Raw genomic sequence first — 55,807 nt, 5'->3', positions numbered from 1 at the left:
GTCTTGTGGTTCTCGTGCTCCTTCGCCCACCAGCCGCGGAAGGACTGCGCGGGCGGGGCGGGGAGGTCCCGGCTCTGCGTCCAGCCGGAGGCCAGGCCGGGGAGCTTGGTGACCTTCCGGTCGGGGCCGGCGGCGATCCGACCCAGCGGCAGGGCCTTCTCGACCAGGCCGAGGCGCCCGCCGGAGGACAGCGCCCACGAGGCGGCCTTCATGCCCAGATCCATCTGGGATGGCAGTTTCTTCTTGCCCCGTCTGCTGTCCACGTCCTTGCCGCGCAGGTGCACGAGGATGTCCGGGATGTTGATCTTCACCGGGCAGGCGTCGTAGCAGGCCCCGCACAGTGAGGATGCGTAGGGCAGGGAGCTGTTCTCCTCGGCCTCGATGCCGGTCAGCAGCGGGGACAGGATCGCGCCGATGGGCCCGGGGTAGGTGGAGCCGTAGGCGTGCCCCCCGGTTCGCTCGTAGACCGGGCAGACGTTCATGCAGGCCGAGCAGCGGATGCAGTGCAGCGCCGAGCGGCCCATCTCGTCGGCGAGGGCGGCGGTGCGGCCGTTGTCCAGCAGCACCAGGTGGACGTTCTGGGGCCCGTCGCCGGGGGTGACTCCGGTCCAGAGCGAGGTGTACGGGTTCATCCGCTCTCCCGTGGAGGAGCGCGGCAGCAGCTGCATGAACACCTCGAGGTCCTGCCAGGAGGGCAGCAGCTTCTCGATGCCCATCACGGTGATCAGCGTCTCGGGCAGGGTCAGGCACATCCGGCCGTTGCCCTCGGACTCGACGACGGCGAGCATGCCGGTGTCCGCGAGGGCGAAGTTCGCGCCCGAGACCGCGACCTTGGCGGTGAGGAACTTCCGCCGGAGGTGGGCGCGGGCCGCATGGGCCAGCACCGGCGGGTCGTCGGTCAGGTCCGGGTCCGCGCCGGGCATCTCGCGGCGGAAGATGTCGCGGATCTCGGTGCGGTTGCGGTGGATCGCCGGGACCAGGATGTGGCTGGGCCTGTCGTGGCCGAGCTGGACGATCAGCTCCGCGAGGTCCGTCTCCAGTGCCGCGATGCCCTCGGCCTCGAGGTGCTCGTTCAGGCCGATCTCCTGCGTGGCCATCGATTTGATCTTCACGACCTCGTCCTGGCCGCTCTCCCGGACGAGCGTGGTGACGATGGCGTTGGCCTCGGCCGCGTCGCGGGCCCAGTGGATGGCGCCGCCGCGGGCGGTGAAGTTGGCCTCGAGCTGCTCCAGCAGCTCCGGCAGCCGCGCGAGCACCTGCTGCTTGAGCGCCGAGCCGGCCTCGCGCAGCTCCTCCCAGTCGGGCAGCTCGCCGACGACGGCGCCACGCTTGTCCCGGATGGTGTGCGTGGCGTGGCCGAGGTTGGCCCGCAGCTGCGGGTTCGCCAGCTCACGGCGGGCCGCCTTCGGGAACGGCTCGCTGGCAGAGATGTTGCCCTGTCCGAAGGCCGGAACCGCGGGCATCCCCAGGAAGGTCGAGCTCATCGGGTCCTGCTTCCTGAGACGCGCACGGTGCTGCTGATCTGGACGGGGTCCTGTTCGGTGGAGGCGAGGATCTCGGCGAAGTGGAGGGTGGTCTGGGCGCGGCCCTGGCGTGAGAGCCCGCCGCCTATATGCATCAGGCACGAGGCGTCCCCGCCGGTGCACAGCTCGGCGCCGGTGGCGGCGATGGCGGCGGCCTTGTCCTCGAGCATCGCGGAGGAGACGTCCGCGTTCTTCACCGAGAACGTCCCACCGAAACCGCAGCACTGGTCCGCCTCGGGCAGCGGGACGATGTCGATCCCCCGCACCGACTGCAGCAGCTGCAGCTGCCGGTCGCCCAGGCGCAGCAGCCGCATGCCATGGCAGCTCGGGTGGTAGGTCACGGAGTGAGGGAAGTACGAGCCGAGCTGCTCCCCGGCGTCGGTGACGCCGAGGACGTCGACCAGCAGCTGGGACAGCTCGTAGGTTCTCGCCGCCACCGCCTCCGCGCGCTCGGCGAGGCGGGCGTCCCCGCAGGCGTTGGCGACCATCGGCTGCTGGTGCTTAACGGAGGCGACGCAGGAACCCGAAGGTGCGACGGCGACGTCGTACTCCTCCCCCTCGAAGGCGTGCACGTGGTTCGCGACGACGGGCAGCGCCTCGGGCAGGTAGCCGCTGTTGACGTGCATCTGCCCGCAGCAGGCCTGCCCCGCGGGGAAGACCACTTCGTGGCCCAGCCGCTCCAGGATCCGCACCGTCGCGCGGGCCGTTGCAGAGTACATGGCGTCCACGATGCACGTGGCGAACAGCGCGATCCTCATGCGCCTATCCTTTCGATCTCGGCCAAGGGCTACCGGGACACGGGGTCGCGGGAATCCAGGAGGTGCAGTTCGCTCCGGCGCGGCATCCCCTCCCAGTCGCCGGGAACCAGGCAGGCGAAGGCGCCGACCTGGTTGGCGACCAGCACCCGCTCGTCCACATCGGAACCGCGGAGCAGCTCCGAGAGGTAGCCCCCGACGAAAGCGTCACCCGCCCCGACCGTGTCGACGACGCGCACGGGCACGGCGTCCCGGACGTACACGGTCCCGTCGACCAGCGCGAGGCAGCCCTCGGCGCCGCGCTTGAGGACGACCTGCGTGGGCCCGAGGGCGGCGATGCGGCGGGCCAGTTCCCCGGCGTCCGGGGCGGCCCCGACGGCAATCTCGGCTTCATCCTCGCCCGCGAAGACGATGTCGGCGTCGGCGATGATCTCCCGGTACGCCTGCCGCGCCGCGTCCCGGGTCCACAGGGCCGCGCGGTAGTTGAGGTCGAAGGACACGAGGACGCCGGCAGCCTTGGCGCGGCCGATGGCCGCCCGCGTCGCGCTGGCCGCCGAATCCGAGAGCGCAGGGGTGATGCCCGTGAGGTGGAGCAGGCGCGCCCCCTCGATGACCCCGTCGGGGAGGTCCTCGGCGCCCAGCCGGGATCCCGCGCTGCCGGAGCGGTAGTACCAGACCTTGAGGGCGTCCGGGGTGCGGCGTTCCTTGATCATCATCCCCGTGGGGGCGTCGTCGTCGCGGGGCGCGACCACGATGATCCCCTCGGCGCGGAGTTCGCGTGCCACGAGGTCGCCCGGGCTGTCGGCACCGACGCGCCCGATCCACGTCACCGACGTGCCCAGACGCTGCAGGGCGACGGCCACGTTGCTCTCGGCTCCTCCGATGCCCAGGCTCCAGCCGGGAACGTGGGGGAGCGGGCCGGGCGCGTCAGCCGTGAACAGGGCCATGGTCTCTCCGAAGGTCACGACGTCGGTGGCCACGGACTGCAGGGAGTGAGGCGCGGCGGTCATGCCGAGGCCTTCGCTGCAACGGAGCCTGCGAGGGCGACGGCCTCCGCCGTGAGCTCAGTGATCTGGGCGAAGTCCCCCGCGCGGACGAGGTTCTGGGGAACCATCCATGAACCGCCCACGGCCACGACCGCGGGAAGCGCCAAATACTCATGGAGGTTCTTCGGCCCCACCCCGCCGGTGGGAACGAAGCTGACGCCGGCGAACGGCGCGGCGAGGGCCGCGACGCCCGGGGCACCGCCAGACGTGCCCGCCGGGAAGAACTTCACCGTGCTCAGCCCCAGTTCCAGCGCGGCCTGGATCTCGGTCGCGGTCACGGCCCCAGGCAGGGCGAGCACCCCCCGCTCCTGGCACCGCTCCACCACCGTCCGGCTCAGCCCGGGCGAGACGACGAAGGATGCGCCGGCGTCCACCGCATCGTCCACCTGCCGGCTGGTCAGCACGGTGCCCGCGCCCACCACCATGTCTCCGCGCTCGGCCATGGCGCGGATCGCGCCGACGGCCGCTTCGGTCCGGAAGGTCACCTCGGCGACGGGCAGGCCGCCGGCCACGAGCGCGGAGGCCAGGGGCGCGGCGTCGGCCGCGTCGTCGAGCACGACGACGGGAACGAGGCGCGCTGCGCGGAGGGCGGAAAGGGTGCTGCTCATCAGGTCTCCCTCGGGTGGGGGTTGGGGCGGGGCGGTCAGCGCAGACGGGACGGTCAGCGCAGAGAGGTGACGGGGACGGCGTCCATATCGCTGAAGGACTGGTTCTCCCCGGCCATGGCCCAGACGAACGAGTAGGCGGCCGTTCCCACGCCGGAGTGCAGCGACCAGGAGGGTGAGATGACGGCCTGCCGGTCGGAGACCATGAGGTGCCGCGTCTCCTCCGGGAGCCCCATCAGGTGCATGACCCGGGCATCCTCCGGCACGTCGAAGTACAGGTAGCACTCGGTGCGCCGATCGTGGGTGTGCGCGGGCATCGTGTTCCACATGGATCCGGGGTGCAGCTCGGTGACGCCCATGACGATCTGGCAGGACTCGACGCCCTTCTCGTGGATGTACTGGTTCAGGGTCCGCCGGTTGCTGGTCAGCTGTTCGCCCAGCTCGAGCACCGTGCCCTCGCCCTTGAGCACGAGCTGGGTGGGGTAGGTGGTGTGCGCCGGAGCGCTGAACAGGTAGAACTGCGCGCCCCCGGCACCCCCGCCCTGGGCGGAGTCGGCGAAGACCACGTCCCGGATGCCCCGCCCGATGTACAGGCACGCACCGTGCGGCAGCGTAAAGGCCTCGCCGTCCGCCGTGACCGTGCCGGATCCGCCCACGTTGATGATCCCGACCTCGCGGTTGGCGAGGAAGTAGTCGGCCCGGAGCTCGTCGAAGGTCGGCAGGGGAAGCTGCCGGCCCGCCGGGACGGCGCCGCCGAGGACGATCCTGTCGTGATGGGTGTAGACGACCTTCACCTCGCCGGGGACGAACAGGTCCTCGACGAGGAATCGCTTCCGCAGTTCGGCGGTATCGAAGTGCGGCAGCTGTTCCGGGCTGGTGGCATAGCGCTGTTCCATGAGGGGTTCTCCAGTGTTGGTGTTGAGGCAGTGGATGGGGGCGGCGGTCAGCGGACCAGCCACCCGCCGTCGACCGGGATGATCGCGCCGTTCAGGTAGTCCGATGCCGGCGAGGCCAGGAAGACGAACGGGCCCTGCAGGTCCTCCGCAGTGCCCCACCGGCCGGCCGGGATGCGGTCCACGATCGACTTCTCGCGGGATTCGTCGGAGCGGATCGGGGCGGTGTTGTCGGTGGCCATGTAGCCAGGGGCGATCGCGTTGACGTTGACGCCGTGGGCCGCGAGCTCATTGGCGAAGGACTTGGTGAGCCCCGCGATGGCATGCTTGCTCGCCGCATAGCCCGGCACGAGGACGCCGCCCTGGAAGGAGAGCATCGAGGCGACATTGATGATCTTCCCCTCGCCCTGTGCCACGTACCGCCGGGCCGCGGCTTGGGAGAGATGGAAGACGGCGTCCAGGTTGACCGCCAGGACATCGTCCCAGTCAGCGGCTGTGTGCTCCAGGATCGGGGCCCGCCGGATGATCCCGGCATTGTTCACGAGGATGTCGATGCGGCCGAGGGCGTCCACGACCGATTGGACCGAGGCGTCGAGCTCCTCGGGTGTCGCCGCGACGAGGTCCTGCTGGATGGTGTGGACCCGTCGCCCGAGCGCCTGGACCTTGCCGGCCGTCTCCTCCGCGGGGCTCTGGCTCAGGAGGGCGACGTCCGCTCCCGCCTCGGCCAGTGCGAGGGCCGCACCCTGCCCGAGACCCCGCGACGCTCCCGTCACGAGGGCGACCTTGCCGTCCAGTCGGAACGAATCGAGAACCATCAGTTTTCCTCCATCGGAGTCGGCGTTGCCATGCGGGGGGCGTTTCAGTAGTAGGTGCGCAGGTATTCCGCCAGGCAGAGGATTGCCATGGCCTGCCCGTACGGCATCGAGGTGAGCGGGATGGCGCGGTAGAAGTCGAGATCCGAGCCCATCCCGGTGCCGAAGGACACCTGCTGCAGCTCGCCGTCGTCGGAGATGTTGTCGACGACGGCTCGGACTGCCCTCTCTGCCACCGGCGCATACTCCGCGCTGAGGTAGCCCTTGCGGACCGCCTTGAGGATCCCGTAGGCGAATCCGGCCGTCGCGGACGCCTCGAGGTACGAGGACGGGTCGTCCAGGAGCGTGTGCCACAGCCCCGAGCCGTCCTGCAGCCGCGCGAGGGCCGAGACCTGGGCGTCCAGGATCTCGATGAGGAAACGGCGGACGGGGTCTGACGCCGACAGGTCAACCAGTTCGAGGAAGTCCGGGATGACCATGGTCAGCCACGAGTTCCCCCGCGCCCAGCGGGCCTTGGCGAAGCTGTGGTTGCCCTCGAACGACCAGCCGTGGAACCAGAGCCCCGTCTCGCGGTCCATGAGGTAGGTCGCGTGGGTGAGGAACTGGAACGTCGCCTCCTGGACGTAGTGGGGCCGGTCGAGGAGCAGACCGATCTTGGTCAGCGGCAGGACCGTCATCATGAGGGTGTCGTCCCACAGCTGGTGCTGGTTCTCCTCGGCCAGGGTGATGTGCTGCATGCCCCCGTGCGGGGTGCGGGGCATGGCCCGCATCGCCCATTCGGCCCACGAGTCGAGCCACGGCAGGAGCGTGCGGTCCCGCGTCTCCTCGTACCGGCAGGCCAGTGTCAGGAACGGCGCCATCGTGTTGACGTTCTTCGTGGTGCCCTCGGCCAGCCTCGCCGTGAACCAGGAGTCGATGATGTCCCGCATCGACGTCTCGCCGGTCTGGTCGTAGTACTGCCAGATTCCGTAGAGCCCGACGCCGTGCGTCCACTCCCAGCCGTTCCATCCCTTGGTGTCGATGACGCGCCCGTCGTCGAGCCTGAGCAGGAACTGGCCAGTCTCGTCCGTGATGTTGACCAGATTGTCGGTCAGCCTGTGGACCAGTTCCTGGAGGGCGGTCCGGGAGATGAAGCGCTCCGGTGCACGCAGCAGCGGGCTGTGCTTCACCGGCCACACCGGCTGCTGCCGGTTCGTCGTCTCGGTCATCCCGTAACTCCTAGGCGCGGTTGGTGCTGATCGGGTGACTGCGGCTCCCGCGGGCTTCGAGGTCCTCCAGGGACTTGCCCTTCGTGTCGGACGAGAGCAGGGCGGCCAGGGCGGCGACGACGCAGATGCCGAAGGTCGCGGACCCGATGACGAGCGGGACGTTCGCCGTTCCCGGGGGAGCGATGGCCGTGAAGATGCTCGGGAAGAAGGACGCGATCATGAGGCCGATGTTCTGCGCCACCGCGAAGCCGGTCACGCGGATCCGCATGGGGAACTGCTCCTGGAAGAAGGTCGCGAAGGTCGCATTCCACATCTGGAAGAAGGTGCCCTGCACGATGACGACGAACACGAAGACCAGGACGAGGCTCCTCTGGTCGATCGCCCAGAGATAGGCCGCGGCCAGGAGCCCGCCGCCGAGTCCGCCGGCGATCATGAGGGTCTTCCGGCCGATGCGGTCGGACAGGGCGCCGAAGAGCGGAATCGTGATGACCGCGACGAGGTTGGCGAGGAGGGTGACCCAGAGGAATTCATCCTTGGAGAAGCTGATGCCGTAGCCCTTCTGGGTCGCGTAGGACACGCCGAAGATGAGGGTGGCCATGCCGATGACGTTCGTGAAGGTCATGAGGATGCAGCGGACGAGGACCCAGGGATAGCTGCGCAGCAGGTCGACGAGCGGGAACCGTCGCTTCACCGTGACGGTGGACTGGGCAAGATAGGCGGGCGGCTCCTGCACCCTACGGCGGATGAGGTACCCGGCCAGGATCACCAAGGCGCTGAGCAGGAAGGGAACCCGCCAGCCCCAGGCCTGGAACTGGTCGCTGGGGAGCAGCGCGGACAAAGGCAGCAGGACCGCCGTGGCCAGGATCGACCCGACCTGAGTGCCCTGCAGGCTGAAGCTCGCGAAGAATCCGCGCTTGGCGTCGGGGGAGTGCTCGACGATCATCGCGCTGGCGCCGCCGAGCTCGCCGGCGACTGCGAACCCCTGGACGAGGCGGAGGACCACCAGGAGGGCGGGGGCGAGGATGCCGACCTGCCCGTAGGTGGGAAGGAGCCCGACGGCGAAGGTCGCGAAGCCCATGAGCAGCATCGCGAAGACGAGGACCTTCTTGCGGCCGTGCCTGTCGCCGTAGGCTCCGAGGACGACGGCGCCGAGCGGGCGGGAGACGTAGCCCACCGCGTAGGTCGCGAGCGAGGCGATGATCCCGACGGTGGGATTCTCGGACGGGAAGAAGATGGCGGGGAAGATGAGGGCCGCGGCGAGGGAGTACAGCGCGAAGTCGTAGTACTCGAGGGCGCTCCCGATCCAGCCGCTGACTGCGGCCTTCTTCGGGTTGCGCTTCCCGACGCTGGCTTCGGGCCTCGTGTCCCCGGGTGACGTGTTGATCATTGCTGACTTCCTTCATCGACGTTGGTGATGGGCCGGCATTGGCCTGTGGGCCGCTGGTCGTGCTGAGGGGGAAACAACGGGAGGGGCGAGGGCCCCATTTCTTGAATCGTTTCACCCATCGTAGGAGGTGAGCTGGGCCACGTCAACGCCCCGTGTGCTCCTCCCCCAGGTGGAAGTACGGCATGAGCGACTCCGGAAGCGATCCTTCGACGAAGTACTGGGCCATCTCGGCCTGCCACCGTCCATTCACAGGGTCGCCGCCCATGCGCCTCTCGGCCTCGTCGACGTCGTGGGCCTCGAAGTAGCCGACGACGAGGCCGTCCTCAGGCCGGAGGAACAGGGTGTAGTTGCGCCAGCCTGCGTCCGCGAGGGCCGCGAGCATCTCCGGCCAGACCCGCTGGTGCACGTCGATGTAGTCGGCGATCCTGTCGGGGCGGACGCGCAGGAGGAAGCAGCGGCGGGTGCGTGCGATCTCGTCCGGCAGGCGGATCGGGTCGGGCAGTGCGGGTGGGGGTTCGGTGACCATCCAGGGCTCCTTGGGCGTTGACGTGATGCACTTCACCGGGTAGCGTACATGAAACGATTCAATAAGTCGCCCACGCTCCGGGCGCTCATCCGCCTCCGGTCTCAGAGAGAAGAGAAGTCATGACCGCCTTTGCCGACATCGCACCTCGGCTCGCCGCCCAGGCCATCGAACTGCCCTCGTGGGCCTTTGGCAATGCCGGCACGCGCTTCAAGGTCTTCGGCACTCCGGGCACGCCACGCACCATCGAGGAGAAGATCGCCGACGCCGCCACGGTGCACCGCTTCACCGGTCTGGCACCCACCGTCGCACTCCACATCCCCTGGGACGCCGTGGACGACTACGCAGCGCTCGCCCGCCACGCTGCCGACCAGGGGGTGGCTCTGGGCACCGTCAACTCCAACACCTTCCAGGACGACGACTACAAGTTCGGCTCCCTGACCCACACGTCCTCGGCCGTGCGGCGGAAGGCGATCGACCACCACCTGCAGTGCCTCGAGATCATGGCGGCCACCGGGTCACGTGACCTGAAGATCTGGCTTGCGGACGGAACGAACTACGCCGGCCAGGGAGACATGCGGGGGCGCCAGGACCGGCTCGCGGAGTCGCTGGCCGCGATCTACGCCCAGCTGGGGGCCGACCAGAGGCTCGTGCTCGAGTACAAGTTCTTCGAGCCGGCGTTCTACCACACGGACGTGCCCGACTGGGGGACGGCCTACGCCCAGGTCGCCGCCCTCGGCAAGCGGGCGGTCGTGTGCCTCGACACGGGCCATCACGCCCCGGGCACCAACATCGAGTTCATCGTCATGCAGCTGCTGCGGCTGGGGAAGCTCGGATCCTTCGACTTCAACTCCCGCAACTACGCCGACGACGACCTCATCGTCGGCGCAGCCGATCCCTTCCAGCTCTTCCGGATCATGGTCGAGGTCGTGCGCGGCGGGGCCCTCGAGCCCGAGGCGGAGGTGGCGTTCATGCTCGACCAGTGCCACAACGTCGAGGAGAAGATCCCCGGCCAGATCCGCTCCGTGCTCAACGTCCAGGAGATGACCGCCCGGGCCCTGCTGCTCGACCGCGTCGCGCTCACCGCAGCCCAGGAGGCTGGGGACGTGCTCGGGGCCCACGAGATCCTCATGGACGCCTTCTACACCGATGTCCGCCCCGACCTGGCGGCCTGGCGGGAATCCCGGGGCCTGCCCGCCGAGCCCCTGCGCGCCTACGCCGCCTCCGGCTATCAGGAGCGCATCGCTGCCGAACGCGTCGGCGGCGCCCAGGCGTCCTGGGCATCCTGACGCCCATCCCGCACCCCCTACGCCAGTCTCCCGCACATCTCCCCCGACCCCCCAAGGAACCCCAGATCATGCACACCACCACCGCCAGCGCCGTGCAGACCGTCGTCGCCGATCTCATCGCCCGCTCCAACCGGCTGGGCTCCGATCCGAGGAACACCAATTTCGCCGGCGGGAACACCTCGGCGAAGGGGCCGGGCACAGATCCGGTCACGGGCGAGGACGTCGAGCTCCTGTGGGTCAAGGGCTCGGGAGGCGACCTCGGCACGCTGACCGAGCAGGGCCTCGCGGTGCTGCGCCTCGACCGGCTGCGGGCGCTCGTCCACGTCTACACCGGCGTCGAGCACGAGGACGAGATGGTCGGCGCGTTCGACTACTGCCTCCACGGCAAGGGTGGGGCCGCCCCCTCGATCGACACGGCCATGCACGGGCTCGTCGACGCCGCCCACGTCGACCACCTCCACCCCGACTCAGGCATCGCCCTCGCCACCGCGGCCGACGGCGAGCGGCTCACCGCAGAGATCTTCGGCGGAAAGGTCGTGTGGGTGCCGTGGCGCCGTCCCGGCTTCCAGCTGGGGCTCGACATAGCCGCCATCAAGGAGAGCAACCCGCAGGCGGTCGGCTGCATTCTCGGTGGGCACGGCATCACGGCCTGGGGTGCGAGCAGCGAAGAGGCCGAGGCCGCGTCCCGCTGGATCATCGCCACCGCGGAGGCGTACATCGACGAGCACTCGAAGGCCGAGCCCTTCGGCCCCGCCCTGCCGGGCTATGAGGCCCTCCCGCAGGCCGAGCGCCACGCCAAGGCCGCCGCCCTCGCGCCGGCCATCCGTGGTCTGGCCTCCCACGACCGCCCTCAGGTGGGCCACTTCACCGATGATCCCCGCGTCCTGGAGTTCCTCGCCGCCACGGAGCACCCCCGCCTGGCCGGCTTGGGCACCTCCTGCCCAGACCACTTCCTGCGTACCAAGGTCAAGCCCCTCGTCCTGGACCTGCCGGCCAGTGCCTCCGCCGAGCACGCGGTCGCGCGGCTGAAGGAGCTTCACGAGGCCTACCGCGCCGACTACCAGGCGTACTACGACCGGCACGCCACCTCCGACTCCCCGGCCATCCGGGGCGCGGACCCGGCAATCGTGCTCGTGCCCGGCGTCGGGATGTTCTCCTTCGGCAAGGACAAGCAGACCGCCCGCGTGGCCGGTGAGTTCTACCTGAACGCGATCAACGTCATGCGCGGAGCCGAGGGCGTCTCGTCCTACGCCCCCATCGACGAGGCCGAGAAGTTCCGCATCGAGTACTGGTCCCTCGAGGAGGCCAAGCTCCAGCGGATGCCCGCGCCCAAGCCGCTGGCCACCCGCATCGCGCTCGTGACCGGCGCGGCCTCCGGGATCGGCAAGGCGATCGCCGCACGGCTCGCGGCCGAGGGGGCCTGCGTCGTCATCGCGGACCTCGACGCCGAGAAGGCACGGGCGGCTGCCGCCGAGATCGGGACCACCGACGTGGCCATCGGCGTGGCCGTCAACGTCGCCGACGAGGCCGCCGTGCAGGCCGCGATCCGGGAGGCCCTCCTCGCCTTCGGCGGCCTGGACCTCGTCGTCAACAACGCCGGGCTGTCGCTGTCGAAGCCCCTCCTGGAGACCACCGAGAAGGACTGGGACCTCCAGCACGACGTCATGGCGAAGGGCTCCTTCCTGGTCTCCAAGAACGCGGCCCGCGTGCTCATCGACCAGGGGATGGGCGGGGACATCGTCTACATCTCCTCGAAGAACTCGATCTTCGCCGGCCCGAACAACATCGCCTACTCCGCCACCAAGGCCGACCAGGCCCATCAGGTCCGCCTCCTGGCCGCAGAGCTGGGCGAGCACGGGATCAAGGTCAACGGCATCAACCCCGACGGCGTGGTGCGCGGCTCGGGCATCTTCGCGGGCGGCTGGGGCGCCAAGCGCGCCGCCGTGTACGGCGTGCCCGAGGAGGAGCTGGGCCAGTACTACGCCCAGCGCACCCTGCTCAAGCGCGAAGTCCTGCCCGAGAACGTCGCCAATGCCGTCTTCGCCCTGTGCACCTCGGACTTCTCCCACACGACCGGCCTCCACGTCCCCGTCGACGCCGGCGTCGCCGCCGCCTTCCTGCGCTGACGCCGGATCGAGGAGATGAGCATGACGACGTCCGTCGCCGCCGTGGACCTCGGAGCCACGAGCGGCAGGGTGATCCTGGGTGGGTTCGAGGCCGGGCGGCTGCGCATGCGCCACGTGGCCCGCTTCCCCAACCAGCCGGTCCGCCTGCACGAAGGCGACCGGGAGGGGCTGCACTGGAACATCACCGAGCTCTACCGGTCCCTGACCGCCGGGCTGGCCCAGGCCTTCCGGGAGGAGCCCGCCCTGGCCTCGATCGGCGTCGACTCCTGGGCCGTGGACTATGCCCTGCTGCGCCGGGGGCGCATGCTCGGCGTGCCCTATCACTACCGCGATCAGCGCACCCCGGCCGGGGTGGAGGCGGTGCACGCGAGGGTGCCCGCCGTCGAGCTGTACGAGCGCAACGGGCTGCAGCACCTGCCCTTCAATACGCTCTTCCAGCTGGCCGCCGACGGCCTCTCGGGCGAGCTCGCGGTCGCCGACCGGGCGCTGCTCATCCCGGACCTCATCGCATACTGGCTCACTGGGGAGCAGGTCTCCGAGGCCACCAACGCCTCGACCACGGGGCTCCTCGACGTCCGGTCCGGGCAGTGGGACACGGCAGTGTTCGACCGACTGGGCCTGCGACGGGGGCTCTTCCCGCCGGTTGTCAGCCCGGGAGAGCGGATCGGCAGCCTCCTGCCGGAGGTGGCCGCCCAGCTCGGGGCCGCCCGCTCCGTCCCGGTGACCGCCGTCGGCTCCCACGACACCGCCTCGGCAGTGGTTGCCGTGCCCGCGGCCGACGACGAATCCGCCTTCATCTCCTCGGGCACCTGGTCCCTGGTCGGGGTCGAGCTGGAGACCCCCGTGCTCACGGCGGAGAGCCGCGCCGCGAACTTCACGAACGAGGGCGGTGTGGACGGGAGGGTGCGCTTCCTGAAGAACGTCTCCGGACTGTGGCTGCTCTCGGAATCGATCCGCACATGGGACGGGCCGGGGACGACCGAGGCCCAGCGCACGAGCGACCTCGCGGCCCTGATCGCCGAGGCCGCCGCCGTGGCCCACCCGATGCCGGTCTTCGACGCGTCCGACGAGCGCTTCACCGCACCGGGGGACATCCCAGCACGCATCGTGGCCTGGTGCGAGGAGCATGGCCTCGAGCCTCCGCGCACCCGGGCCGAGGTGGTGCGGTCCATCCTCGAGTCGCTGGCCGCCGCCTATGCCACGGCGATTGAGCAAGCCGAGCAGCTCTCGGGGAAGCGGATCCGGACCGTCCACATCGTCGGCGGGGGCTCCCAGAACACCCTGCTCTGCCAGCTCACCGCCGACCGCACAGGCCGCACCGTGCTCGCCGGGCCGGTCGAGGCGACCGCGATCGGCAACATCCTCGTCCAGCTGCGGGCCGCCGGCCTCGTCTCTGGGGGCCTCGAGGCCCTCCGCGAGATCGTCGCGGGCACGTTCGAGCCCGCACGCTACCTGCCCAGGGCCGGCGCCCCCCACGTCGTCCCCGGAGGCCATTGGGTACGATGAATATCCACCCGTGAGGAGGGGACCACGCACATGAACCCTGGCCGACCGCCGGTGAGCATCAAGGACGTCGCCCGTCACGCCAACGTCTCCATCGGCACGGTCTCCAACGTTCTGAACCGCCCCGAGATGGTCTCGGAGGATCGGCGCCGTCGGGTCACCCAGGTGATCGAGGAGCTCGGGTACGTGCGCAACGACGTCGCCCGGCAGCTCAAGGCCGGCCGCTCCCTCACCATCGGGCTGGTCGTGCAGGACTCGGCCAACCCCTTCTACAACGAGGTCGCCCTGGGCGCCGAGGCAGCCGCGGAGAAGCTCGGCCAGGCGGTGATCCTCGGCAACGCCGGCCTGTCAACCGACCGGGAGGGCCTCTACCTCGACCTGTTCCAGGAGCAGCGGGTCCGCGGCGTGCTCATCACTCCGCAGTCCCCGGACCGCTCCCGGATCGACACGCTGCGCTCGCGGGGCATCCCTGTCATCCTCGTCGACGAGCACGCCTCCTCGAGCCTCTACTGCTCCCTCGCCGTGGACGACATCGAGGGCGGGCGGCTGGCCGTCGAGCACCTCCTGTCCACGGGGCGCCGGCGGATCGCCTTCGTCGGCGGCCCCGACTCGCTGCACCAGGTCCGCGACCGCCGGACCGGTGCCCAGCGGGCGGTGCAGGCCGTGGACGGCGCCTCGCTCGAGGACTACCGCACCACGGCCCTGACCGTGCTGGAAGGCCGGCGAATCGGCGAGCAGATCGCGGACATCCCGCCGGACCTGAGGCCGGAGGGAGTCTTCGCCGCGAACGACCTGTTGGCCCTCGGACTGCTCCAGGCCTTCGTGTTCACCCGCCACATCCGGGTGCCCCAGGACATCGCCCTCATCGGCTATGACGACATCGACTTCGCCACCTCGGCGATCGTGCCGCTGTCCTCCATCCGCCAGCCCGCCCGACTCATCGGACGCACCGCCGTCGAACTCCTCGAGGACGAGACCGCCGATGCAGAGCACCGGCACCGGCACGTCAGCTTCCAGCCCGAACTCGTCGTCCGCGATTCGACAGCCCTCGCCTGAGTGCCGCCGAGGGCAGTGGGCCTCGCCAGGCCTGCCGGACAGGGCTCCGTGGCAGGCGGTGAGCCGGCCGTGGAGTACATGCGCACTCCGGGGCGCTGTAGGCCCTCGGAGCTTTCGGTGAGCTGCCCGGTATGGTAGCTAGGCCAGGTATCGCCGGCGTATTCGTCATCGAGCCAGTGCTGCCTCGGGGGCGTCGCGTGGTGGTGTTGACGGCCTGACGGGGATGGGCGCGTTGGCTGAGGTGGGCAAGCACACGGGCGTCTCAAGTCGACCAAAGAGTACGAAATCCTTCTCCAGGCGATGGAGGCAGTTTCGACACGAGACTTGGCGGCACACGGATCACATCGTCCTGACAGAGATGTTGGAAGCCGGGGCTATCGGATGATCCCACTGGAACCATGGGAAATGACGTCGTGCTGGGGCAACAGCTGGCAGAATCCCACGTCGGCACTGCCTAATTCACTGACAACGGACACTGGCCGAATGGTCCGACCAGGGCTGACAAAACAATTCCATGCTACTGGTCGGCGCGTTGGCCCACTTTGAGCCAGAGCGTATCGTCCTCGACCCGGTCCAGCTCGTCCGCGGCGACGTATTCATGGCCTGCAAATAGGCCGGACTTGTCGATCTTCACATAACCGAGCCTCAGGAGCCTTTCCGCGACATGGCGGGGCAATTTGGAGATTTCGGCAAGGCTATCGATGGGCGTGCCGAGGCCCCCAGTTTCAGGAGCGATCTGACCCTCCAGAGTCACTGCTTCCGGGTCGCCCATCTTGAGGCCTTCGACCTTGCCGATCTTCTTTCCATCGGGGCCGACGACTTGCATTCCTTCACGCACCTGTTCAATGACGGTCATGGTTGATGTCCTTTGCGTCGGTCCCCGGCGTTGGATGCCCACAGTGTAGAACCTGCCCCACCGTACGAAAACCTGCGATGACAGTCAGGCGCGGGCTATACCGGGCCCGCCAAAGATAAAGCCGCTGCGAGCAGTTTTCTTGGTGCTCACTCGGCTATCCTGCTCGATCTGTACTCGGGGGGAACACGGCCACGATCTCCTGTTTGCCCACTCGTTTCAGGGACGGTTCCTCCTGTGGGCCCGCCTACCCCCGCAGCACTGCCCGCCTACGCCGGCAGCACTGCCTGCCCAGGAGCAGCGCAGTGACGGCGACCAGCCCGTGCCGGTCATGCGCCCCGGGGTCGAGGCGGGCGCGTGGTTGAGGCGGTAGGAGTTGGTGCCCGTTTCGATGATGGTTGCTTGGAAGGTGAGGGGCCGGCTCCCGCGCCGGGCTGCGCTCGTCACCGGGACGCAGCTTCCTGAGCCGCGGCCATGGGCGCTTGTCAAGCTCTTGACCGGGGCGGGTCGCACCCTTAGGGTGGTGATATATGAGTCATATGTCACATTGGCGGCCCCGGCTCGAGGCTTTGATCTCGATGGGTCGGCCCGAGGGTTCCGGAAGCCAAGGCCTTCCCGTTCCATCTCGGAGAGCAGTGATACATGACGACGCCGACATCATCTCGCGAGTCCTGCGCGCCCATGTCGGCTGGCATCGAGCCAGCCGGCATCGTCCATGGTCGCCAAGGGCTGCGGCTGTCCGTGCGTCTACGAAACGGCGCTCTGGTGCCGTGAGCGGTTTGCGCTGAAGCCAGAAGGGAACAAATCTCAATGATCCAATTGACCAGGACGGCGGCCTCCGTCGACACCTCAATATCAGGAGAGACCAGCTCCAAGTTCAAACGCCGCTTCATGGTGCGGCTTGTCGCTGTCTTCATCGGCGGGATGTTCCTCGACGGTTACATCCTCGGAATCATCGGCCCCGTCACCGGACTCATGCGGTCAGATCTCCAGCTCGACGCACTGTCTCTTGGCATGATCGCTGCAGGCCCGCTGGCTGGCATCTTCGTCGGCTCCCCGCTGGCCGGCTGGGCTACTGACAAGTTCGGACGCAAGCCCATGTTCCTCGTGGACATGGGCCTGTTCCTGGTCACCTCAGCGGCCCAGTTCTTCGTGACCTCCGGAGACGGGGCCGTGATCCAGCTGGTCATCATCCGGTTCTTCATGGGCGTCGCGATCGGCGGCGAGTACTCAATCGGTGGGCCATTGCTGTCAGAGTTCTCCCCTCCAAAGCTCCGCGGGCGACTGCTCGGGCTGACTCTGATTGCCTGGTACGTCGGTTTCATGATGGCATTCATCATCGGCACGCTCCTGCATGACGCCGGCACCCCATGGCGCGTCGTCATCGGCACGAGCACGATCATCGCATTCGTCCTGTTCCTCGCCCGCTTGGGCCTCCCGGAATCGCCAAGCTGGCTCATCACGAAGGGACGGGGTGAGGAAGCACTCGCGATCGCACGCAGATACGTCGAATCGCCCCAGATGCACGAGAGCATCACCGAAGAGATCGATCTGAGGATGCTCCAGGAGGCCCAAGCCGCACAGAACAGGACCAAGATCAAGGGCGCCTCCTTCGGAATGCTGTTCTCGAAGCAGTACTGGCGCACCACCCTCTTCACCTCAGGTTTTTGGTTCTGCGCGGTCACTCCGTACTTCGCGATCGCGACCTTCGCCGACGAGGTGCTCCACCAATTCGGCTTCGGCGGCGGCTGGGCCGGTGGAGTCGGCCTGTCCGCACTTGCGGCCGCGGGCGTTGTCACCACCGTGCTTCTGATTGACAGGCTCGGCCGCCGAATCCTCACCGTGCCCGGGCAGTGGCTCTGCGCAGGCATCCTGCTGATCATCGGAGTCTGGGCGGACGCACCAGCGATCCTGGTGCTCGTCCTGTTCCTCGCCTTCTCCTTCTTCAATGCCGGCTACACCACGATGACCCAGGTCTATCCGGCCGAGGTATTCCCCGGCCACCTGCGCGGCATCGGCATGGGCTTCGCCGCGGCCTTCAGCCGCATCGGAGCCGCACTCGGCACCTTCGCCCTGCCATGGGCGATCAGCAACATCGGCATGGGCCCGAGCATGGTCGTAGCCGCCGCCGTCGCATTACTCGGCGCACTCCTCTCGCAATGGCTCGCGCCTGAGACGAAGGGGCGCACCCTCGCCGAGATCTCAGCAGACTTCTCCCACTGACACCGGGACTGCACGCTGACTCCGAGTCAGGGCTAAGGCCCTCGGAGGCCCGGATCGGATGATCTGACCGACGGCATGAAAAGGAGGAATTGACTCGATTCGAGTCAATTCCTCCTTTTTCATGCCGTCATTTCTGGGACATGGGTGTGCCCCCACATCCCCTCCTGCTTGCCCCGGCCGCCCCTCGGCGCTAGCGTCCGTGCCATGGCGTCGTGGGGGCGGGTGGCCTGTGGGGTGGTGCTGGTTGTCGGAGCGTTCCTGCTGGCGGGGTGCGCCCCGCCCATGGGTGGCCTCGTGAAGACGTACCGGGGTGCTCCTCCAGGCATCGGATCCACGCCCATGGACTTCACGCCGGTCGCTGTGTGGACCGGCCCATCGGAGCTCTCGCTCGTGACCTACGGCAGCTCGAGCTGCCCCCACACGCCCAGGATCATCCAGACGGGGCCCGTGGGGGACCTCGAGATCCTGCTCGACACCCCGGTAGTCGGGCCGTGCACGGACGACCTCGCGCCGACCACGAGCGTCATCGCTCTGCCCGCCTCTGTCGTCGCACACCCGCTGCACGTCCGCCTCACCTTCGACGACTCCGACCGGGAGGTGCGCCTCACCGTGAGGTAGCGGCCCTACCTGACCTCTTTCAGCGTCTCCTCGAGCGCCCCCAGGATGAGCGCGACCGCCACCGGGGAGGCGTTCGGCCCCATGGTCCCGATCCGCCACACAGTCTCCGCGTACGCCCCGACGCCCGAGCCGATCTCGATCCCGTACCGCTCGAGGAGGTGCTCGCGCACGCGCGCGGAGGAGACGCCGTCGGGCACCTTGACCGTGGTGAGGCTCGGCAGGCGGTGGCCCTCGGCGGCGAACAGCTCGAGCCCGAGCGCCCCGAGCCCGTCCCGCAGCGCGGCGCCGGCGGCCTCGTGCCGGGCCCACACGGCATCGAGCCCCTCGGCGAGGATGCGGGCGAGACCGGCCTCGAGGCCCGCGATCATCGTCACCGGCGCCGTGTGGTGGTACGTGCGCGTGCGGCCCTCGGCCGCGCCGACGTACCCGCCGAGCAGCCCGATGTCGAAGTACCAGGACCGGGGATCCTTCACGCGCCGCTCGAACGCCCGCTCCGAGACCGTGAACGGGGCCAGCCCGGGCGGGACCCCGAGGCACTTCTGCGTCCCCGCGTAGCCGATGTCGATGCCCCAGCCGTCGGCGCGCAGCTCGAGCCCGCCGATGCTCGTGACGGCGTCGACGAGCAGGAGCGCGTCGCCCTTGCCGGCGCCGAGGGCCGCGATGTCGGAGCGCACGCCCGTGGACGTCTCGGCGTGAACGGCCGCGATGACCTTGGGGTGCGGATGCGCGGCGAGGACGCGCTCGGCGTCGACCGGCTCGCCCCACGCGTGCTCCACGCGGACGACGTCGGCCCCGCACCGCCGCGCCACCTCCGCCATGCGCTCGCCGAAGAGGCCGTTGACGGCGACGACGGCGACGTCGCCGTCGTCGACCATGTTCACGAACGCGGCCTCCATGCCGCCCGAGCCCGTCGCCGAGACCGGCCAGGTGCGCGCGTTCGCCGTGCCCCACACCTGCCGGAGGCCGTCCGAGACGCGGTCGAGCCGGTCGATGAAGGCCGGGTCGAGGTGCCCGATGACGGGATGCGCGAGCGCCGCCGTGACCTCGGGGTACGCGTTGCCCGGCCCGGGCCCGAAGAGGTGGCGGTACGGCAGGATCTCGGTCCGCGGCGCAGTCATGGGGCCACCCTACGGCGCATCCCCGCGGAATTGTCGGGTACGTGCCGGTGCAGGGGGCCGTGACCGGCAGATGGCCGACAATTGCGGGGATCGGGGCGCACGACGGCGGCGGGCTGGGTACGCGACCCGGCCCGCCGCCGTCGTCCGTGGCTTGCCGATCAGTCCGCGGCCGCCACCGGGACCGTCTCCCCGCGGAAGAACGCGGGGTTCTTGGCGCGGTAGGCGAGCATGAGCACAGCGCCGAGGGCGAGGATGCCGACGCCGACGATGAACACTAGCCCGACGCCGCCGATCTCGGAGCCCGAGCCGAAGGCCGGGTCGATCGAGTCCACGGCGGTCTGGAGGAACACGACCGCGAGGCCGATCCCGCCCAGGAGCGGCAGGACGAGGCGCAGGACGGTGTGGCGCGCCGAGGCGAACCACGTGCGGCGGAAGTACCACACGCACGCGAACGCCGTCACTGAGTAGTAGAAGCAGACCATCATGCCGAGGGCCATGATCGTGTCGTTGAGGACGTTGTCGCTCAGCAGGCGCATGGCCACGTAGAACGCGGCGGAGAGGCCGCCAGCGGCCAGGACCGCGACGCGCGGGACGCCCTTGGAGTCGGTGCGGCGCAGCGGCTCCGGCAGGGCCTTGTAGAAGCTCATCGCCTGGAACGTGCGGGCCGGGCCGATCATCGTGGCCTGCAGCGACGACGCCGAGGAGGTCAGCACGGCGAGCGAGAGCAGGATCGCGAGTGGGCCCATCACGGGGCCGGCAAGCGAGGTGAGCACGTTCTCGGAGATCTCCTCGTTGCCCAGGCCGAGCCCCTCGGTGCCGACGCCCGCGAACATGAGCGAGGCGATCGACGTCGCGAGGTAGATGACGAGGATGGCGATGGCCGTGACCGTCGCGCCAACGCCCGCGGTGCGGTGCCCGCCCTTGGTCTCCTCGTTCATGGTCAGGCACATGTCCCAGCCCCAGAAGAGGAAGATGGACAGGCTCATGCCGGCCGCGAAGGCGCCGAAGTCGGGGATCTGGGTGACGTCGAACCAGGACCAGTCGAAGGGGATCGCCGTCTCGGACGCGCCGCCGGTGGCCTTCGCGATCGCCATGCCCGAGTAGAGCAGCAGGACGCCGACCTGGAAGACGAGCAGCACCATCTGGACGTTGCGTGCCGTCTCGAGGCCGCGGGCGCTGACCCACACGGCCACGGCCATGAACACGAGGCACGTGAGGATGTTCACGAGCTTGTCCTGGCCGAGGTCGGCGAGGGCCGCGTCGCCCGTGACGTCGGCGAGGAACAGGTAGAAGAAGTCCACGGCGACGCCGGCCAGGTTGGACAGGACGATGATGTTCGCGGCGAGGAAGCCCCAGCCGCCCATCCACCCGACCCACGGCCCGAAGGCCTTGGACGCCCACGTGAACGTCGTGCCCGAGTCGGGCAGGGCCGCGTTGAGCTCCTTGTAGGCGAGGGACACCATGAACATCGGGATGAACCCGAGCAGGAGCACGATCGGCACCTGCAGGCCGACCGAGCTCGCCGTCGGGCCGAGGCTCGAGGTGATCGCGTAGGCCGGCGCGACGGTCGCGACGCCCATGACGATGATCGCCAGGAGCCCCACCTGCCCGCCGCGGAGGCCCTTGCCCCCGAGTTCATGCTTGCCAACCGTCACATCCGAAGTGTGCAGGGCCATGTCAGCTCCTTCCCACAGCCCGCGCCTCGCTGCGGGGCTGCTGCTGGGTGATGCAGTGGATCCCGCCCCCACGGGAGAAGATGGCGCGGGCGTCGACGGCGGTCACGTGCCGCCCGCGGTAGGCGTCCGCGAGGATCCGCAGCGCCTTCTCGTCGTGCGCGTCGTTGAACGAGCAGGCCACGAGCCCGCCGTTCACGGCGACGTGGTTGAGGTAGCTCCAGTCCACCCAGTCCTCGCCGTCGTGCAGCTGAGCCGGGGCGGGGACCTCGATGATCTCCCACGGCGTCCCGTCCACGGTCCGCGAGGCGTGCAGGGCCTCGAGGATCTCGGCCGTGGCCTCGTGGTCCGGGTGCTCGGGGTTGTGCTGGACGTGGACGAGCAGCGTGCCCGGCCGCGGGATCGCCGCGACGAGGTCCACGTGGCCGCGCGTGCCGAAGCGCTGCGAGTCCCTCGTGAGGCCGCGGGGGAGCCAGATCGCGTGGCGCGCCCCGATCGTCCGGGCGAGCTCCGACTCGACCTCGGCCTTGGTGATCCCGGGGTTCCGGCCCGGGTCCAGCTGGACGGTCTCCGTCAGGAGCACGGTGCCGAGGCCGTCGACATGGAAGCCGCCGCCCTCGTTCACGAGCCGGCTCGGGACGTGCTCCGCGCCCGCGGCCTCGGACACGGTCCGGCCGATCTCGGCGTCGTGCCCCCACGTGGCCCAGTCCTGCTGGCCCCAGCCGTTGAAGACCCAGTCGACGGCGCCGAGCCTGGGCTGGCCATCCCTGCCGGTGTCGAGCACGAAGCTCGGCCCGATGTCCCGCATCCACGCGTCGTCGAGCTCGGCCTCGAGCAGGTCCACGCGCGGGTCGAGGTAGGCGCGGGCGATCTCGCGGTCCTCGTGCCGGACCACCATCGTGACCGGCTCGAACCGGCGCGCCGCGTGCGCCACGGCGGCCCAGGCCGCGCGGGCCTCATGCGCGTCCTCGTCGGTCTCGCCGAGCGTGTAGCCCTGCGACGGCCAGGCCATCCACAGCCGCTCGTGCGGATCCGTCTCGGCGGGCATGAGCCAGCTCATGCGCTCGCGCCTTCCAGCTCTGCCTCGCCCGCCGCCGGGGAGACGGACGACGACGGCGCGCGGCCGGCGTCGTGCGCCTCACCCGGGCGGGCCCCGCCGAAGGGGCGGGACGGGTCCACGGGCGCGGTGAGCGCGGCGTAGGTCTCGGGGCGGCGCGTGGTGAGGAAGGGGAAGAGCGTGAGCCAGTCGCGGCGGGCGTCGAGGTCGAGGTCCGCGACGAGCACGCACGAGCCCTCGCGCGGGGCGCGGGCGAGGATGCGGCCGTACGGGTCCGAGATGAAGGAGGAGCCGTAGAACGTCACGAGGCCCTCGGAGCCCCAGCGGTTCGGGACGACCATGAAGGTCCCGTTCGCGATCCCGTTGCCCACGATCACCTGGCGCCAGAGCGGTTCGGTGTCGAAGTCGGGGTGGCCGGGCTCGGAGCCGATCGCGGTCGGGTAGGCGAGGATCTCGGCGCCGGCAAGCGAGTAGACGCGCGCGAGCTCGGGGAACCACTCGTCCCAGCAGGTGGGCAGGCCGATGCGGGCGCCGTCGAGCTCGGCGGGGGAGTAGACCGGGTAGCCGCTGTTCTCGGCCTGGGGCCGGCTCGGCTGCGGGCCCTGGCGGAAGAACTTGTCCTCGTAGTAGCCCTCGGTGACGGGGATGTGGAGCTTGTCCGTCGCGGCGAGGAGCGTCCCGTCCGGGCCGACGAGGATCGCGGTGTTGTAGCCGAGCTCGTCTCCGGGCTCGCCCTTGCGGTAGAGGCTCGCGTGGACGCAGATGCCGTGCGCCTGGGCGGCGCGCCGGGCGAAGGCGAGCGTGCGGCCGGTCTCGAGGTGCTCGGCGATGCTGCTCGGGGTGTAGTCGGGGAGGGTGTCCGCGGGGTAGCGGGAGAGCGTGAGCTCGGGCAGGAAGACGACCTTCGCGCCCCGCGCGGCGGCCCGGCGGATGCCCTCCTCGAGCTCGGCCTCGGTCTCGGCCGGGTCCTCGTGCCAGCGGTGCTGGACGAGCGCGACACGCAGCGGGGCGCGGCGGGCTGGGCTCTCGGCGTTCTCCTCGGTGCGGGCCCACGACACCGGGGGCTGCAGGGCAAGGATCTCGTGCATGGGGAAAGTCCTTCGGTGAGTCAGGCTGGGCGGCTTGGGGTGCGCCCATAAATGAATGACGTTCGTTTATTAGAGCAGTGACGCAGGCCACGGGTCAACCCCCATGCCAAAGTTGCGGGGTCACCTCCCAACGTTGCGGGGTCACGTCCCAACGATGCGGGGTCAGCTCTCAACGATGCGGGGTCACGTCCCAACGATGCGGGGTCAGCTCTCAACGGTGCGGGGTCATGCCTGCGCCTAGACTTCTGCGAGGCGGGGAGAGGGTCCCCGCGGAAAGGGGCGGGGCCGTGACGCCACCAGTGACGCGACGCAGGGGACGCCCGACGACGCCCCTCCTGTCCCGCGAGAAGATCACCTCGGCGGCGCTCGCCGTGATCGGCCGGGCAGGGTACGACGGGCTCACGATGGCCGCGCTCGCCCGCGAACTCAAGACGGCGCCGTCGGCCCTCTACAACCATGTGAAGTCCAAGGACGAGGTCCTGAACTGGGTCCAGGACGACGTCAACCAGACCATCGACGTCTCCCGCTTCGCGACAGACCCGTGGGACCAGGCTCTCGCGCATTGGGCGCGGTCCTACCGCGACGCCTTCGCCGAGCACTCGCCGCTCATTCCCGTGATTGCGGTCCTGCCGATCACCGGCGCGCCGCACACCCTGGCCATGTACGACACCGTCGCGGAGGGGCTGCGCCGCGGCGGTTGGCCCGAGGACATGGTCGTGGACGCGATCGTCGCGGTCGAGTCGTTCGTGCTCGGCTCCGCCATGGACGTCGCGGCGCCGGAGTGGATCTTCGACGTCGGCGCCGAGGGCCATCTCGCGCCGACATTTGCGGCTGCGGTCGCCGCGAGGCATGGCCGGGGGACCAGCGCCGCTGAGGATGCGTTCACCCTGGGGCTCAACTCGCTCATCGCGGGCCTCCGGGCCACGCTCGCGGCGGCCCTCGCGGCCCGGGGCTGATTCCCAGCCCTCATCGCCGGGGTGGGTGACCCCGCATCGTTGGGACGTGACCCCGCATCGTTGGGACGTGACCCCGCATCGTTGGGAGGTGACCCGCATCGCTGGGTGGCCTTGACGGGGTCCCTGTGGTTGGCATCATAATGAATGCCATTCGTTTTGGTGAGTCGCCTCACAGCCACACCCTTCCCCTGCCCAAGGAATCTCCGTGAACAACCCTTCCCCCACGCCGTCGCCCGCGGCCCCCGCCGCGCCCGTCCGCCCGCCGACCCAGGGAGCCATGAAGCGGGTGCTCGGCGTGCCGACGCTCGTCCTGCTCGGCCTCGTCTACATGGTGCCGCTGACGGTCTTCAGCACCTACGGCATCGTGACCGAGCTGACCGGCGGCCGACTGCCCCTGGCCTACGTCGTGACCCTGTGCGTCATGCTGTTCACGGCCCGCTCGTACGGGCTCATGGCCGGCGCCTACCCCGTGGCGGGCTCGGCGTACACCTACAGCGCCAAGGCCTTCGGTCCCGGGCTCGGGTTCCTCACCGGCTGGTCGCTCATGCTCGACTACCTCCTGCTGCCGCTGATCAACTACCTGCTCATCGGCATCTACCTCAACGCGGCCTTCCCGGACGTCCCGGCCTGGGTGTTCATCCTCGTCTCGATCGCCGCCGTCACCGTTCTCAACGTCGTCGGCATCACGGCCGTCGCACGGGCGAACGTCCTCGTCGTCGGGCTGCAGACCCTCTTCATCGTCGTGTTCGTCGCCCTGGGCGTGGCCGCCGTGGGCCGGACCGGCACCGTCGACCTCCTCGCGCCGTTCACCGGAACGGGCGACGCCGGCGGGCCCGCCACCATCTTGGCCGGCGCGGCCATCCTCTGCCTGTCTTTCCTCGGGTTCGACGCCGTCTCGACCTTCTCGGAGGAGGCCAAGGAGCCGCGGAAGAGCATCCCCAGGGCGATCATGCTGACGACCCTGCTGGCTGGCCTGATCTTCATCGGCCTGTCCTACCTGAGCCACCTCGTCCTCCCGACGAGCACGTTCGCGAACGTCGACGCCGCCGCCCTGGAAGTCATGGCACCCCTCGGTGGCGACATGCTCGCGGCCTTCTTCACTGCCGCCGCCACCGTCGGCGCCCTCGGCTCGGCGCTCACGTCCCAGGCCTCCGTCGCCCGCATCATCTACTCCATGGGCCGGGACGGAGTCCTGCCGCGGCGGCTCTTCGGCCGGCTCCACCCCCGCTGGGGAACGCCCGTCGTCCCGATCCTGCTGACCTCGGCCGTCTCGCTCCTTGCCCTCGTGCTGGACCTCGTGACCGTGTCCGCTCTCATCAGCTTCGGCGCGCTCGTGGCGTTCTCGCTCGTGAACCTCTCCACGATCAAGCACTACTTCTTCGAGCGGGGCGACCGCCGCGGCGTGGCGGCCGTCCTGCGGAGCCTTGTGCTGCCCGGCGTCGGATTCGCCCTCACCGTCTGGCTCTGGACGAGCCTCACCCCGACCGCGCTCACGATCGGCCTCCTCTGGGCCGGCCTCGGCGCCGTCTACCTCGCCGTCCTCACCCGCGGCTTCCGCCGCCCTACGCCCCAGCTCGAGCTCGACGAGGCCTGATGGCGGCGGGCTGACCCCGCATCGCAGGGACGTGACCCCGCATCGCAGGGAGGTGACCCCGCAACGCTGGGACGTGACCCCGCATCGCGGGGAGGTGACCCCACAACGGTGGCCAGGGGACTTCCCCCGTCCCAATAAATGAACTACATTCATTTATGAGACCTCCACACACCCAGCCGACGCGCCCCGATGACGGGATCGCGGCGGCGGACGAAAGGAACACCATGTCAGGCGAGCAGCAGACGCCGCAGTCCCTCCAGGCCGACGTCGTCGTCGTCGGCGCCGGCCCCTCCGGCCTCATGGCCGCCCGCACCCTCGCCCGCGCGGGCGAGAAGGTTGTGGTCCTCGAGGCCCGCGACCGCGTGGGCGGCCGCACCTGGAGCGACACGATCGACGGCGCCTTCCTCGAGATCGGCGGGCAGTGGGTCAGCCCGGACCAGACGGCCCTCCTGGGCCTCCTCGAGGAGCTGGGCAAGGAGACCTACCCCCGCTACCGCACGGGCGCCTCCGTCTACATCGCGACCGACGGCGCCCGCACCGTCTACGAGGGCGAGGACTTCCCCGTCGCCCCCGGCACGCTCGCCGAGGTCGAGCGGCTCACCGCGATCCTCGACGCGCTCGCCGCCGAGGTCGGCGCCGAAAAGCCGTGGGCCCACCCGAAGGCCCGCGAGCTCGATACGGTCTCCTTCCACCACTGGCTCCGCGCGCAGTCCGCGGACGAGGAGGCCTGCCACCTCATCGGCCTCTTCATCGCCGGCGGCATGCTCACCAAGCCGGCGCACTCGTTCTCGGCCCTCCAGGCGGTGCTCATGGCCGCCTCGGCCGGCTCGTTCAGCAACCTGCTCGACGAGGACTTCATCCTCGACCGCCGCGTGGTCGGCGGCATGCAGTCCGTGAGCGAGGCGATGGCCGCCGAGCTCGGCGCCGCCGTCCGGCTCAACTCGCCCGTGCGCACCGTCGCGTGGGGCGAGGGCGGAGTCCTCGTGACGGCCGACGGCGTGTCCGTCGCCGCCCGCCGCGTCATCCTGGCCGTGCCGCCGACCCTCTACTCGCGCATCTCCTACGAGCCCCCGCTCCCGCGCCGCCAGCACCAGCTCCACCAGCACCTCTCGATGGGCCTCGTGATCAAGGTCCACGCCGTCTACGACCGCCCGTTCTGGCGCGAGGCCGGCCTCTCCGGCACGAGTTTCGGCGCGGGCCAGCTCGTCCAGGAGGTCTACGACAACACCAACTACGGCGACGAGCGCGGCACCCTCGTGGGCTTCGTTTCCGACGAGAAGGCGGACGCCCTCTTCGCGCTGCCCGCCGAGGAGCGCAAGGCGGCAATCCTCGCCTCGATCGCCGACTACCTCGGCCCCGAGGCCCTCGCGCCCGAGGTCTACTATGAGTCGGACTGGGGCTCGGAGGAGTGGACCCGCGGCGCCTACGCCGCGAGCTTCGACCTCGGTGGCCTCTCCCGCTACGGCGCGGACCAGCGTACGCCGGTCGGCCCGATCCACTGGGCCTGCTCCGACCTCGCCGCCGAGGGCTACCAGCACGTCGACGGCGCCCTCCGCATCGGCCAGAAGGCGGCGGAGGAGGTTCTGGCGGCGACGCGGACTGCGGCGTAGCGCCCCGGGCGGCGGGGAGCGCAGGACGGCGGGGTCGCACCGAGTGCGCGGCCCCGCCCCGCGCCTTGCACGCCCACTGGAACCCCATGCCGGCGCTCAGTGGTCCGAGGCCCCGACGGAACTCCCCATCCTTCGGGTCCTCCCGACGTCGGTGCTGCGGCGCCAGCCCAGCAGCGACGCGGGTTGAAGGCTAAAGCTGGGGAGCTCTGTACGCCGAAGCCGGGGAGTTCCGTACGCCCTGGTCACTGCCTCCCGTCGCTCCCCTCGACGGGGAGCCCCGCCGCCCGCCACTCGGGCAGCCCGTCCTCGAGCCGGGCGGCGCGGCGGCCCGCGCGCCCGAGCAGCCGCACGGCGTCGTCCGCATACACGCAGAAGGGGCCGCGGCAGTACGCGACGACGTCGGCGCCGGCCGGGAGTTCGTCGAGGCGCGAGGCGAGCTCCGCGACGGGGACGGAGACCGCCCCGGGGATGTGCCCGGCGTCGTACTCCGGCCGCGGCCGGACGTCGAGCACGACGACGTCGCGCCGGCGCAGGCGGCGGCGCAGCTCCTCCCGGCCGATCGTCGCGAGCTCCGCGCGGTCGCCGAGGTAGGCGCGCGCGAGGGTGTCGAGCTCCGCCGCATGCTCCGCGGCCGTCTCGCGCAGGGCCCGCCACAGCCGCTCGACGGCTGGGCCCGCGAGGGAGTAGTAGATCCGCGTGCCGTCCCGGCGCGAGCGGACGAGGCCGGAGCGCAGCAGGCGCTGCAGGTGCTGGGAGGTGTTGGCGACGCTCTGCCGGATCTCGGCGGCAAGCTCGTCGACGGGCCGCTCGCCCTGGGCGAGGATGTCGATCAGCTCCGCCCGGCGGCCGCTCCCGATGGCCTTCGCGGCGTCGACCAGCAGGTCGAAGAGCGCTTCCTTCGCCGTGTACTCCGCCATCTCCGTCCCCTCGCCCGTATTCAAGTGTTCTCTTGACAAGCCTAACCGCCGGGGCTTCCAATCAAGTACCTACTTGAATAAGAAAGGGGGCGGTGGCCATGGCCACCATCCACGCTCCGGGGGATCAGCAGTCGCGCCTGCGCACGGGAGCTGCTCTCATGGCCCTCGCGGGCCTCGGCTTCATCGCGTACGGGGTCGTCTTCTTCGTCCTGAACTTCACGGACAGCTTCCTCGAGCTCGGCATCGGGCCCGAGCAGGTCGACAAGGGCAGGGCGGAGATCGAGGCGTTCAGCCCCACGCTGTTCCACTACATCAGCCACCTGCACATCGCCCTCAGCGGATTCATCGCCGCCGCCGGCCTCGCCGTCGTGGCCCTGTCCTGGTTCGGCGTGCGCCGCGGCGAGCGCTGGGCCCTCGGGACCGCCGTCGCCGTCCCCGTCCTCGCGCTCGCCGTCGCGCTCCCGGCCCACTACCCCTGGGGCCTCGCCACCCTCGGCCACCTCGGCCTGATCTACCTCGCCGTCCTGATTTTCCTCGTGGGCGTCGTCCTCGTGCTGACCTCGATGCGGGCCCCGAGGCAGTAGCTCTCGAAGGGTCGCACGACGGCGCGGCCTCGCCCACCGCGGCCGGCTCGCCTCCTGGCCCTCTCTCCTTCGTGTCCTTCCCCCGCGCGGCCAACCGGCGCACGATGGGTCGTGACCGGAGGAGTGACGATGAGAGGGCCCAGCCGCCGCGCCGTCCTGCAGCTCGCCGGGGCCGCGCTGGGCGCTGCGGCCCTCGGGGGCTGCGCCGGCGGGGACGCGCGCACCACCCTGACGTTCTTCCAGTTCAAGCCGGAGGCGAAGCAGCACTTCGAGCGGCTGGCCCGCGAGTTCGAGGCTCTCAACCCGGACCTCCGGATCGTCGTCGACACCGTTCCGGAACCCGAGACGGCCCTGCGCACGCGGCTCGTCAAGGACGACGTGCCTGACGTCCTGACCCTCAACGCCAATGGGACCTTCGGCGAGTTCGCCTCGGCCGGCGTCTTCGCGGACTTCGCCAAGGAGCCGGTGCTCGACGGCGTGAAGCCGGCATACGTCGACGTCATCCGCGAGCTCGGGGCCGGCTCGCCGGGCGAGGTGAACGGCGTTCCGTTCGCGGCCAACACGAGCGGCGTCCTGTACAACGAGGAGCTCTTCGCCCGCCGCGGCGTGGCCGTCCCCGAGACGTGGGACCAGCTCCTCGCGACGGCCAGGGACTTCGAGGACGCGGGCGTCACCCCGTTCTACGGCATGCTTGCCGACGCGTGGACGGCGCAGGCACCGCTCTCGCCGCTCGTGTCCCAGACCATCCCGGAGGACTTCTTCCGCCGCCGCTTCGCCGGCCAGACCACCTTCGAGGAGGGCTTCCGGGAGGCGGCTGGCAAGCTCGCGGAGCTGTTCGAGCACACCCAGCCGGACCCGGTCGCCACCGGCTACGAGGACGGCACGGCCGCGTTCGCCCAGGGGAAGTCGGCGATGCTGCTCCTGGGCAGCTACGCCGTGCCGCAGATCCGCTCGTTCAAACCCGCCTTCGAGGTCGGGAGCTTCGCGCTCCCGGCCACCAACGACCGGCGGGCGACGACGGTCGTCTCGGGGGTCGACGTAGTCATCACGGCCGGGGTGCAGGGCAGGCACCCCGAGGAGGTGCGGCGGTTCATCGAGTTCCTCATGCAGCCGGCGACCGTCCGCGCCTACGCCGACGCGCAGGTGGCCGTCCCCGCCCTCGAGGGCACCTCCAACGACGATCCCGCGCTCGCCGGGATGCGGCCCTACCTCGACCAGGAGCGGATCGTGGGCTTCTTCGACCACCAGTTCATCCCGGCGATCCCGCTCGGGCCGCTGCTCCAGCAGTTCCTCATCGACAAGGACGCGCTGAAGTTCACGCGCGCGCTCGACGACGCGTGGGACAAGGTGGCCCGGCGCCGCACGTGGGGTCTCGGGGCGGTGAAGCCCTGATGGCCGTCAGGACTGTTCGGGGCGCCCGAGGCGAGGCCGCTGCGCGGGCCGCGGCAGCGCGCCGTCGTCCGCCCCGCGGCGGAGGTGCCGTGTACTCGATGGTCCTGCCGGCCGCGGTGCTCTTCTTCGTGTTCCACACGCTCCCCGTGCTCCAGGGCGTCCTCTACAGCTTCACGGACTCGCCGGGCTACGGCGACTGGGAGTTCGTGGGCCTGTCCAACTACGCGGCCCTCTTCACGGACGACCGCATCCGCGCAGCCTACCTGTTCACGTTCCAGTTCGCCCTCGTGTCCACGGTCCTCGTCAACGTCATCGCCTTGGCCCTCGCCGTCGGGCTCACGGGGCGGATCAGGTTCAGGAGCGCGCTGCGCGGCCTGTACTTCGTGCCGAACGTCCTCGCGGTGCTTGTGATCGGGTACGTGTTCAACTACCTGTTCACGAACTCGTTGCCGGAGATCGCCTCGGCGCTGGGCGTCGAGCGGCTCTCCACCTCGATCCTGGCCGACCCCGAGCTCGCGTGGATCGGCATCGTCGTGCTCGCCGTGTGGCAGGCCGTCGCGTTCAACATCGTCATCTACATCGCGGGCCTGCAGACCATTCCGGGCGAGCTCTACGAGGCCGCCGCGATCGACGGGACAGGGGCGTGGCGCCGGTTCTGGAGCATCACGTTCCCGCTCATCGGGCCCTTCTTCACGCTCAACATGGTCCTGTCGCTCAAGAACTTCCTGCAGGTCTTCGACCCCATCGTGGTCATGACCAACGGCGGCCCGGGCACGTCCACGGAGTCGGTCTCCCTCGTGATCTTCCGGGGCGGCTTCCAGGGCGGCGAGTACGGCTACCAGATCGCGAACGCCGTCGTCTTCATGATCGTGCTCGTCGCGTTCGCCCTCGTCCAGGTCCGGGTCCTCAGGCGCGAGGAGGTGACCGCATGATCGGCCAGCCGGTCCCGCGGACCGGTCCCGCCCGCCCCGGCGCCGCACGCCGTCGTCCGCGGACCGGGAGGGTCAACTGGTGGCTCACGGCCCTCCTGCTCGTGCTCTCCGTGACCATCCTGATCCCGCTCTACTTCACCGTGGTCACGGCCCTCAAGACGCCGGAGCAGCTCGGCGGGAGCGGCTTCGGCCTGCCCACGGAGGTGCGCTGGGAGAACTTTGCCGACGCGTGGCGGGTCACCAACTTCCCGCGGGCGGCGCTCAACAGCGCGCTCATCACCGCGGGCGCCGTGGCGCTGACCATCCTGACGAACTCCATGGTGGCCTACGCGATCGCGCGGAACCTGCACCGGCCGCTGTTCCGGGGCCTGTTCTTCTACTTCATCTCCGCGCTCTTCGTGCCGTTCCCGATCCTCATGCTGCCGGTGGCCAAGCAGACGGCCATCCTCGGCCTCGACAACCAGGCCGGGCTGATCCTGCTGTACGTGGTCTACGGGCTCTCGTTCAACATCTTCGTCTTCACCGCGTACATCCGCTCGATCCCGATCGAGCTCGAGGAGGCCGCGCGGATGGACGGCGCGGGCACGTGGGGCGTGTTCTGGCGGGTCGTGTTCCCGCTGCTCACCCCGATGAACGCGACCGTCGGGATCCTCACGTGCCTGTGGGCGTGGAACGACTTCCTCCTGCCGCTCGTGATCGTCTCCGACCCCGAGCGGGCCACGCTCCCGCTCGTGCAGTACGTGTTCCAGTCCCAGTTCCAGACCAACTACACGGTGGCCTTCGCGTCCTACCTCATGGCGATGGCGCCGCTGCTCATCGTGTACGTCTTCGCGCAGCGGTGGGTCATCTCCGGGGTCACGCGCGGGGCGGTCAAATAGGCGGGCGCACGGCGCCCACGACGTGCCACACGGGCCCGCGGTGGAGCGTCACCGGCTCGAGGCCGTGATCGCGCACGACGGCGAGCATCGCCTCGGGCGGGTGGACGAAGCCGCGGTAGCTTCGGCGCATGAGCGAGAGCATCGCGTTGCCGATCCCGACCATGGCCCGCGTGGGCAGGTTCCGTGGCGGGTGGCTGAACACGAGCGCGCGGCGCGCGTGGTCGGCCGCCGCTCCCAGGAGGGCCTCGTAGTCCGGGTAGCAGCACACCACGCGGTGGAGGACGACGGCGTCGGCCGGCTCGACGTCGTCGGGCGCCGCCGCGAGGTCCACGCCGAGGCGGCGCCGCACGCGGCCAGCCATGCCGGCCCGCTCGATGAGCCGAGCCGCGTCCTTCTCGTAGGCATGCGAGAGCTCGAGGTTGGTGGCCCTGGCCGCGCCGCGGGCGAGGAGCTCGAGCTGGATCTCGCCCGCCCCACCGCCGACCTCGAGCACGCTCGTCCCCTCGAGGCCGCCCGGGATCCCCTCGAGGAAGCCGACGAGGCGGCGCTCGATCCCCGTGAGCCCCTTGCGCTCGTACCGGCGCGAGACGCTGCGCGAGAAGCGGGAGGTGAAGACGGCGTCGTAGCGGTCGGGATCTCCGGGGGTCGAGTCGGTGGGTCCGCAGCAGCCGGCCATGGGACCAGTATGCGCCGGGCGCGCATCACGCCGGGCACCTCTGAAGGGCCTCGACTGCGCAGCCTCTTGTCCCACCCGGCGCTCGGTTGGATCATCAGAGCCACCTACCGGCGGGAAACATGACCGACGATGAGGAGGAGAGATCATGGGCTACAGCCTGATCGGCCACGCGGTGGCCGCCGTCGGCGTCCTCGTGGGGTTCCTGCTCGCCCAGAAGTGGCCCCTGAACAGCCCGATTCCGTGGAAGCCGCTTGCTCTCGTGCTGGGAACGACGACCGGGCTCATCCTCATGGGCGGCGCCGTGATCTGACGGCGCCCGGGCCGAGCGGCGCTTATACCGGACGTGCGTGCAAAGAAATAGCCCCGGGATCAGTGGAGAACCACACGATCCCGGGGCACTTGGTTGCGGGGACAGGATTTGAACCTGCGACCTCTGGGTTATGAGCCCAGCGAGCTACCGAACTGCTCCACCCCGCGGCGCTTGATCAACGATACACGCTTGGGACTCTCGACGCCAATCGGCCTCAAATCCCGTCAAACGGTGCCACCGGGACTCGCCTGACCGGCGGTTGGTCCTCCACAGCTACGCACGACGGCGTGTCCTCCATGGAGTCGCTCGAGGCCGAGCTGCGGGAGCTCTCCCACCTGATGATGGCGCCGAGGTCGGGGGAGTGCCTGCCGTGCTACCCCTGCGAGTCCCACCAGCCCAAGGGGTGCTGGTGAGAGGCCGACGGCGGGCCGGAACGCGTTGGTTCCGGCCCGCCGTCGTGCGTGTTGTACGCCAGGTGAGCAGCCCCAGCCGAGGTGGGCGTCAGCCGAGGTGGTCGACGAGCTGCGCCGCGATCCCGTTGTAGTTGCCCGGGGTGAGGGCGAGGAGGCGGGCCTCCGCCTCGGCGGAGAGGCCGAGGCCCGAGACGAACTCCTTCATGCGCGCGGCGTCCACGCGGTGGCCGCGGGTGAGGTCCTTGAGGCGCTCGTAGGGGTTGTCCATGCCCGGCTGGCCGGCGATGGCCTCGGCGCGCATGACCATCTGGATCGCCTCGGCGAGGACCTCCCAGTTCTCGTCGAGGTCGGCGGCGAGCACGTCCTCGGCGACGTCGAGCCGCTCGAGGCCCTTCGCCACGTTGGAGATGGCCAGGAGCGAGTGGCCGAAGGCGACGCCGATGTTGCGCTGGCTCGAGGAGTCGGTGAGGTCGCGCTGCCAGCGGGAGGTCACGAGCGTCGCGCCGAGGGTGTCGAGCAGGGCCGAGGAGATCTCGAGGTTGGCCTCGGCGTTCTCGAACCGGATCGGGTTGACCTTGTGCGGCATCGTCGAGGAGCCCGTGGCGCCCGCGACGGGGATCTGCGCGAAGTAGCCGATCGAGATGTAGCTCCAGATGTCCGTGCACACGTTGTGCAGGATCCGGTTGAAGCGGGCGATGTCGGCGTAGAGCTCGGCCTGCCAGTCGTGGCTCTCGATCTGGGTCGTGAGCGGGTTCCAGGTCAGGCCCAGGCCCTCGACGAACGTCCGGGAGACCTCCTGCCAGTCCGCCGTCGGGACCGAGGCGTAGTGGGCGGCGTAGGTGCCGGTCGCGCCGTTGATCTTGCCGAGGTACTCCGTGCGCGCGATCCGCTCGAGCTGGCGGCCCAGGCGGTGGGCGATGACGGCGAGCTCCTTGCCGAGCGAGGTCGGCGTGGCGGGCTGGCCGTGCGTGCGCGAGAGCATCGGCACGTCCTTGTTGGCCCGGGCCATCTCGGCGAACTGGTCCACGAGCGAGCGCGCTGCCGGGAGCCACACGTCCTCGACGGCGCCCTTGATGCCGAGCGCGTAGGAGAGGTTGTTGATGTCCTCGGAGGTGCAGCCGAAGTGCACCATGGCGGTGAGGTTCGCGATGCCGAGGGATTCGAGGCGGCGGCCGATGTAGTACTCGACTGCCTTGACGTCGTGCACCGTGACGGCCTCGATCTCGGCGAGCTCCTTGACCGAGGCGGGGTCGAACTCCGTGACGATCTTCCGCAGGCCCTCCTCCTGCTCCGCCGTGAGCGGGCCGGCGCCGGGCAGGACGCTGTTGCGGGTCAGGTGGATGAGCCACTCGACCTCGACGGCGACCCGATCCCGGTTGAGCGCCGCCTCGGACAGGTAGTCGACGAGCGGCGCCGTCGCGGCCTGGTAGCGGCCGTCGAGCGGGCCGAGGGCGATGTGCTGCCCGGTGGCCGCGCCGGCGGCGGCGAGGGACAGGCGTCCGGAGGGGGTGCGCGAAGGGGTGTCAGCCATGGCCTCCATTCTTCCATGAGCCCTCAGGGCGCCCTTCCGCGGGCCTGTCATTCTCCCTCCACAGGCGCCCTTGAGCCGGGTTGTCCACATACGACGGCGACGCCCGCGGTGGGTGCTCGAGGCGCCCCTAGCGTGGTGGCAGGCGGGGCGGAGGACCCCGGTTCAGGGGGGAGAACACCATGGACGGCAGCTCTTCGAGCTTGGACGACGCGAGGCCGCGCTGCGGGCATGACGAGACCGCGCTCCGCGTTGCGGCCGCAGAAGTCTCGGCAGCGGGCGAGGACCTTGAGCGGGCCAGGATGGCCATCGCCCGGGCAGAGGGCGTCCCATGGTCCGGCCCCGCGGCGACCGCCTTCCGGCGCTCGACCCTCGCCCTGACGCTCCAGCTTGGCCTTCTCGCAGGCGGCCTTGCCGGCCTCGCCATCACGCTGTCGAACGTGCAGGCGGAGACCTCGGCCTGCCCTGGCGTTGCGGCAGGGTCGCCGGCGCTGCCCCTCTTCCACGACACGACGACGCCGCTGCTGCCCGGCCGGAGTACTCCGCTGTTGCCCTGGGCCTCGCAGACGCCGATCCTTGCGCGGATCGCCCCCACGCCGATCCCCACGGGGTCCTCCGGGGCGCCGCCCGCATCCTGGGAGGCGTGCCGGTGAGAGCCGCCGGTGCAGACGATGATTGGCGGAAAGAGCGTGACCCGGCGACGTTCATCGTGACGGGAGGCACTGCCTTCGCGGTGAACACCGAGGCCATGGACGCCGCCAAGGGCGAGCTCGAGGCCGTGGCGCGGGACATCGAGTCGACCCGGGTACGGCTCGAGTCGGCGCGGCGAGCGGTGTGGGGTGGAGCCTGCGCGGGCTCGGCGGCGGCTGCCCGCTTCGACGTGGAAGCAGCGGGCCTCGTGGGCGAGGCCGCCCGAGCTGGACGTGAGGCAGGCAGGATCGCGCAGGCCACGGCCGCGGCCCGCGGCGCCTACGAAGCGGAAGAGACCTGGCGCGCTACCGCAACTGACGGGCTGCAGCTTGCAGGGCTGTGGGCGGCACGTGGCCTGCCCGCGTTTCTCGCGGTCCAGTTCCCGGGTGCATTGGGCCTCTTTCTTCGGGGCGACCCGGCCAGGGACGTGTCGAGGGCCTTCCGCGACGCGGGCGGCGCGCTGGGGTTCATCGCGGGGTCGGCCACTGACCGTGTGAGCGTCGTGCGGAGCTCGGTCACGCCAGGAGTGGCAAACCCTGCCACCTTCTCCTACGCCGGGGAGAGCCTCCGCCAGGCCCAGGGGACCGCACCCCTCGAGGACGGCACGGGGGTTCCGCCCTCGTCGGTCATCGTCGAGCGTGTCCCGCGGCCGGACGGATCGACGGCCGTCCTGCTCACCGTGCCCGGGACGCAGTCATGGGACCCGGATGACACGTCAGGGAATGTCTTCGACTCGGAGGGGAACCTCGACGCGCTCGGGGGCGCCGACAGCCACGCGCGGCAGCTGATTGAACGTGCGCTCGCGGACCAGGAGGTGGGCGAGGGCGACGTTGTCGTCGTCAACGCCCACAGCCAAGGCGCCCTGCACGTCTTCGGGCTCCTCGAGGACGAAGGCTTCCGGGCCCGCTTTCCGATCGTGGCCGTGACGGTCCTGGGCGGCGCGCCGCGGCAGTTCGACGTGCCCGACGACATCGCCGTGCTCCATGTCTCCAACCTGGACGACGTCCTGCCCTCGATCTCGGCGGACGTCCTCGCGCCGCGGCCCAACATCATCGACGTCGTGACGCCCGCGCACGCTGACCGCGAACACTTGCAGCCCATCCCCGAGACGGTCGTCAACGCCCACGCAATCGACCGGTACGCCGTCGACGCCAAGGCCTTGGACCGCTCGGCTGATCCGTCGGTCCTCGCCTATGCAGCGGGCCTTGGGGTCTTCCTCGGCGGCGCCGCGTCGGGAGCGCGGGAGCGATACGTCTACACGGCTTCGGACACCACCACGAAGCCGCGGGCGCGAGAGCGCCGGGGCCTGGACGCCAATGGGCTCCGCTGATCCAGCTGTCTAGCGGTCCGCGCCGGCGATCTTGCCCGCGAGGGCCGCGACGATCGAGGTGATGAGCGCCCCGAGTATGGCGGTCCAGAAGAAGGAGTCGATGGTCAGGTGCACCGGCGTGTACGTCGAGAGCCAGGCCGTGAGGGCGAGCATGGCCGCGTTGATCACGAGGGCGAACAGCCCGAGCGTGAGGCACGTGATGGGAAGCGAGAGGAAGGAGACGATGGGGCGGACGAGGGCGTTGACGATGCCGAAGATGAGCCCCACGAACAGGAAGGCGAGGACGGTCCCGATGGTCCCGCTGGCGCCGCCAGCCCCCGCGTCGGCGGCCGCCTGCGTGGTTGCGGTGGAGGTGATGTCCATTCCCGGCAGGAGCCATGCGGCCACCCACAGGGCGAGGGCGTTGACGAGGACACGGAGCAGGAACTGCTTCATGGGGCCATGCTCGCATAGCAAGCTGTGCGGCGGCCCGCGGCTACGCTAGAGGCCATGACTTCACCGCTGAACGAGAACGACGGCGCCAACGCCGCTGCTGTCGTCCCCGGCCCCGCAGGCGTCACCCCCCGCCCCGTCGTGGACCGACTCCCGAAGTACGGGGCCGGGAAGCCCCCGGCGCCCGTCGAGGGGCTCACGAGCTACAAGCTCTCCTCGAACGAGAACCCCCTCCCGCCGATCCCGGCCGTGCTCCAGGCCATCGCCCGCGAGACCGCGGTCAACCGCTACCCCGACCCGGTCTCGAGCCGGCTGCGTGCGGCGCTCGGCGAGTTCCTCGGCGTGCCGGAGGAGGACATCGTCACGGGCGGGGGGAGCCTCGGCGCGCTGAACCAGCTGCTGGCGGCCTTCGCCGGCCACCGCGAGGACGGGACGCAGGACGAGGTCATCTACGCTTGGCGCTCCTTCGAGGCCTACCCGATCTCGGTGAGCCTTGCCGGGGCCAAGAGCGTCCAGGTCCCCGTCAAGGCGGACGGGCGCCACGACCTCGACGCGATGGCGGCCGCCGTCACCGACAACACGAGGATCGTCCTCCTGTGCACGCCCAACAACCCCACTGGCCCGGCCCTGCGCACGGACGAGGTCGAGCGGTTCATCGCGGCGGTGCCGCCGCACGTCGTCGTGGTCATCGACGAGGCCTACCAGGAGTTCGTCCGGGACCCCGAGGCCGTGGATGGGCTCGAGATGTACCGGAAGCACGCCAACGTCGTCGTGCTGCGCACGTTCTCGAAGGCTCACGGCCTCGCGGGCCTGCGCGTCGGCTATTCGGTCTCCCAGCCCGGCATCACCCAGTACCTGCGCGTCGCGGCCGTGCCGTTCGCAGTCTCTTCCCTCGCGGAGGCGGCGGCAATCGCGTCGCTCGCGCACTTCGACCAGGTTGTAGGAAGGGTACAAAGCATCGTGGACGAGCGGGACCGCGTCACGGCGGGGCTGCGGGCGCTCGGGTGGGATGTCCCTGACGCCCAGGGCAACTTCGTGTGGCTCGCGCTCGGCGACGCCACGCAGGACTTCGCGGCCCAGGCGCAGGCCAAGGGGCTCTCGGTGAGGCCCTTTGGGGCCGAGGGAGTCCGCGTGAGCATCGGCGAACCCGAAGCGAACACTCGTTTTCTCGAGCTCTGTAGGACGTTCACAAAGGTCCCTCAGGGCTTCCTGAGGTAATCCACCGCGCGGCGGCCCTGCGCAACTGGGTAGAGTTGCTGCTTGGGCCGCCGCTATATTCCGCGAGGGGAATGCATTCCTCGGAGGGAATATACAAGGCGGAACCCCCTGCCCGGGGCCCCGGGCCGGTGACCCAACGGCAGGCGAGGAGGCGGTATGGGAGTCGAACTGCCCACTACCGAATTCAGCGACATCCCGGATGAGCTCTGGCTCGAACTCGAGGCACACGCCCACGACGCCGCGGAAGGCCATGCCGCCGTGGTCCGTCTTCTGGACGAGAAGGGCCGCTTCGCCGCGGGATCCAGGCTCGCCGACGCTGTCCGCGGCCTGAACCACGAGGACCTGCGCGGCATGTACCGCGACATGGCGATGATCCGGCGCTTCGACACCGAGGCCACGGCGCTGCAGCGCCAGGGCCAGCTGTCCCTCTGGGTGCCGCTGCGCGGGCAGGAGGCCGCCCAGATCGGGTCCGGCCGCGCCACCCAGCCCCAGGACTACCTCTTCCCGACCTACCGCGAGCACGGCGTCGCCCTGACCCGCGGCGTCGAGCTCGGCGAGCTCCTGCGGCTCTTCCGCGGGCTCTCGAACGGCGGCTGGGACCCCCGCGAGACCGGCTTCCACCTGTACACCCTCGTGCTCGCCGCCCAGGTGCCGCACGCCGTCGGCTACGCGATGGGCATCCAGCGCGATGCTGCCCGCGCAGAGGCACGCGGCGAGAACCCCGGCGAGCCCGGTGCCGTGGTCGCCTACTTCGGCGACGGCGCGAGCTCCGAGGGCGACGTGCACGAGTCCATGGTCTTCGCCGCGAGCTTCAAGGCCCCGGTCGTGTTCTTCTGCCAGAACAACCAGTGGGCCATCTCCGTGCCCGCCGAGGTCCAGTCCCGCATCCCGCTCTTCAACCGCGCGAAGGGCTACGGCTTCCCGGGCGTGCGCGTGGACGGCAATGACGTCCTGGCCGTCTATGCCGTGACGCAGTGGGCGCTCGCCCGGGCGCGGGCCGGCAAGGGGCCCGTGCTCATCGAGGCGTACACCTACCGCCAGGGCGCGCACACGACCGCCGACGATCCCACGAAGTACCGCCTCAGCGACGAGGAGCGGATGTGGCTCGAGCGGGACCCGGTCTCCCGGTTCGAGGCCTACCTCCGCGCTGAGGGGATCGCCGACGATGCGTTCTTCGCCGACGTCGCCGCGGAAGGGGACGCGCTGGCCGCGAAGGCCCGGGCGGACATCCTCTCCTTCGAGGCCCCGAGCCTCGAGGACGCCTTCGCGAACGTCTACGCCGAGCCCCACCCGCTCGTCGCGGAGGAGCTCGCCTGGCATCGCGAGTACGAGGCCGGATTCGCAGACACCGACAACGCAGTTGACACAGACCGCGTCCAGGAAGGTGGCCGCTGATGCCCACGATGACCATCGCGAAGGCCATCAACGCCGGCCTGCGGACCGCCCTCGCGGGCGACGAGTCCGTCCTGCTCATGGGCGAGGACATCGGCACCCTCGGCGGTGTGTACCGCGTGACCGAGGGGCTCAAGTCCGAGTTCGGCGGCGACCGGGTGATCGACAGCCCGCTCGCCGAATCCGGCATCATCGGCACGAGCATCGGCCTGTCCCTGCGCGGCTACCGCCCCGTCGCCGAGATCCAGTTCGACGGCTTCGTGTTCCCGGGCTTCAACCAGATCACCACGCAGCTCGCGAAGCTCCACGCCCGCAGCCGCGGCCAGCTCACGGTCCCGGTGACGATCCGCATCCCGTACGGCGGCGGCATCGGCTCGGTCGAGCACCACTCGGAGTCCCCCGAGGCGCTCTTCGCCCACACCGCGGGCCTGCGGATCATCACGCCGTCGAACGCGCACGACGCGTACTGGATGACCCAGCAGGCGATCGCGAGCGAGGACCCCGTGATCGTCTTCGAGCCCAAGCGCCGCTACTGGCTCAAGGGCGAGGTCGACACCGAGGACCCCGGCACGAGCGCCGACCCGTTCCGCGCGCACGTGCTGCGCCAGGGCACCGACGCCACCGTCGTGGCCTACGGCCCGCTCGTGCCCGTGGCGCTCGCCGCGGCCGAGGCCGCCGCCGAGGACGGGCGCACCGTCGAGGTGATCGACCTGCGCTCGATCTCGCCGATCGACTTCGACACCGTCATCGCCTCGGTCGAGAAGACCGGCAGGCTCGTCGTGGCCCACGAGGCCCCGACGTTCGGCGGGATCGGCGGCGAGATCGCCTCCCGCGTGTCCGAGCGGGCGTTCCTCTCGCTCGAGGCGCCGGTCATCCGCGTGGGCGGCTTCCACATGCCGTACCCGATCGCGAAGGTCGAGGAGCACTACCTCCCCGACATCGACCGCATCCTCGAAGCCCTCGACCGCGCCTTCTCGTACTAGGAGCACGACGTGACGAAGCAGATCTTCACCCTCCCGGACGTCGGCGAGGGGCTGACCGAGGCCGAGATCGTCTCCTGGAAGGTCAAGCCGGGGGACACGGTCGGGATCAACGACATCATCTGCGAGATCGAGACCGCGAAGAGCCTCGTCGAGCTGCCCAGCCCGTACGCCGGCACGGTCCTCGACCTCCTGGCCCCCGAGCACCAGACCATCGAGGTCGGCTCGCCGATCATCGCGATCGGGGAGGGCGACGTGGGGGAGCGCGACGCCGGTGCCTCCGACGGAGGCTCCGCGGGCGGCGCTGTCCCTCCCAAGGATGCCCACCGAACCCCGGAGGCCGCCGCTGCCTCCAGCGCCTCGGTGGTTGCCTCGCCTTCCGCTGGGGCTGGGACGCTGGACTCGCCGGTTCCCGTCATGCAGGAGCCCGGGATCGAGAGCGGCCCACTCGTCGGATCCGGGCCCAAGGCCGACGCCGCCAAGCGCCGCCCGCGGAAGGCGACGCCGTCGTCGGCACGGCAGGTCCCGCCCCCCGTCCCGGCCCGGGAGCCCGAGGCCGTGTGGTCCCCGCTCAACAAGCCCGCGGCCCCTGTCGCGACCCCGGCTGCTGCCGCCCCGAGCCAGACCGCCGCGGAGGTGGGCGAACAGCGCGAGGCGCCGAACGCCGTCGTCGGCCTGCTTTCCCGCGTCCTGGCGAAGCCGCCCGTGCGGCGGATCGCCAAGGAGCTCGGGATCAACCTCGAGGACGTGCCCGCCACCGGCGCCCGCGGCGAGGTGACCAGGGCGGACCTCGAGTCGTACCAGGCCCAGCGCGAGCGCGAGCAGGACGCCGCCCCGACGTTCTGGGAGCCAGCGAAGAAGGCCCAGGAGCAGCGCGTCGAGGTCATTCCGGTGCGCGGCGTGCGCAAGGCCACGGCCAAGGCCATGGTCGACTCGGCCTTCTCGGCGCCGCACGTGAGCATCTTCGTGGACGTCGACGCCTCGCGGACCATGGAGTTCGTCCAGCGGCTCAAAAAGTCCCGGGACTTCGAGGGGATCAAGGTCTCCCCGCTGCTCATCCTCGCGAAGGCCGTCATCTGGGCCGCCGCGCGGAACCCGAGCGTCAACTCGCAGTGGGTCTCGGCGCCGGGTGGGGACGAGATCCACGTCAAGCACTTCATGAACCTCGGCATCGCGGCAGCGACCCCGCGAGGCCTGCTCGTCCCGAACATCAAGGACGCGCAGGACCTCTCGCTCAAGGAGCTCGCGATCGCGCTCAACGAGCTCGCAACCACCGCGCGGGCGGGCAAGACCAAGCCCGCGGACATGCAGGACGGCACACTCACGATCACGAACATCGGCGCGCTCGGCATCGACATCGGCACGCCGATCATCAACCCGGGCGAGGTCGCCATCGTCGCGTTCGGCACGATCAAGCAGAAGCCGTGGGTCGTCTCGGGCGAGGTCATCCCGCGCTGGATCACGACCCTCGGCGGCTCGTTCGACCACCGCGTGGTCGACGGCGACCTGTCCGCGCGCTTCATGGCGGACGTCGCAGCGATCATGGAGGAGCCCGCGCTCCTGCTCGACTGACGCTGCTTGGTCACGGCTGCTCCGTCACCGCCGTCTGAGGCATCAGGACGACGGTGACGGGGCAGCCGATGTCACTTCTTGGCGGCGCGCTTGGCGGCCTGCTTCGTGGCGCGCACCTCGAGGAGCGAGGCGGCATCGACGATGTCCGCGACCGAGCGCTTGCAGCCCTCCTCGCCGTAGGGGCCCGCCACCTCGCGCCAGCCGGCGCCGTCGAAGCCGCCCTGCTTCCCCAGCAGGGCCAGGAAGATGCGGGCCTTCTGGTCTCCGAAGCCGGGAAGCGCCTGCAGCCGGCGGAGCACCTCGGCGCCGTCGGGATCGCCCTGGCGCCAGATCGCCCCGGCGTCGCCGTCCCACTCGTCCGCCACGATGGTGGCGAGCTGCTGGACCCGCTTGGACATGGAGCCGGGGAACCGGTGGACCGCCGGCCTCTCGGCGAAGGCGGCCTGGAACTGGTCCGGGTCCATCGTCGCGATCTGGGAGGGCTCAAGCGTGCCGAGCCGCTCGCGGAGCTTCTCCGGCCCCGCGAAGGCGGTCTCCATGGGCACCTGCTGGTCCAGGAGCATGCCGGTCAGGAGGGCGAAGTCGTCCTCGGAGAGGAGCCGGTCTGCGGCGTCGTCGCCGGTGAGGTGAAGGTCACGCGTCATGCCTCTACCTTCCCACGGGAGCTGGCTTCCCGGGCCACCGGGCGAGGGCTGCCACGGGTGTCACCCCGGTTCGTCGTCGCCGACCACGGGCGCCAGGAGGGCGACCACGTCTGAGCACAGCTCGGCTGAGACGGTATCTCCGATCTCCTCGTAGACATGCAGGCTCCTGCGGGCGTCGTCGAGGGCGAACAGCCATTGGCCCCTCGCCGTGAGGGCGACGGCGTTGTCCGCGCCGGCGTCGATCGTCGCCCAAGTGCGTGCCTGCATGGCGACAGTGATCTCGTCCGTGTCGTTTCCGTCCATGCATTCCCCCTCTGGGGACCAGTGTTCCCCCTCGAGCGGCGTTCGGCTGGGGGTTGATGTCTGCAGGGTGTCGTGTACGAACCTCCCCAGTCTTGAGAGTCGTGACGGTTACGGCAGGCGGGTGGGCGCAGCCGTCGCGCGGGTTGAAGGGTAAAGCTGGGGAGCGTCGGCGGCCAATGGTGGGGAGGTTCGTACGGTGAGGCGGGAGCGGCCGGATGGCATGGCGCCTGCCAGACTGGGACCGTGCGAGCCCCTCAGGATCCCAGCGGCGCCGGACGCGACGGCGTCGGGCGCGACGGGCGTGAGCCGGACGGATTCGATCCCGACGGATTCGATCCCGACGGGTTCGATCCGGCCGGCCCCGCGCCCGCCCCGCCGCCCGCGCGGACGGTGCGGACCGCCGTCGCCCGTGTGGTCAGCGAGGTGTTCCAGCCGCCCTTCACCGTCGGCGCCATGCTCCTCGTGAGCCCGGCGGCCGGCCGCGGCTGGCCCGGGACATGGTGGTACGGCGCGGTCGCGGCGCTGTTCACGTGCATTCTGCCGTTCCTGATCCTGCTCGTGCTCGTGCGGACCGGTCGCGTCGGGGACCACCACGTGAGCGAGCGCTCCGAGCGCGCACCCGTGCTCGTGATGTCTCTGGCCTGCATTGCGGCCGGCCTCGCGCTCCTGACTGCGCTCGACGCCCCCGCCCCGGTGCTCACGATGACTCTCGCACTCATCGCGGGCGTGGCGATCCTGGCCCTCGTGAGCCTGCGGTGGAAGATCAGCGGCCACGCCACGTCGGCCTCCGCCGCGGCCGCGTCCGTCCTCGTCCTCCTCGGCCTCCAGTGGTGGCCGGTCCTCCTCCTGGTGCCGCTCGTCGGCTGGGCCAGGGTCACGCTCGGGGCGCACACGATCGGAGAGGTCCTCGCGGGCATGGCCCTCGGGCCCCTCGTCATCGCCGGCCTGTGGCGCCTGCTGATGACGGCGGCATGAGGCGGAGGTCGACCGCCGGTAGGCTCGCCCGCTACCGTCAGGACTGACGGCCCCAGCGCCGCCCACCCAGCCTGAGGAGGCACCGATGCTCTTCCTGGTCCGCATGGACGTCCACCTGCCGCCGGAGATGCCCGCCGCCCAGGCGGACCTCATCAGGCACCGCGAGAAGGCCTACTCGCAGAAGATCCAGCGCGACGGGCGCTGGGTGCACCTCTGGCGGATCGTGGGCGAGGACGCGAACTGCTCGGTCTTCGACGTCGCGAGCCACGAGGAGCTGCACGGGATCCTCTCGGGGCTGCCGTCGTTCCCGTACATGAAGATCTCGGTGACGCCGCTCGCGCAGCATCCGTCCGCGATCGCCGAGGAGTAGCGTCCCGTCAGGCCCGCAGGAGCGTCCGCACGAGCTTGATCGCGACGGAGATCGACTCGATGTCCACGCGCCCCTCGCGCATGACCTCGTCGAACGTCTCCCGGATCCGTCGGAGCTGCTCGGAGTAGCCGGCCTCCCAAGCGGCGATCCGCTCCTGGGCGCTCGCCGCGCGGCCGCTCCCTCCGCCGTCTCTCGCTCCGCCTGCCGGTGGAGTCGACTGGAGCACGCGCGTGGTCATGTCCGCCACGGCCGAGTAGACGTCGTCGCGCAGCGCCGCGCGGGCGAGGGCCTCCCAGTGGCTCTCGCGGGGGAGGTCCGTGATCCGCAGGAGCAGGCTCGCCGCGCCGATCCAGGAGAACACCGCATAGTAGACGTCGGCGATCGTGGGGATCGGCTCGTCGACCACCTCGGAGATCGTCGAGATGTCCAGGAGCCCGAAGCTCTCGAGCGAGTCGGAGGCCCGCGTGGCCATGGGGTCGGGCAGCCCCACCTCCCGCCAGTGCGCGAGCCGCCCCTGCACCCGCTCGAGGTCCGTCCCGCGCAGGTAGTCCGACGTGTGCTCGCGCAGGAGCAGGAGGGTCGGGGCGATGCGCGCGTACGCCTGCTCGACCGGCTGGTCCCGGTGGTCGTGGGCCACGTACCAGCGCACGCCGCGGTCCAGGAGCCGGCGCAGGTGGACGGCCGCGGCGCTCGAGTGCTCGCGGGGGAACCCGGGCGGGAGGGCCGCGAGGGCGGCGTCGAGCTCGCCGAGGCCGTAGGCATCGCGGACGACGACGAACGCCCTCGCCATCGCGGCCGCCGTCGCCGTCGTCTCCTCCCGGACCCGGAAGGCGAACGTGATCCCGCCGAGGTTGATGATCTCGTTGGCCAGGACGGTCGCGATGATCTCGCGGCGCAGCGGGTGGCTGGGCAGCTCGTCGGCGAAGCGTTCCGCGAGCCGCGCGGGGAAGTACGCGGCGAGGACGCGGTCGAACCACGGGTCGTCGGCGAGCTCGCTCGCGGCCAGCTCGCCCGCGAGCTCGATCTTGGCGTAGGCCGCGAGGATCGCGAGCTCGGGCGAGGTGAGCCCCTGCCCGCCGCGCAGCCTGGCGTGCAGCGCGTCGTCGTCCGGCAGGCCCTCGAGCCGCCGGTCGAGGCCCGCCGTCGCGCCGAGCCAGTCCATGGTGCGCTCGAAGCTCTGGCTCCACTGCTTCACGAGGGCCCTGTCGTTCAGGAGCAGGACGTTCTGCCGGGCGTTGGTCTTTAGGACCAAGCGCGAGACCTCGTCCGTGAGCGAGTGCAGGAACGGGGCCCGCTCCTCGGCGCCGAGCCGGCCCGCGGCGATCATCCGGTCGGTGAAGACCTTGATGTTGACCTCGTGGTCGGAGCAGTCCACGCCGGCGGAGTTGTCGATTGCGTCCGAGTTCAGGAGCACCCCGTTCAGCGCGGCCTCGATGCGCGCGAGCGGCGTGAGGCCGAGGTTGCCGCCCTCGGCGACGACCCGCGCGCGCAGCTCGCCGGCGTCGATGCGGATCGCGTCGTTGGCCTTGTCACCGACCTCGAGGTGCGTCTCCAAGGACGCCTTGACGTAGGTGCCGATCCCGCCGTTGTAGAGCAGGTCGACGGGCGCCCGCAGGATCGCCTGGATGAGCTCGGGCGGGGTGATGGTCGCGGCCGAGTCCGGCAGGCCGAGCACCGCGCGCGCCTGCGGGCTCAGCTCGATGGACTTGGCCCGGCGCGAGAACACGCCGCCGCCGGCGCTGAGGAGGGAGGCGCTGTAGTCCTCCCAGGACGAGCGCGGCAGCCCGAAGAGCCGGCGGCGCTCGCGGTGCGAGACGAGCGGGTCCGGGGACGGGTCGATGAAGATGTTCCGGTGGTCGAACGCGGCCACGAGCCGGAGGTGCTCGGAGAGGAGCATGCCGTTGCCGAAGACGTCCCCGCTCATGTCCCCGATCCCGACGACGGTGACCTCCTCGCGCTGGACGTCGACGCCGAGCTCGGCGAAGTGGCTCTTGACCGACTCCCAGACGCCGCGCGCCGTGATCCCCATGGCCTTGTGGTCGTAGCCGACGGAGCCGCCGGAGGCGAACGCGTCACCGAGCCAGAAGCCGTACTCGGCCGCGATCGCGTTGGCCGTGTCCGAGAAGGACGCGGTGCCCTTGTCCGCCGCGACGACGAGGTAGGCGTCGTCGCCGTCGTGCAGCACGACGCGCTCGGGCGGCACGGCCCGCGCGAGCGGCACGGCGAGCCTGGGCTGCCCGGGGGGATCGTGCTGCGCGACGTCGTCCTGCACGAGGTTGTCCGTGACGTCGAGGAGCCCGCGGATGAACGTGCGGTAGGCCTCCATGCCCTCCTCGAGCCAGCCGGCGCGGTCCGCCGCAGGGTCCGGGAGGCGCTTGGGGTAGAACGCGCCCTTCGCGCCGGTCGGCACGATGACGGCGTTCTTGACCGCCTGCGCCCGCACGAGGCCGAGGACCTCCGTGCGGAAGTCCTCGCGCCGGTCGGACCAGCGCAGCCCGCCGCGCGCCACCGGGCCGAAGCGCAGGTGCACGGCCTCGACCCGCGGCGAGTAGACCCAGATCTCGTAGGCCGGGCGCGGCGATGGCGCGAAGGGCAGCGCGGCCGGGTTGAGCTTGAGGCTCAGGTGGCCCTTGGACTGGTAGTAGTTCGTGCGCAGGGTCGCCTCGACGAGCGCGGCGTCCATGCGCAGGAGCCGGTCGGCGTCGAGGGAGGGGACGGCGTCGACCGCGGCGGACAGACGACGGCGGGCGGCGGCGATGCGGTGCTGCCGCCCGGCGTCGTGGGCGGCGTGGGGCTCGCCACTGGCGCCCTCCAGGTCTGGGTCGAAGCGCGCCTCGAAGAGCCCGAGCAGGGCCTGGGTCGCCTCGGGGTTCTCGAGGAGGGCGTCGGCCATGAAGCCGTAGGAGGTCGTGGTGCCGAGCTGCTGGAGGTACTTCGCGTAGGCGCGCAGGATCGTCACGCGGCGCCAGTCGAGCCCCTCGCGCAGCACGAGGGCGTCGAAGCGGTCCGACTCGGTGTCCCCGCGCAGGGCCGCCCGCAGGGAGTCGACGAGGAGCCCGCTCGTCGCGAGCGGATCCACGTTGGCGGGGTAGCGCATGCCGAGGTCGTAGAGGTAGAGCTCGCGGACGCCGGGGCCGGGCGCGCCGGCGGGGGAGTAGCGGACCACGGCGTACGGCCGCTGGTCGAGGACCTCGAGGCCGAGGTGGTGGAAGAAGGGCAGGATCTGGGTCAGGCTGCGGGGCGTCGTGAGGTAGAGGCGGACGCGGGCGATCTCGCCGCGCCAGGGCGCGAGCTCGGAGCCGACGTAGACCTTGAGGAACGTCTTCTCCGCCTCGTCCCCGCCGTCGTCCAGCCCGAGCGACTCGAAGCGGGCGATGTCCCGGATCGCGTCCTCGGCGTCATAGTCCGCCCGGTAGCTCGCCGGGAAGGCCGCCGACCACTGGCGCGACAGTCGGGCTGCCTCCCGGGGCGGGTACGCCTCGCGCAGCGCCTCGGCGATGCCCTCCTCCCAGGTCCGGGTCGCGGCCACGACCTGCTTCTCGACGGCCTCGGCGTCGAACCCCGGGGGCGGGCCGCCGGGCGGGAGGAGGATCCGGAAGAAGGCCCGGACCATGGCGGCCTCGGCCACGCGGACGTCGAACTCGATGTCCTCGGCCTCGAAGGCGCGCCGCAGCACGGCCTCGACCCGGAGCCGCACGGCGGTGCTGTACCGCTGGCGCGGCAGGAACAGGACGGCGGACATGAAGCGGCTCCGCGCGTCGAGCCGGAGGAAAAGGCGGGTGTGCCGGCGGGCCTGGAGGTGCTGGACCTGGCCCGCGAGCCGGCTCAGCTCGGCGGTGTCCATCTCGAACAGCTCGTCGTGCGGGAGCTCCTCGAGGCCCCGCAGCGTCTCGCCCCAGGCCGGCGTCCCAGGCCGCGAGCCGACCTCGGCGAGGACCTGCGCGACCTTCTCGCGCAGCACGGGGATGCCGAGCACGGACACGTCCGAGGAGGTCTGGGCGAAGAACCCGACGAACCGGTGCTCCCTGACCAAGGCCCCCAGGGGCCCGGCGGCGTCGAGGACGCGGACGCTGATCTCGTCGAGGTAGGACGAGCGCAGCACCGTGGAGCGGATGTCCGACTTGTAGACCGAGAGCACGCGCGCGCCTGGCGCGACCGAGCGCAGGGTCGGCTCGCCGTGCACCTGCCGCAGCAGGCCCCGGCCCGAGCGGCCCCGCGGCACGAGCGGCACGCCGCCGGTGGCGGGATCGGCGGAGCCGCGGGCCTCGAGCGTGCGGGAGCCGAGGAAGATGAAGTTGCCGGCGGCGAGCCAGCGCAGCATCTCGAGCGCCTCGCGGGCGCCCGACGGCGGCGTCCCCGACGGCGGGGCGCCCGCTGGCGGCGGCGCGGCCCCCACTCGCGGCACAGCCCCGTGCATCGCGGCGACCTGCTCGGCGGCGAGGGTGACGTCCCGCTGGATCGCGGCGCTGTCCTTCGCGACAGTCAGGACGTCCGCCACGACCTGGCGGAGGCGGCGCCGGAGCCGTGCGGCGCTCTCCGCGCTCGCGAGCCGGCCGATCTCCGCCGCGATCCACTGCTCGGTGACCACCCCGCCGTCGTGCGCGCCCCCGCCCGCCCCGGGCCCGACATCGTCGCCCTCCGGACCGGCCCCGGGCTCGGCGACGGCCGCGGCCGGCTGCAGGCCCGGGTACGCCGAGGCGAGGCCCTCCCGGGCCGCGCCGGGCCGCAGGCGCAGCAGCGCGTGGGAGCCGGGGGCGCGCTCGACGTCGAAGGTCGGGTGGAGGAGGAGGCGCATGACGGCGTCCTGCCGCGCGAGCTCCGCCGTGACGGACTGCAGGAGGTACGGGACGTCCTCGGCGGCGATGGCCACGATCGTCGACTCGGCCTCGTTGCGGACCTCGACGACGGCGTGCCCTGGCGCGCGGATCCGCGCGGCCGAGCGGTGCTCGTCGGCCCAGCGGGCGAGGGTGTCGGAGCTGTAGGCGAGGAGGTCGTCGGCCGCGACGTGGCCATAGTAGTCGGCGAGGAACCGATCCTCGGTCCCGCGGAGATCCTCGACGGGCCCGGCCGTCCCGGAGCGGCCCGCCGGCGCCGCGTCCTTCGCCATGCCACACGCCTCCACGCGCGGGGCCGGCACACGCTGGGCAGCCCATGCACGGCCTCGCGCCTCCCTCCATGATGGGCCGCTCGGTGGGGTGCGTCCAGCGAATCAGGCGCGGTCTCCGAGCGCCGGGTGCAGATGCTCGCTCCCGATCGCGATCCCGGCCTGGGCCGCGGCTGCCTTGAGGGCCTCGGAGACTGACGCGCCTTTGAGGGCCGCGGCCGCAAGGCCGGCCATGAACGCGTCTCCCGCGCCGTTCGTGTCCACGACATGGGCGGGAACCGCGGCGATCTCATGCCGCGTCCCATCCGCTTCGAGCGCGATCGCCCCGTCCGCCCCGCGCGTGCACACCGCGAGGCGAGGCCCCCGCGCGATGCAGGAGTGCAGGAGCTCCCAGGGGTCGTCTGTCTTGTCGTCATTCATGAACACGGCCGCGGCAGCGCGCAGGAAGGGCTCATGGAAGGCCGCGGTCCCGTCGTAGTCATGGAGGTCCACCCACAGCGGCGTCTGCCTCACCTCCTCGCGCTCCAGCAGGAGCGCGCCCAGCTCGCTCAGGTCGATCACGGCCAGATCCGACCCCGCCACGACCGCCGTGGCGGCGTCAAGGTCATGCGCGGCTGGCGTGGACGGCACCGAGACGTAGATCGACACGCGGCCGCCGTCCTCTGTCATGAGGTTGACGTGGCGCTCGGTGTGCTCAGATTCCAGTGCCTCGACGGTGACCCCCACGGCGGTGAGGGCGCGGCGGATCCGCGCCCCGTCGTCGTCCGCTCCCAGAGGCGAGCACAGGCGCACGCCCATGCCGAGATCCGCAAGGTGCACCGCCTTTCCCGCGGAGGTGCCCCCGACCGTCTGCCACGACCGCCGCGCGAACTGCATGTGCGGGACGGGCTCCGGGAGGTGGTCCAGGAGGATGAGCTGGTTCCATGAGGCGGGGCCGCAGACGGCGACGGTCGGAGCATGGGGCATGCCGATATCCAAGCACGCTCACCGGCAGACGAAGCGTCCCGCCGCCCTCCTCGCGGGGCCGGCGGGACGCCGTCGTGCTTCTCGGCCGCGCTCAGGCGGTCGCCGCGCCCGTCATGATCGCGACCGCGTCGGTCATCGAGTGGCTCTCCGGCGTGATGACGGCGGCCCGCTTGCCGAGGCGCTGGACGTGGATCCGGTCCGCGACGTCGAACACGTGCGGCATGTTGTGGCTGATGAGGATCACCGGCAGGCCACGGTCGCGCAGGTCCCGCACGAGCTGGAGCACCTGGTTCGACTCCCGCACCCCGAGCGCCGCCGTCGGCTCGTCGAGCACGACGACGCGCGAGCCGAACGCTGCGGCGCGGGCCACCGCGACGGCCTGGCGCTGGCCGCCCGAGAGGTTCTCCACCGGGACGGTCACGTCCTGCAGGGTCGAGATGCCGAGGCTGCGCAGCTCCGCCCGGGCGCGCTCGCGCATGCCCTTGCGGTCCAGGACTCGGAACACCGACCCGAGCGGGCCCTTCAGGCGCTCCTCGCGCCCGAGGTACAGGTTCTCCGCGACGTCGAGCGCGGGGGAGACGGCGAGGTTCTGGTACACCGTCTCGATCCCGTGCTGGCGCGCGTCCTGCGGGCGGCGGAAGCTCATCTTCTCGCCGCCGAGCCAGATCTCCCCGCGGTCCGGCACCTCGGCGCCCGTGAGGCACTTGATGAGCGTGGACTTGCCGGCGCCGTTGTCCCCGATGACGGCGAGGACCTCGCCGGGGTAGAGCTCGAGGTCGGCGCCGTCCAGGCCCACGACCTTGCCGAAGGTCTTCACGAGGCCCTTGGCCTGGAGGATGGGCGTGCGGGACGCGGAGGCGGTTGTGGCCTCGGGTGCGGGGGCTGTCATGACTTCACCTTCCGGATCCACTGGTCCACCGAGACAGCCACCACGATGAGGATGCCGACGGCGAGGGTCTGGTAGAGCACGTCGAGGCCGGCGAGGGCCAGGCCGTTGCGGAACACGCCCACGATGAGCGCGCCGAGGAGCGAGCCCCAGATCGAGCCGCGCCCGCCGAAGAGGCTCGTGCCGCCGATGACGACGGCGGTGATCGAGTCGAGGTTGAGCTCGGCGCCGGCGTTGGGGCTCGCCGCGTTGGTGCGGCCGATGATGATCCACGCCGCGACGGCGAGGATCGCCCCGGCGGCGAGGTAGACGCTCATGAGCACGCGGTTGACCCGGATGCCCGCGAGCCGCGCGGCCTCCTTGTCGTCGCCGACGGCGTAGACGTGCCGGCCCCAGGCCGTCTTGCCGAGCAGGAACCACACGGCCGCGTAGAGCAGGAGCATCGCGACGACGCCGAAGCTCACCCCGACGGTGCCGATCTTGAACGTCCCGCCGAGCCACGGCAGGAGGTCCGGCATCGCGCTGCCGCGCACCGTCGCGCCGCCCGAGTAGAGCAGGGTCAGGGCCAGGAAGATGTTGAGCGTGCCGAGGGTGACGATGAACGGCGGCAGCTTGAGCCGGGTCACGAGGAACCCGTTCGCCGCCCCCGCGAGGAGGCCGACGGCGAGCCCGGCGAGCAGCGCCACGGGGCCCGGCAGCCCGCCGTCGACCGCCGCCTTGGCGATGACCACCGAGGTGAGCACCATGACGGCGCCGACCGAGAGGTCGATGCCCGCGGTGAGGATGATGAGCGTCTGGGCGATCGCGAGCGTGCCGACGACGGCGACCTGCTGGGTGATGAGCGAGAGGTTCTCGGGGCGCAGGAAGCGGTCATTGAGGAGCCCGAAGACGACGATGGCGACGACGAGCACGATCGCCGGGCTCAGGGCGGGGTAGCGGTGGAGGAGGTCGCGGATGGCCGCGAGCGGGTGGCGGCGGTGGGCGAACTCCTCGCCCAGGTCGACGTGGCTCCCGGGGGGAGCGGAGACGGTCTGCTGGGCCATGCGGCTCACTTCCCCCAGCAGATCTGCGAGGCGGCGGCGGTGTCGATGCTCTCGACGCCGGCGGCCGGGGTGTCGGTCACGAGCTTCACCCCCGTGTCGTAGAAGTCGAGGCCCGACGAGGTGGTCGGCTTGGTGCCGCTCTTGGCGTAGTCCACGATGGCCTGGACGCCCAGCTCGGCCATCTTCACCGGGTACTGCTGGGCCGTCGCGCCGATGACGGCGGCCTTGACGTTCGCCACGCCGGCGCACCCGCCGTCGACCGAGACGATCAAGACACCCTTCTCCTTGCCCGCGGCCTTGAGCGCCTCGTAGGCGCCGGCCGCGGCCGGCTCGTTGATCGTGTAGACGACGTTGATGTCCGGGTTCTGCGACAGGAGCGTCTCCATGGCGGTGCGGCCGCCGTCCTCGGCGCCCTCCGAGGCCTCGTTGCCGACGATCGTGTACTCGCCGCCCTTGCCGCCCTTGTAGGTGCCGGTCTTCGCCTCGTCGCCATTCTTCGTCTTGTCCGCGACGTCGATGCCGAGGCCCGTGAGGAAGCCCTGGTCGCGGTTGTAGTCCACCGAGACGACCTTGTCGTCGAAGAGGTCGACGAGCGCGATGACGGCCTTCTTGCCGTCGAGCTGGGCCGCGGTCCACTCGCCGATGGCCTTGCCCGCGGCGAAGTTGTCGGTCGCGAAGGTGATGTCGACGGCGCTCGCGGGCTCCGGTGGCGTGTCGAGGGCGATGGTGAAGAGGCCGGCGTCGCGCGCCTTCTGGAGGGCGTCGACGACAGCGGGCCCGTTCGGGGTGATGAGGATGCCCTTGTCGCCCTTGGAGATGGCGTTCTCGATGGCCTGGATCTGGGTGTCCTCGTCGCCGTCGGCCTTGCCCGCGGCGAGCGTGAGGTCGATGCCGCCGGCCTGCGCGGCCTTCTGCGCGCCCTCCTGCATCGAGACGAAGAACGGGTTGGTGGTGGTTTTGACGATGAGCGAGACGCCGACCTCCTTGGACCCTCCACCGCCCGAGGAGGAGCTGGAGGACCCGCCGCACGCGCTGAGGGCCATCACGGCCGAGACGGAGAGCGCTGCCGCTGCGAGCCAGCGCTGGTGGGGCCGGGTGGAGCTCGGGAAATGCTGCATTGAATCTCCTGACGAGGATGGGCCGTTGGCCTGACAACGTTGTCAAGATAGTGTTGTAGTGCAGATCACACAGGTGGGTCAAGGAATCTCGACGGCGAGAAGGAACAAAAGTGACAACGATGTCTAATCGTTACACCGGGTCGAAACCCGGGCGGCCCACGATGAAGCACGTGGCCGCGCTGGCGGGAGTGGGCATCAAGACGGTCTCCCGCGTGATGAACAACGAGCCCGGCGTGGCCGAGGCGACGCGCGCCCAAGTGCTGCGGGCCGCGGAGCAGCTCAGGTACCAGCTCGACGTGAACGCGGGGAACCTGCGCCGCTCCGACCGGCGCACGCGGACGCTCGGGCTCGTGCTGCCCTCGGTGGCGAACCAGTTCAGCGGCGAGATTCACCGCGCGGTCGAGGACGCCATGGCACCGCGGGGCATCGCGGTCTTCGCCTCGAGCGTGGACGACGACCCCGAGCGCGAGCAGCCGGTCGTGGCCGCGCTCCTGCAGCGGCGCGTCGACGGGCTCATCGTGACCCCCGCGGCCCCGGAGCAGTCCTACCTCATCTCGGAGCTCGAGCACGAACTGCCCGTCGTCTTCGTCGACCGCGAGCCCGTGGGCCTCGCCGCGGACTGCGTCACCTCGGACAACCGTGAGGGCGCGGCGGCGGCCGCTGCCCACCTGATCGCGCACGGGCACCGGCGCATCGCCTACCTCGGCGATCTCAGCACGATCCAGACCGCGCGCGAGCGGCGCCGCGGCTTCACCGAGGAGGCGGCGCGCGCCGGCATCACCGGGCAGACCCTCACGGTCGAGGAGCTCCACGACCCGCGCGCAGCGCAGGAGGCGGCCACCCGGCTGCTCACGGGCTCCGAGCCGCCCACGGCCATCTTCGCCGCGCAGATCCTCGTGACCCTCGGGGTGCTGCGGGCGCTCAAAGAGCTCGGCCTCCAGCACCGCGTGGCCCTTGTGGGCTTCGACGACTTCGAGCTCGCCGACCTGCTCGACCCAGGCGTGACGGTCGTGGCCCAGCACCCGGAGCAGATCGGTCGGCTTGCGGCCGAGCGGGTCCTCGCCCGCCTCGACGGCCAGCGGTCCCGCCCCGAGCGGATCGTCGTGCCCTCCACCCTCATCCCGCGCGGCTCCGGAGAGATCCTGCCGGCCTGACCCACCCGAACTCCTCGAGGGGGCTTCCGGGCGGCGCCCCCGCCAGCTGCGCCTGCGCCTGGCAGCTCATGCCCCGCCCCCGAGCCCCCAGGCCCCTGCGCCCGCCACGGCGCAGGGGCGTCAGCATGCCCACGATAAGTCGAATATAAAAGTGAAAACTGTTGACACTTTATTTTGAGCAGGGCTAGTGTGATGGCAGGCACACGGCGTTGTGATGCGCCGCATGGATCGACCTGACGAGGAGTGGCGCAATGGCGCGGATGAAAGTGGCCGTGGTCGGAGTTGGCACGATGGGTGCTCAAGTCCTGTGGCAGTTGGCCAAGCGCGGCGTCGACGTGACCGGGTTCGAAACGTACGCCCCGGGCCACTCCCGCGGGGCCGCCGGCGGGGAGAATAGGCTATTCCGCAATATTGAGCTGGAAGAGCCCGGCTATAGCCCGGTCGTCGCGCGGGCGGATCGCATCTGGGACGAGCTCCAAGACGA

The 55,807-nt window shown here is 70.7% G+C and carries 49 protein-coding genes and 1 tRNA gene (2 of these 50 running past the window's edge); 24 read left to right on the top strand and 26 right to left on the bottom strand.

Annotated features, from left to right (window positions below; genetic code table 11):
- The 9 genes from ACUYMY_RS17155 to ACUYMY_RS17115 all read right to left on the bottom strand — a co-directional run.
- A protein-coding gene (locus ACUYMY_RS17155; RefSeq protein WP_481704727.1) for a LutB/LldF family L-lactate oxidation iron-sulfur protein crosses the window boundary here: on the bottom strand, positions 1 to 1,484 show its 5' portion. Its footprint begins 37 nt before the window's first position; 1,484 of the gene's 1,521 nt are visible here — the first part of the coding sequence; the start codon lies at positions 1,482 to 1,484; its stop codon lies beyond the left edge, outside the window.
- Positions 1,481 to 2,281 carry a (Fe-S)-binding protein gene (locus tag ACUYMY_RS17150; RefSeq protein WP_481704726.1) on the bottom strand — a complete coding sequence of 267 codons (801 nt, stop codon included), beginning with the start codon at positions 2,279 to 2,281 and terminating at the stop codon, positions 1,481 to 1,483. The genes ACUYMY_RS17155 and ACUYMY_RS17150 overlap by 4 nt, the downstream gene beginning before the upstream one ends.
- A gap of 29 nt (positions 2,282 to 2,310) precedes the next feature.
- Positions 2,311 to 3,288, bottom strand: a complete 978-nt coding sequence (locus ACUYMY_RS17145) for a sugar kinase (RefSeq protein WP_481704725.1) — start codon at positions 3,286 to 3,288, stop codon at positions 2,311 to 2,313.
- Positions 3,285 to 3,932 carry a bifunctional 4-hydroxy-2-oxoglutarate aldolase/2-dehydro-3-deoxy-phosphogluconate aldolase gene (gene eda / locus ACUYMY_RS17140; protein ID WP_481704724.1) on the bottom strand — a complete coding sequence of 216 codons (648 nt, stop codon included), beginning with the start codon at positions 3,930 to 3,932 and terminating at the stop codon, positions 3,285 to 3,287. The genes ACUYMY_RS17145 and eda overlap by 4 nt, the downstream gene beginning before the upstream one ends.
- A 53-nt stretch (positions 3,933 to 3,985) precedes the next feature.
- Positions 3,986 to 4,825: a 5-dehydro-4-deoxy-D-glucuronate isomerase gene (gene kduI / locus ACUYMY_RS17135; RefSeq protein ID WP_481704723.1), complete on the bottom strand. Its 840-nt coding sequence runs from the start codon at positions 4,823 to 4,825 to the stop codon at positions 3,986 to 3,988.
- Between the two features lie 47 nt (positions 4,826 to 4,872).
- A complete protein-coding gene (gene kduD / locus ACUYMY_RS17130) occupies positions 4,873 to 5,637 on the bottom strand; it encodes a 2-dehydro-3-deoxy-D-gluconate 5-dehydrogenase KduD (RefSeq protein WP_481704722.1) in 765 nt (254 codons plus the stop codon).
- Between the two features lie 44 nt (positions 5,638 to 5,681).
- Positions 5,682 to 6,842 carry a beta-galactosidase BglB gene (gene bglB / locus ACUYMY_RS17125; protein WP_481704721.1) on the bottom strand — a complete coding sequence of 387 codons (1,161 nt, stop codon included), beginning with the start codon at positions 6,840 to 6,842 and terminating at the stop codon, positions 5,682 to 5,684.
- Between the two features lie 10 nt (positions 6,843 to 6,852).
- Positions 6,853 to 8,229, bottom strand: a complete 1,377-nt coding sequence (locus ACUYMY_RS17120; RefSeq protein ID WP_481704720.1) for an MFS transporter — start codon at positions 8,227 to 8,229, stop codon at positions 6,853 to 6,855.
- A gap of 142 nt (positions 8,230 to 8,371) precedes the next feature.
- Positions 8,372 to 8,755, bottom strand: a complete 384-nt coding sequence (locus tag ACUYMY_RS17115) for an L-rhamnose mutarotase (RefSeq protein ID WP_481704719.1) — start codon at positions 8,753 to 8,755, stop codon at positions 8,372 to 8,374.
- A gap of 119 nt (positions 8,756 to 8,874) precedes the next feature.
- Between ACUYMY_RS17115 and rhaI the strand changes: the two genes are divergently transcribed.
- The 4 genes from rhaI (at position 8,875) to ACUYMY_RS17095 (ending at position 14,726) form a co-directional block, all read left to right on the top strand.
- Positions 8,875 to 10,041 (top strand): L-rhamnose isomerase, encoded by a 1,167-nt coding sequence (rhaI, locus tag ACUYMY_RS17110; RefSeq protein WP_481704718.1) that lies wholly within the window; start codon positions 8,875 to 8,877, stop codon positions 10,039 to 10,041.
- Between the two features lie 68 nt (positions 10,042 to 10,109).
- Positions 10,110 to 12,167, top strand: a complete 2,058-nt coding sequence (locus ACUYMY_RS17105; RefSeq protein WP_481704717.1) for a bifunctional aldolase/short-chain dehydrogenase — start codon at positions 10,110 to 10,112, stop codon at positions 12,165 to 12,167.
- A gap of 15 nt (positions 12,168 to 12,182) precedes the next feature.
- Positions 12,183 to 13,673 (top strand): rhamnulokinase, encoded by a 1,491-nt coding sequence (locus tag ACUYMY_RS17100; protein ID WP_481704716.1) that lies wholly within the window; start codon positions 12,183 to 12,185, stop codon positions 13,671 to 13,673.
- Between the two features lie 30 nt (positions 13,674 to 13,703).
- Entirely contained in the window at positions 13,704 to 14,726 is a 1,023-nt protein-coding gene (locus ACUYMY_RS17095) for a LacI family DNA-binding transcriptional regulator (RefSeq protein ID WP_481704715.1), read from the top strand.
- A gap of 517 nt (positions 14,727 to 15,243) precedes the next feature.
- Here the strand turns inward: ACUYMY_RS17095 and ACUYMY_RS17090 are convergent.
- Complete coding sequence (locus ACUYMY_RS17090; protein WP_481704714.1) at positions 15,244 to 15,582, bottom strand: hypothetical protein; 339 nt, start codon at positions 15,580 to 15,582, stop codon at positions 15,244 to 15,246.
- Positions 15,583 to 16,389: 807 nt separating this feature from the next.
- Between ACUYMY_RS17090 and ACUYMY_RS17085 the strand changes: the two genes are divergently transcribed.
- Both ACUYMY_RS17085 and ACUYMY_RS17080 read left to right on the top strand, forming a co-directional pair.
- Positions 16,390 to 17,802: an MFS transporter gene (locus ACUYMY_RS17085; RefSeq protein WP_481704713.1), complete on the top strand. Its 1,413-nt coding sequence runs from the start codon at positions 16,390 to 16,392 to the stop codon at positions 17,800 to 17,802.
- 339 nt (positions 17,803 to 18,141) lie between these two features.
- On the top strand, positions 18,142 to 18,420 hold the full coding sequence (locus ACUYMY_RS17080) for a hypothetical protein (RefSeq protein WP_481704712.1): 279 nt from the start codon (positions 18,142 to 18,144) through the stop codon (positions 18,418 to 18,420).
- A 5-nt stretch (positions 18,421 to 18,425) separates the two neighbouring features.
- Here the strand turns inward: ACUYMY_RS17080 and ACUYMY_RS17075 are convergent, their stop codons facing one another.
- The 4 genes from ACUYMY_RS17075 to ACUYMY_RS17060 form a co-directional block, all read right to left on the bottom strand.
- Entirely contained in the window at positions 18,426 to 19,538 is a 1,113-nt protein-coding gene (locus ACUYMY_RS17075) for a pyridoxal-phosphate-dependent aminotransferase family protein (RefSeq protein ID WP_481704711.1), read from the bottom strand.
- 158 nt (positions 19,539 to 19,696) lie between these two features.
- Complete coding sequence (locus tag ACUYMY_RS17070; RefSeq protein ID WP_481704710.1) at positions 19,697 to 21,214, bottom strand: APC family permease; 1,518 nt, start codon at positions 21,212 to 21,214, stop codon at positions 19,697 to 19,699.
- A 1-nt stretch (position 21,215) separates the two neighbouring features.
- Positions 21,216 to 22,271, bottom strand: a complete 1,056-nt coding sequence (locus ACUYMY_RS17065; RefSeq protein ID WP_481704709.1) for an agmatine deiminase family protein — start codon at positions 22,269 to 22,271, stop codon at positions 21,216 to 21,218.
- Positions 22,268 to 23,356 (bottom strand): nitrilase-related carbon-nitrogen hydrolase, encoded by a 1,089-nt coding sequence (locus ACUYMY_RS17060; RefSeq protein ID WP_481704708.1) that lies wholly within the window; start codon positions 23,354 to 23,356, stop codon positions 22,268 to 22,270. Before ACUYMY_RS17060 ends, ACUYMY_RS17065 begins: the two co-directional genes overlap by 4 nt.
- Positions 23,357 to 23,643: 287 nt before the next feature.
- Here ACUYMY_RS17060 and ACUYMY_RS17055 point away from each other — a divergent pair, with 287 nt between their 5' ends.
- The 3 genes from ACUYMY_RS17055 (at position 23,644) to ACUYMY_RS17045 (ending at position 27,516) form a co-directional block, all read left to right on the top strand.
- Positions 23,644 to 24,312 (top strand): TetR/AcrR family transcriptional regulator, encoded by a 669-nt coding sequence (locus ACUYMY_RS17055; protein ID WP_481704707.1) that lies wholly within the window; start codon positions 23,644 to 23,646, stop codon positions 24,310 to 24,312.
- 277 nt (positions 24,313 to 24,589) lie between these two features.
- Positions 24,590 to 25,906, top strand: a complete 1,317-nt coding sequence (locus ACUYMY_RS17050; RefSeq protein ID WP_481705089.1) for an APC family permease — start codon at positions 24,590 to 24,592, stop codon at positions 25,904 to 25,906.
- 224 nt (positions 25,907 to 26,130) lie between these two features.
- Positions 26,131 to 27,516: a flavin monoamine oxidase family protein gene (locus tag ACUYMY_RS17045; protein ID WP_481704706.1), complete on the top strand. Its 1,386-nt coding sequence runs from the start codon at positions 26,131 to 26,133 to the stop codon at positions 27,514 to 27,516.
- 242 nt (positions 27,517 to 27,758) lie between these two features.
- Here the strand turns inward: ACUYMY_RS17045 and ACUYMY_RS17040 are convergent, their stop codons facing one another.
- Positions 27,759 to 28,433, bottom strand: a complete 675-nt coding sequence (locus ACUYMY_RS17040) for an ArsR/SmtB family transcription factor (protein WP_481704705.1) — start codon at positions 28,431 to 28,433, stop codon at positions 27,759 to 27,761.
- A gap of 98 nt (positions 28,434 to 28,531) precedes the next feature.
- On the opposite strand from ACUYMY_RS17040, the gene ACUYMY_RS17035 reads away from it, so the two are divergent.
- From ACUYMY_RS17035 to ACUYMY_RS17020, 4 genes are all read left to right on the top strand, one after another.
- Complete coding sequence (locus ACUYMY_RS17035; RefSeq protein WP_481704704.1) at positions 28,532 to 29,017, top strand: hypothetical protein; 486 nt, start codon at positions 28,532 to 28,534, stop codon at positions 29,015 to 29,017.
- A gap of 129 nt (positions 29,018 to 29,146) precedes the next feature.
- On the top strand, positions 29,147 to 30,409 hold the full coding sequence (locus ACUYMY_RS17030) for an ABC transporter substrate-binding protein (RefSeq protein WP_481704703.1): 1,263 nt from the start codon (positions 29,147 to 29,149) through the stop codon (positions 30,407 to 30,409).
- Positions 30,409 to 31,341 carry a carbohydrate ABC transporter permease gene (locus ACUYMY_RS17025; RefSeq protein ID WP_481704702.1) on the top strand — a complete coding sequence of 311 codons (933 nt, stop codon included), beginning with the start codon at positions 30,409 to 30,411 and terminating at the stop codon, positions 31,339 to 31,341. Before ACUYMY_RS17030 ends, ACUYMY_RS17025 begins: the two co-directional genes overlap by 1 nt.
- Positions 31,338 to 32,219, top strand: a complete 882-nt coding sequence (locus ACUYMY_RS17020; RefSeq protein WP_481704701.1) for a carbohydrate ABC transporter permease — start codon at positions 31,338 to 31,340, stop codon at positions 32,217 to 32,219. Before ACUYMY_RS17025 ends, ACUYMY_RS17020 begins: the two co-directional genes overlap by 4 nt.
- Here the strand turns inward: ACUYMY_RS17020 and ACUYMY_RS17015 are convergent.
- Positions 32,212 to 32,895, bottom strand: a complete 684-nt coding sequence (locus ACUYMY_RS17015; protein WP_481704700.1) for a class I SAM-dependent methyltransferase — start codon at positions 32,893 to 32,895, stop codon at positions 32,212 to 32,214. The two genes, ACUYMY_RS17020 and ACUYMY_RS17015, sit on opposite strands and share 8 nt — an antisense overlap.
- Before the next feature lie 145 nt (positions 32,896 to 33,040).
- Between ACUYMY_RS17015 and ACUYMY_RS17010 the strand changes: the two genes are divergently transcribed.
- Positions 33,041 to 33,205: a hypothetical protein gene (locus tag ACUYMY_RS17010; protein ID WP_481704699.1), complete on the top strand. Its 165-nt coding sequence runs from the start codon at positions 33,041 to 33,043 to the stop codon at positions 33,203 to 33,205.
- Positions 33,206 to 33,295: 90 nt separating this feature from the next.
- Here ACUYMY_RS17010 and ACUYMY_RS17005 read toward each other — a convergent pair.
- Together ACUYMY_RS17005 and purB are read right to left on the bottom strand one after the other, a co-directional pair.
- Positions 33,296 to 33,372, bottom strand: a tRNA-Met gene (locus ACUYMY_RS17005).
- A gap of 334 nt (positions 33,373 to 33,706) precedes the next feature.
- Entirely contained in the window at positions 33,707 to 35,149 is a 1,443-nt protein-coding gene (purB, locus tag ACUYMY_RS17000; RefSeq protein ID WP_481704698.1) for an adenylosuccinate lyase, read from the bottom strand.
- 179 nt (positions 35,150 to 35,328) lie between these two features.
- Between purB and ACUYMY_RS16995 the strand changes: the two genes are divergently transcribed.
- Both ACUYMY_RS16995 and ACUYMY_RS16990 read left to right on the top strand, forming a co-directional pair.
- Complete coding sequence (locus ACUYMY_RS16995) at positions 35,329 to 35,799, top strand: hypothetical protein (RefSeq protein WP_481704697.1); 471 nt, start codon at positions 35,329 to 35,331, stop codon at positions 35,797 to 35,799.
- 56 nt (positions 35,800 to 35,855) lie between these two features.
- Positions 35,856 to 37,166, top strand: coding sequence for a hypothetical protein (locus ACUYMY_RS16990; RefSeq protein WP_481704696.1), 1,311 nt, complete (start codon positions 35,856 to 35,858; stop codon positions 37,164 to 37,166).
- A gap of 9 nt (positions 37,167 to 37,175) precedes the next feature.
- Here ACUYMY_RS16990 and ACUYMY_RS16985 read toward each other — a convergent pair whose 3' ends face one another.
- Entirely contained in the window at positions 37,176 to 37,601 is a 426-nt protein-coding gene (locus ACUYMY_RS16985) for a phage holin family protein (RefSeq protein ID WP_481704695.1), read from the bottom strand.
- Positions 37,602 to 37,655: 54 nt separating this feature from the next.
- Between ACUYMY_RS16985 and ACUYMY_RS16980 the strand changes: the two genes are divergently transcribed.
- From ACUYMY_RS16980 to ACUYMY_RS16965, 4 genes are all read left to right on the top strand, one after another.
- Positions 37,656 to 38,816, top strand: coding sequence for a histidinol-phosphate transaminase (locus ACUYMY_RS16980; RefSeq protein ID WP_481704694.1), 1,161 nt, complete (start codon positions 37,656 to 37,658; stop codon positions 38,814 to 38,816).
- A 156-nt stretch (positions 38,817 to 38,972) separates the two neighbouring features.
- On the top strand, positions 38,973 to 40,211 hold the full coding sequence (gene pdhA / locus ACUYMY_RS16975; RefSeq protein ID WP_481704693.1) for a pyruvate dehydrogenase (acetyl-transferring) E1 component subunit alpha: 1,239 nt from the start codon (positions 38,973 to 38,975) through the stop codon (positions 40,209 to 40,211).
- Positions 40,211 to 41,191: an alpha-ketoacid dehydrogenase subunit beta gene (locus ACUYMY_RS16970; protein WP_481704692.1), complete on the top strand. Its 981-nt coding sequence runs from the start codon at positions 40,211 to 40,213 to the stop codon at positions 41,189 to 41,191. Before pdhA ends, ACUYMY_RS16970 begins: the two co-directional genes overlap by 1 nt.
- A gap of 9 nt (positions 41,192 to 41,200) precedes the next feature.
- Positions 41,201 to 42,760: a dihydrolipoamide acetyltransferase family protein gene (locus tag ACUYMY_RS16965; protein ID WP_481704691.1), complete on the top strand. Its 1,560-nt coding sequence runs from the start codon at positions 41,201 to 41,203 to the stop codon at positions 42,758 to 42,760.
- A 71-nt stretch (positions 42,761 to 42,831) separates the two neighbouring features.
- On the opposite strand, the gene ACUYMY_RS16960 is transcribed toward ACUYMY_RS16965, so the two are convergent.
- Entirely contained in the window at positions 42,832 to 43,404 is a 573-nt protein-coding gene (locus tag ACUYMY_RS16960; RefSeq protein WP_481704690.1) for an HhH-GPD-type base excision DNA repair protein, read from the bottom strand.
- Positions 43,405 to 43,464: 60 nt separating this feature from the next.
- Complete coding sequence (locus ACUYMY_RS16955; RefSeq protein WP_481704689.1) at positions 43,465 to 43,707, bottom strand: hypothetical protein; 243 nt, start codon at positions 43,705 to 43,707, stop codon at positions 43,465 to 43,467.
- 243 nt (positions 43,708 to 43,950) lie between these two features.
- Between ACUYMY_RS16955 and ACUYMY_RS16950 the strand changes: the two genes are divergently transcribed.
- On the top strand, positions 43,951 to 44,682 hold the full coding sequence (locus ACUYMY_RS16950; protein ID WP_481704688.1) for a phosphatase PAP2 family protein: 732 nt from the start codon (positions 43,951 to 43,953) through the stop codon (positions 44,680 to 44,682).
- A gap of 85 nt (positions 44,683 to 44,767) precedes the next feature.
- Complete coding sequence (gene catC, locus ACUYMY_RS16945) at positions 44,768 to 45,052, top strand: muconolactone Delta-isomerase (protein ID WP_481704687.1); 285 nt, start codon at positions 44,768 to 44,770, stop codon at positions 45,050 to 45,052.
- 7 nt (positions 45,053 to 45,059) lie between these two features.
- Here catC and ACUYMY_RS16940 read toward each other — a convergent pair whose 3' ends face one another.
- The 5 genes from ACUYMY_RS16940 to ACUYMY_RS16920 all read right to left on the bottom strand — a co-directional run bounded on the left by ACUYMY_RS16940 (position 45,060) and on the right by ACUYMY_RS16920 (position 54,169).
- The gene (locus ACUYMY_RS16940; RefSeq protein WP_481704686.1) at positions 45,060 to 50,159 is read right to left on the bottom strand and encodes an NAD-glutamate dehydrogenase; all 5,100 of its coding nucleotides are present in this window, start codon (positions 50,157 to 50,159) and stop codon (positions 45,060 to 45,062) included.
- Between the two features lie 102 nt (positions 50,160 to 50,261).
- Positions 50,262 to 51,122 carry a carbohydrate kinase family protein gene (locus ACUYMY_RS16935; RefSeq protein WP_481704685.1) on the bottom strand — a complete coding sequence of 287 codons (861 nt, stop codon included), beginning with the start codon at positions 51,120 to 51,122 and terminating at the stop codon, positions 50,262 to 50,264.
- A gap of 91 nt (positions 51,123 to 51,213) precedes the next feature.
- Positions 51,214 to 52,011: an ATP-binding cassette domain-containing protein gene (locus ACUYMY_RS16930; protein ID WP_481704684.1), complete on the bottom strand. Its 798-nt coding sequence runs from the start codon at positions 52,009 to 52,011 to the stop codon at positions 51,214 to 51,216.
- Positions 52,008 to 53,051, bottom strand: a complete 1,044-nt coding sequence (locus ACUYMY_RS16925; RefSeq protein WP_481704683.1) for an ABC transporter permease — start codon at positions 53,049 to 53,051, stop codon at positions 52,008 to 52,010. The genes ACUYMY_RS16930 and ACUYMY_RS16925 overlap by 4 nt, the downstream gene beginning before the upstream one ends.
- Before the next feature lie 5 nt (positions 53,052 to 53,056).
- Positions 53,057 to 54,169, bottom strand: a complete 1,113-nt coding sequence (locus tag ACUYMY_RS16920) for a substrate-binding domain-containing protein (protein ID WP_481704682.1) — start codon at positions 54,167 to 54,169, stop codon at positions 53,057 to 53,059.
- A gap of 119 nt (positions 54,170 to 54,288) precedes the next feature.
- Between ACUYMY_RS16920 and ACUYMY_RS16915 the strand changes: the two genes are divergently transcribed.
- Entirely contained in the window at positions 54,289 to 55,323 is a 1,035-nt protein-coding gene (locus tag ACUYMY_RS16915) for a LacI family DNA-binding transcriptional regulator (RefSeq protein WP_481704681.1), read from the top strand.
- Positions 55,324 to 55,574: 251 nt separating this feature from the next.
- A protein-coding gene (gene solA, locus ACUYMY_RS16910; protein WP_481704680.1) for an N-methyl-L-tryptophan oxidase crosses the window boundary here: on the top strand, positions 55,575 to 55,807 show its start. It continues 904 nt past the right edge of the window; 233 of the gene's 1,137 nt are visible here — the first part of the coding sequence; its start codon is at positions 55,575 to 55,577; its stop codon lies off the right edge, out of view.

The sequence above is a fragment of the Sinomonas sp. T428B genome (assembly GCF_056780155.1).
This window is presented reverse-complemented; position numbering and strand designations above follow the sequence as displayed.

Bases quoted from the DNA above. Each gene is read 5' to 3' on its own strand.
- ACUYMY_RS17150 (WP_481704726.1), bottom strand. From the start codon at position 2,281: ATGAGGATCGCGCTGTTCGCCACGTGCATCGTGGACGCCATGTACTCT.
- ACUYMY_RS17145 (WP_481704725.1), bottom strand. From the start codon at position 3,288: ATGACCGCCGCGCCTCACTCCCTGCAGTCCGTGGCCACCGACGTCGTG.
- eda (WP_481704724.1), bottom strand. From the start codon at position 3,932: ATGAGCAGCACCCTTTCCGCCCTCCGCGCAGCGCGCCTCGTTCCCGTC.
- kduI (WP_481704723.1), bottom strand. From the start codon at position 4,825: ATGGAACAGCGCTATGCCACCAGCCCGGAACAGCTGCCGCACTTCGAT.
- kduD (WP_481704722.1), bottom strand. From the start codon at position 5,637: ATGGTTCTCGATTCGTTCCGACTGGACGGCAAGGTCGCCCTCGTGACG.
- bglB (WP_481704721.1), bottom strand. From the start codon at position 6,842: ATGACCGAGACGACGAACCGGCAGCAGCCGGTGTGGCCGGTGAAGCAC.
- ACUYMY_RS17120 (WP_481704720.1), bottom strand. From the start codon at position 8,229: ATGATCAACACGTCACCCGGGGACACGAGGCCCGAAGCCAGCGTCGGG.
- ACUYMY_RS17115 (WP_481704719.1), bottom strand. From the start codon at position 8,755: ATGGTCACCGAACCCCCACCCGCACTGCCCGACCCGATCCGCCTGCCG.
- rhaI (WP_481704718.1), top strand. From the start codon at position 8,875: ATGACCGCCTTTGCCGACATCGCACCTCGGCTCGCCGCCCAGGCCATC.
- ACUYMY_RS17105 (WP_481704717.1), top strand. From the start codon at position 10,110: ATGCACACCACCACCGCCAGCGCCGTGCAGACCGTCGTCGCCGATCTC.
- ACUYMY_RS17100 (WP_481704716.1), top strand. From the start codon at position 12,183: ATGAGCATGACGACGTCCGTCGCCGCCGTGGACCTCGGAGCCACGAGC.
- ACUYMY_RS17095 (WP_481704715.1), top strand. From the start codon at position 13,704: ATGAACCCTGGCCGACCGCCGGTGAGCATCAAGGACGTCGCCCGTCAC.
- ACUYMY_RS17090 (WP_481704714.1), bottom strand. From the start codon at position 15,582: ATGACCGTCATTGAACAGGTGCGTGAAGGAATGCAAGTCGTCGGCCCC.
- ACUYMY_RS17085 (WP_481704713.1), top strand. From the start codon at position 16,390: ATGATCCAATTGACCAGGACGGCGGCCTCCGTCGACACCTCAATATCA.
- ACUYMY_RS17080 (WP_481704712.1), top strand. From the start codon at position 18,142: ATGGACTTCACGCCGGTCGCTGTGTGGACCGGCCCATCGGAGCTCTCG.
- ACUYMY_RS17075 (WP_481704711.1), bottom strand. From the start codon at position 19,538: ATGACTGCGCCGCGGACCGAGATCCTGCCGTACCGCCACCTCTTCGGG.
- ACUYMY_RS17070 (WP_481704710.1), bottom strand. From the start codon at position 21,214: ATGGCCCTGCACACTTCGGATGTGACGGTTGGCAAGCATGAACTCGGG.
- ACUYMY_RS17065 (WP_481704709.1), bottom strand. From the start codon at position 22,271: ATGAGCTGGCTCATGCCCGCCGAGACGGATCCGCACGAGCGGCTGTGG.
- ACUYMY_RS17060 (WP_481704708.1), bottom strand. From the start codon at position 23,356: ATGCACGAGATCCTTGCCCTGCAGCCCCCGGTGTCGTGGGCCCGCACC.
- ACUYMY_RS17050 (WP_481705089.1), top strand. From the start codon at position 24,590: ATGAAGCGGGTGCTCGGCGTGCCGACGCTCGTCCTGCTCGGCCTCGTC.
- ACUYMY_RS17045 (WP_481704706.1), top strand. From the start codon at position 26,131: ATGTCAGGCGAGCAGCAGACGCCGCAGTCCCTCCAGGCCGACGTCGTC.
- ACUYMY_RS17040 (WP_481704705.1), bottom strand. From the start codon at position 28,433: ATGGCGGAGTACACGGCGAAGGAAGCGCTCTTCGACCTGCTGGTCGAC.
- ACUYMY_RS17035 (WP_481704704.1), top strand. From the start codon at position 28,532: ATGGCCACCATCCACGCTCCGGGGGATCAGCAGTCGCGCCTGCGCACG.
- ACUYMY_RS17030 (WP_481704703.1), top strand. From the start codon at position 29,147: ATGAGAGGGCCCAGCCGCCGCGCCGTCCTGCAGCTCGCCGGGGCCGCG.
- ACUYMY_RS17025 (WP_481704702.1), top strand. From the start codon at position 30,409: ATGGCCGTCAGGACTGTTCGGGGCGCCCGAGGCGAGGCCGCTGCGCGG.
- ACUYMY_RS17020 (WP_481704701.1), top strand. From the start codon at position 31,338: ATGATCGGCCAGCCGGTCCCGCGGACCGGTCCCGCCCGCCCCGGCGCC.
- ACUYMY_RS17015 (WP_481704700.1), bottom strand. From the start codon at position 32,895: ATGGCCGGCTGCTGCGGACCCACCGACTCGACCCCCGGAGATCCCGAC.
- ACUYMY_RS17010 (WP_481704699.1), top strand. From the start codon at position 33,041: ATGGGCTACAGCCTGATCGGCCACGCGGTGGCCGCCGTCGGCGTCCTC.
- purB (WP_481704698.1), bottom strand. From the start codon at position 35,149: ATGGCTGACACCCCTTCGCGCACCCCCTCCGGACGCCTGTCCCTCGCC.
- ACUYMY_RS16995 (WP_481704697.1), top strand. From the start codon at position 35,329: ATGGACGGCAGCTCTTCGAGCTTGGACGACGCGAGGCCGCGCTGCGGG.
- ACUYMY_RS16985 (WP_481704695.1), bottom strand. From the start codon at position 37,601: ATGAAGCAGTTCCTGCTCCGTGTCCTCGTCAACGCCCTCGCCCTGTGG.
- ACUYMY_RS16980 (WP_481704694.1), top strand. From the start codon at position 37,656: ATGACTTCACCGCTGAACGAGAACGACGGCGCCAACGCCGCTGCTGTC.
- pdhA (WP_481704693.1), top strand. From the start codon at position 38,973: ATGGGAGTCGAACTGCCCACTACCGAATTCAGCGACATCCCGGATGAG.
- ACUYMY_RS16970 (WP_481704692.1), top strand. From the start codon at position 40,211: ATGCCCACGATGACCATCGCGAAGGCCATCAACGCCGGCCTGCGGACC.
- ACUYMY_RS16960 (WP_481704690.1), bottom strand. From the start codon at position 43,404: ATGACGCGTGACCTTCACCTCACCGGCGACGACGCCGCAGACCGGCTC.
- ACUYMY_RS16955 (WP_481704689.1), bottom strand. From the start codon at position 43,707: ATGGACGGAAACGACACGGACGAGATCACTGTCGCCATGCAGGCACGC.
- catC (WP_481704687.1), top strand. From the start codon at position 44,768: ATGCTCTTCCTGGTCCGCATGGACGTCCACCTGCCGCCGGAGATGCCC.
- ACUYMY_RS16940 (WP_481704686.1), bottom strand. From the start codon at position 50,159: ATGGCGAAGGACGCGGCGCCGGCGGGCCGCTCCGGGACGGCCGGGCCC.
- ACUYMY_RS16935 (WP_481704685.1), bottom strand. From the start codon at position 51,122: ATGCCCCATGCTCCGACCGTCGCCGTCTGCGGCCCCGCCTCATGGAAC.
- ACUYMY_RS16930 (WP_481704684.1), bottom strand. From the start codon at position 52,011: ATGACAGCCCCCGCACCCGAGGCCACAACCGCCTCCGCGTCCCGCACG.
- ACUYMY_RS16925 (WP_481704683.1), bottom strand. From the start codon at position 53,051: ATGGCCCAGCAGACCGTCTCCGCTCCCCCCGGGAGCCACGTCGACCTG.
- ACUYMY_RS16920 (WP_481704682.1), bottom strand. From the start codon at position 54,169: ATGCAGCATTTCCCGAGCTCCACCCGGCCCCACCAGCGCTGGCTCGCA.
- ACUYMY_RS16915 (WP_481704681.1), top strand. From the start codon at position 54,289: ATGTCTAATCGTTACACCGGGTCGAAACCCGGGCGGCCCACGATGAAG.